This is a genomic window from Romboutsia sp. LXY-2 (assembly GCF_056171995.1).
Genome location: NZ_JBKFGI010000003.1, coordinates 1 through 57,010 on the forward strand (window position 1 = coordinate 1; position 57,010 = coordinate 57,010).

Below are 57,010 nucleotides of genomic sequence, written 5' to 3' on the forward strand. Positions count from 1 at the left end.
TAACCCAATGATAGGTGCAGCTGGAGTTTCAGCAGTACCAATGGCAGCTAGAGTTGTACAAAAAGTTGGGCAAAGCGAAAACCCTACAAACTTCTTATTAATGCATGCTATGGGACCGAATGTAGCAGGTGTTATAGGATCAGCAGTTGCAGCAGGGGTACTTCTTAAGTTCTTCGCATAAAATTAAGACTACAATATAAATCATATTTATATAAAATACACTTGTTAAGTAAAACTTATCAAGTGTATTTTTAATTAACATATTAATTGGATATTGTGTTAAAATAGGGTGTTAGTAAAACATTAGGTATAAATACCTTTAATGTAAAAAGTGAAAAAATGTTGATAAAAAATCATAATTATGTATAATCTATTATTATAATCTGATAATAGATAATGAATGAGGGGAACACAAAATGGAAGTTACATTTGATAAAATAGAAAATAATGATTTAAGACCAATAAGAGAGACTGTACTAAGAGAAATCAGAAATGCTATCTTTGAAAATAGGTTAAAGCCAGGAGATAGATTGGTAGAAAATGTTATAGCATCTAGTATGGGGGTTAGCAGGACTCCTGTAAGAGAGGCATTAAGACAACTAGAAATTGAAGGTTTAGCAGTTAATGTACCTAGAAAAGGAACATTAGTTAAAGGTATTTCTATAGATGATGCTATGGAAATATATGATTTAAGAGAAGTACTTGAAGGACTAGCAGTTAGGCTAGCGTGTTTAAATATTTCTAGAGTAGAAATAAGAAGATTAAAAGAAATCATAGATATAATGGAATTTAATATGAATGCAAATAATAGTGTTGATTATTTTAAAGCTCATAATGAATTTAACAATATTATATTAAATGCGACTAAAAATAAAAGATTAGTAGAACAATTACAAATTATATATGAATATCTAAAATCACTAAGAAAAGTCAGTTTAGTTGATGAGAGCAAGAGACAAGATGTATTAAAAGAGCATAAAGATATTGTTGAAAGTATAGATTCTGGTAATGAAGAACTTGCTGAACAACAAGCTAGGATACATGTATCAAGTGCTAAAAAGAGATTTACTGCAAGTTATGTTGCAAATGCTAAAATATAAATAATGATGAATAGAAAATACTTAAACCATAGGAATTAAAATTTTAAAGCCTATGGTTTATTTGTACTTAAAATAAAAATAAAATCTATGAATTAAAAAAAACTAAATAGCTAAACTAAATTTATACAAGAAAGGGGAAAGAGTTTTGGATAGAAATTTTTTTAGGCAAGATGGAATAGAACTTGCAAAATCAATATTAGGAAAGTACTTAATAAGAAAATATGAAGATAAAGAAATTATAACTAGAATAGTGGAAACAGAAGCCTATATGGGAATTGATGATAAAGGTGCTCATGTATATAATGATAAGAAAACTCAAAGAACATGGCCTCTTTACTTAGATGGTGGGCACATATATGTATACTTAATTTATGGAATGTATTATTGTTTGAATTTATCTGCAAATATAAAAGACAATCCACAGTGTGTATTAATAAGATCAGTGGAGCCAATTAATAATTTAGATGAAATTTCATATAACAGGTACAAAAAAAGTTACGAAAGTTTAAGTAATTATCAAAAGAAAAACATTACTAATGGTCCTGGAAAGCTTTGTATGGCTCTAAGAATAGATAAAGATTTAAATGGTAAGGATATTTTAGATAATGAGTTAACTATAAAAGATTATTATTATGATGGTACAGATAAAGTAATAGGCTCTAAAGAGTTCCAAGTTTCTAGCAGTAAAAGAATAAATATAGATTATGCAGGAGAAGCAAAGGATTATTTGTGGAGATTTTACATTGATAACAATAAATATGTATCAGTAAAGAAATAATTATATGTCAATTATTAAATAAAAATATTTGACTAGATATAAAATGATAAGATGTTAGAAATCTAAATAAAAAACACTAAAAAGCCTTGATAACTACACTAGAAAAAGGTTATAATATAATTCGTCAAATTACGACAAAATTACATATAAAAGTTATTAAGTAAAGGAAGAGAAAAATGACAATAATATTAAATTTACTAGGAATAGTAGTATTATTAGGAACTTTATATTTATTATCATCTAACAAAAAAGATGTTAATAAAAAAATGATAATAAAGGCACTTATAATACAATTCGTATTAGCCTTCTTATTAGTAAAATTCCCATTAGGTAGGGTAGCTTTAGAAAGAGTATCTGATGTAGTAACAAATATATTAAGTTATGGTATGGAAGGATTATCTTTTATATTTGGATCTTTAGGAGATGCATCAGCTCCAACAGGAATGATATTTGGTATACAAGTATTAGGAAACATAATATTTATATCTGCATTAGTAGCAGCACTATATTACCTTGGAGTAATAGGATTTGTTGTTAAAGCTGTAGGTGGATTAATAGGAAAAGTATTAGGAACAAGTAAAGTAGAAAGCTTTGTAGCTGTTGCAAACATGTTCTTAGGGCAAACTGAATCACCAATACTTGTAAGTAAATACTTATCAGGAATGACTGAAAGTGAAATAATGTTGGTTTTAATATCTGGAATGGGTAGTATGTCAGCTACAGTTCTTATGGGGTATGCAGGAATGGGTATTCCAATGGAGTATTTATTAATAGGTGGTGCTTTAGTACCATTAGGAAGTATAATAGTATCAAAGCTAATACTGCCAGAAGATAAAAATGAAGTAAATGAGAAAAATCTAAGTAATGATATCAATATAGATAGTAAGGGTGGAAATGAAAATCTTATATCTGCTATTTCACAAGGGGCAAATGATGGTCTTCAAATGGCTCTTGGAATAGGTGCATCTTTAATAGCAATAATATCTTTAGTAGCGTTAGTAAACGGATTATTAGGTGTATTTGGATTATCATTAGAATTAATATTATCATACGTATTTGCACCGATAGGATATCTAATGGGTCTATCAGGAGATAATGTATTACTAGCAGGTCAATTATTAGGTAGCAAACTTGTATTAAATGAGTTTGTGGCATTTGGACAACTAGGAGAAGTGTTACAAACTTTAGATTACAGAACAGGGTTAATGCTAGCAGTATCTCTTACTGGATTTGCAAATATATCAAGTATGGGTATTTGTATATCTGGTATATCAGTATTCTGTCCAGAGAAAAGAGGACAACTATCAAAACTTGCATTTAGAGGTATGATAGGAGGATTCTTAGTAAGTTTATTAAGTGCTTTAATAGTAGGATTAATAGTAGCAATATAAATAAAAGTTAAATATATAATATAGAAATAAGGCTATTAGAAGAAATAACTTCTAGTAGTCTTATTTTATATATTCAGTTAGATATATAAAATAAGTTTAAAAGATGCAAAATAAAATGTTTATAGAACTATTATATATATAATACTAGTTAATATAAAATTAGAACTGTGAATTATTTATGAATTTATGATGAAATAAGTAGGAAAAAATAGATAAAAGACTTTTATTCCTTATTTAATAGTAGTAATATAAATAGTAAAATAATTAATTAAATAAACAGGCTAGAAAGAGGTTTTTATGTCGCATAAAACTAAAAAAGCAGCTTTTATATTGATGTGTATAATACTTATTTCTAAAACCACTGGCTTTTTTAGAGATATTGTACTAGCACAATCTTTTGGGGCTGGTAACATAACTGATGCTTATCTAACTGCAATTAATATACCTGTTGTGTTATTTGATGGAATTAGTGCAGCACTAGGTACAACTTTTATACCAATGTTTTTTAAGGTAAAAGAAAGTAAAGGTGAAAAGGAAGTAAATAATTTTACTAGTAACGTGCTTAATATAGTTGTATTAATAAGTATAATTCTTACAATATTAGGACTGTTATTTACTCCATACATAGTAAAGATATTTGCCATGGGCTTTGATAGTGATAGATTTAATCTTACAACTAATTACGCAAGAATTTTATTATTCAGTATGGTATTTATAGCAGCAAATGGATTAATATCTTCCTTTATTATAGCAAAAGGAAATGTATATATTTCAGGTCTAGTTACTATACCATTTAACGTATTTGTAATAATATCAATAATTTTAGGAGCAATGACAAACTCTTATGTAATGGTAATAGGGACATTGTTTGCTTATGTGGCACAACTATTATTTCAACTACCATTTCTGTATAAGAGTGGATATAAGCATAGTTTAAAGGTAAACTTTAAAGATGAAAATGTCAAAGCTATGATTTTTCTAGTAATGCCAGTATTTTTAGGTTCATATGTAAATCAAATAAATACTGTTGTTAATAGAAGTTTGGCATCAACGCTTGAAGTGGGTAGTATTACAGCTCTTAATTATGCTAATAAGCTAAGTATATTTGCTGTTGGAATATTGGTTACATCACTTACAACTATAATGTATCCTATATTATCAAAGCTTGCTAGCGAAAATAATATTAAGGGATTTAAAGGTAGTTTATCAAAGACTATAAACTTAATAATTGTTATTATGGTTCCAATTACAATAATCATTATGGGTTTATCTACTCCTATAGTAAGAATGCTATTTGAAGAGGGCTCTTTTGATGCTAGAGCTACACAATTAACATCTACAGCATTATTTTATTACACTGTTGGTATGGTAGCATATGGACTAAGAGATATTTTAGCGAAGGCTTTCTATTCATTGCAAGATACTAAAACACCTGTAAAAAATGCAAGTATATCAGTTGTGATAAACATTGTATTATCAATAATATTAGTTAAAATGATGGGTATAGGCGGTTTAGCATTAGCTAACTCCATAGCAGCTATAGTAACGGCATGTTTACTTTTTGTTAGTTTAAGAAAGAAGATTGGAAAATTAGGTTTTAAAAGTATGGCAATTACTTTTACTAAGGTTACTGTAGCTTCACTTATAATGGGTGTTATAATCAAGTTAATATACAATTATATATTTAATCATGCTTATCTTTTAGATATTGGTATAAGGAAGTTAATTGGTATAGATTCATTTATAAGTGTATCTATAGGAATATTAGTATATATTGCGTTAGTAATGATTTTTAAGGTTAAAGAAGCAAATGAAATTATTGATGGAGCTACTAATAAGTTAAAATCTCTAATAAGAAAAAGCTAATATAAACTTACATATACATACAAAAAAGTAACTACTTTACTTTAAATTAAATTTAATTTACTATATTATAGTATTATATTAATGATTTATAGAAGGAGAGATAATATGAAATTTACATTTTGCCATAACAATTTTAATGTATTAGATTTAGAAAAAAGTTTAGAATTCTACAAAAAAGCTTTAGGTCTTGAGGAAGTTAGAAGACATGTTGCTGAAGATGGAAGTTTTATCTTAGTTTACTTAGGAGATGGGGTAAACAACCATACATTAGAGTTAACTTGGTTAAGAGATTGGGATAGAGCATATAACTTAGGAGATAATGAATTCCACTTGGCATTAAGAGTGGATGATTTTGATGCTGCATATGAATTACATAAGGAAATGGGATGTATATGTTTCGAAAATAAAGCTATGGGAATATACTTTATAGCTGATCCAGATAACTACTGGATAGAAATATTACCATCTAAATAATAAAAAAGGCTTATCAAAATATTTTTTGGTAAGCCTTTTTTACGCTTAAGGATATTATAATAATTCGAACTATATGGATAACTTCTGAACCTAAGTAATATTAATAAACTGGTTTTGAGCGTAAAAAAGATTTTTAACAACGGACGAAGTCGTTTAAGTAACGGGACATGAAATGCTTCGCCAACGTAGTTGCTCAAAGCTTGCCAAATGGACGTTGACGACATGCAATTTTGGCGACATTAGCAAAGCGAATTTTTTATATGTAAGAATTTTATGATTTTTAATTGATAATATTTTAAGAAAAGTTTTTATAGTATTATCAGTAATGTTAGACTAGAATTATTTTAGAGGTAAGACTGTTCTAGGAATTTTAGAGGATAGGTGTAGTGTTTTCTGTTTCTAAAATGGATATTAGTGAAAAGTTTGAAAAAAATATATTATCATATTTATAAGTTTAGGGGAGTTTATTTATGTGGTTTAGTAAATTTCAGAAAAAAAAATGTAGAAATTGTTATGCATGTGTGCGAACTTGCCCAGTAAATGCTATTAGGGTTAAAGATGGTCAGGCAAATATTATAAAAGAAAGATGTATTGTTTGTGGGAATTGTTCTAAGACATGCAGACAATACACAAATGTAGTTAAATCAGATGTAAGACTTGTAAAAAGTTATCTAAGAGAAAATGACAAGGTGGTAGTATCATTAGCTCCTAGCTTCGCGGCAGTTTATGGTATAAATAGTGATAAATTACTTACAGCTTTAAGAATATTAGGATTTAATCATATAGAAGAAACCGTATCAGGTCTTGAGCCTATAATGAAAGTATATAGTGATTATGCTAATAAAGAAGATGGGAAAAATTATATTACGAGTTTTTGTCCATCAGTATCTAGCTTGATTCAAAAGCATTATCCAGATCTGTTGCCAAGTTTAATACCTGTTATTCCACCATATATTTGTCACTCTATGCTATTAAAGGAGAAGTATGGTGAGGATTCTAAGGTAGTATTTATTGGACCTTGTTTAGCAAAAAAAGTAGAAGGTGATGCCGAAATATCTATAGATGGTGTTCTTACCTTTGATGAGCTTAACAAATGGATAAAAGAAGCAAACATAGATTTAGATGAAATAGAAGAGGGGAAGTTTGATTGTAATTGTGAAAAAAGAAAGTTATTTCCTATAGTCGGGCAACCTACAAAAGAGCTTAAAGATAAAAATCCTCAGAGAAAAATATTTTATATTGATGGAATAGAGGATTGTATAGAGACTATTGAGGGAATAAAGAATCATCGATTTGAAAATGTATTATTCGAAATGAGTTTATGTAGAAATAGTTGTCTTGGTGGTTCGGGAATGCCAAAAGATAATACTAGTTATTATGAGCGTAGAGAAAATCTAGAAAATTACGTTAATATTAATATAAGTAATAACTTATTAAGTAAAGAGAAGGCAGAAATTTCAGATTGTAAATTATGTGATAATTTGCAGAGTATTTCTATATATAAGGAGTTTAAAAATCTTAATATTCCGCTTAAAGTTCCTACTGAAGAAGAAATTACTAAGATTTTAAATAAGTTAGGAAAATATACAAAAGCAGATGAGATAGACTGTGGAAACTGTGGATATGAGACCTGTAGGGAGAAAGCAGTTGCAGTTTTTAATGGAATGGCAGAACTTAGTATGTGCTTGCCTTTTATGCGTCAAAACTCAGAACGTTTAACAAATGTAATATTTGAGACAACACCAAATTTAATACTTGTGGTTAATGAGGATTTAGATATTATTGATATGAACCCAGCTGCTCAAAAATTCTTCGACATAAGAGCAAATAATGAACAGCCTATACCAGTAGTTATGTTTTTGGAAGAAGAAAAATTTGCAAAGGTAAGAGATGACAAAGAAGATATATTAAAAGACAAAATAAAAATACCGTATAATGATTCAACAGTAATACAAAATATTATAGGTATAGAAGAAAGTGAAGTAATACTTTGGATAGCTGATGATATTACTAAGGATGAATTAAAAGAAATTAAATACCAACAAATGAAAATCAATGCTGTGAATATGGCGCAAAAAGTAATAAATAATCAAATGATAGTAGCACAAGAAATAGCTAGTTTATTAGGTGAAACAACTGCAGAAACAAAAGTGACTCTTACTCAGTTAAAAAATCTTATTAATGAAGAAGGTAAAAGACTATGAATTTCTTTGTAGATTTTGCAAGTGGTAGCCTAAATAAATATGGAGAAGAGTTATGTGGAGATAAAGTAGAATTTTATAATGATGGAAAGACATTTATAGCTGTTTTGTCAGATGGGCTGGGAAGTGGAGTGAAAGCAAATATATTGGCGACACTTACATCAAAGATCGCAATAACAATGTTAAAAGAAGGATTGCCTTTAGAGGAAGTAGTAGATACTATAAGTAAAACATTACCTGTATGTTCGATTAGAAAACTTGCATATTCAACTTTTACAATAATAAAAATAGACAGTGATGGAATGACATATGTTGTTGAGTTTGATAATCCAAGCATCTTTATTTTAAGCGACAAGATAATTAAGACTGTAGAATGGAGAACTCATGAGATAAATGGAAGAAGCATAAAAGAAAGTCAATTTCAAATTAAAGAAAAAGATATCTTAGTTTGTGTAAGTGATGGAGTAATACATGCGGGAGCAGGAAAAGTACTAAATTTAGGATGGAAATGGGAAGATGTGTTAAAATATTTAATGAAGAATATAAGTAGAGACATGTCTGCAAAAATGGTTACAAATATTTTACTTGGAGCATGCGATCAATTATATATTCAAGAGCCAGGAGATGATGCTACAGTTGCGACTATAAAGGCGATTAGACCTAAAGAAGCAGTAGTATTTTCAGGCCCACCAATAGACCCTAAATCTGATAAAGAAGTAGTAGAAAAAATTATAAGTACATCAGGTAATAAAATAGTTTGCGGAGGTACAGCAGCTAACATTGTAGCAAGAGAGCTAAAAACACAAGTTAAAGCAAATTTTAATATTGAGGACAAAGAAGTACCACCAATAGGGTATATTAAAGGTATAGATCTTGTTACAGAAGGGGTACTTACAATTAAAAAGGCAACGGAGAAATTAGAGCTACTCAAAGTAGCAAACGATTTAAAGTTTATCTACGAAAAAGATGGTGCTTCAATGCTTGCAAGAATGCTTTATGAAGATTGTACTCATGTTAAGATGATAATTGGTAGAGCTATAAATCCTGCTCATCAAAATCCGGATTTTCCAAATGAGCTGAGTATAAAACTATATGTTTTAAATGAGCTTAAACAAGTACTTATAGAATTAGGTAAAATCGTAGAGGTAGAATTTTATTAAAGGAGTGAAGATATGGAATATAATTGGAATTTAAGTGAGATATATCCATCATTTAATAGTGATGAATTTAAAAAGGATGTTGAAAACCTAAAAAAGCTTATAGAGGATATAAATATATGGGCAAATGAAGTTGTAAAAGAGCATAAAGATGAAGATAGAAAACTTAAGGAATACATTAATAAATTTTCAGACTTAGATGAACTTGTAAATAGATTAGGTAGTTTTGTTAATCTTGCTTTAAGTGTAGATACAAAGGATAAAGATGGATTAAGATACTCTGATATTTTAGACAAGATAATGACAAATATTGTTGAGGCATCCACAAAGGTTGAAAAGTATATTAGTGAAATCAGGGATATTGATAGTATTATTGAAAAATCAGAAATACTTAAAGAACATAAATTTATATTAAACAATATAGTAGAGCAAAGTAAATATTCATTAAGTGATAGAGAAGAAAATATAATAGCAAGTATGAAAAATACAGGCTCAAATGCATGGTTAAAGTTAAAAGATACTATGATATCTACACTTAAAGTTGACATTGAGATAGATGGTGAAGATAAACAATTACCATTAACTGTAGTACTTAACATGGCAAATGATAAAAGTGAAGCCGTTAGAAAGAAAGCATATGAGGCAGAAATAGCATCATATAAAAAGGTTGAAGAATCAGTAGCTGCAGCTCTTAATGCAATAAAAGGAGAAGTGTTGACAGTTTGTGAGTTTAGAGGATATAAATCTCCTCTTGAAGAAACTTTAATAGATTCAAGAATGGATGAAGAATCTTTAAATTCAATGCTTGATGCAATGATAGAGAGTCTCCCTATATTCAGAAAATATTTAAGAAGAAAAGCAGAGATTTTAGGACATAAAAATGGATTACCTTTCTATGATTTATATGCACCAGTAGTTGAAGCTGATATGAAGTTTAAATATGAAGATGGATGTAAATTTGTAATAGATAACTTTAGAACATTTAGTGATAACTTAGCTGATTTTGCAAAAAAAGCAATAGATAATAGCTGGATAGATGTATATCCTAAAGAAGGTAAAGTTGGAGGAGCCTTCTGCAACAACCTTCACTGTATAGGAGAGAGTAGATTTTTACTTAATTATGGAGATAGCTTTGGAGATGTTGTTACATTAGCACACGAATTAGGCCATGGATTCCATGGTGAGTGTTTAAACAAAGAAACCACACTAAACTCTGATTATCCGATGCCAATAGCGGAGACTGCTTCAACATTCTGTGAAACAATAATAAAAAAAGCAGCAATAAAAAAAGCAGAAAAAGAAGAAGCCCTTGCAATTTTGGAAGCTGAAATAAGCGACTGCACTCAAGTTATAGTTGATATTTACTCAAGATTTTTATTTGAGAAATCTTTATTTGAAAAGAGAGAAGAAAGCGCACTATCTGTAGAAGAGATAAAAGAGCTTATGATAAATGCTCAAAAAGAAGCATATGGTGATGGGCTAGATCCAAATTTCCTACATCCATATATGTGGACTTGGAAACCTCATTATTATTATGCAGATAGCAATTTCTATAACTTCCCATATGCATTTGGACTTTTATTTGCAAAAGGATTATATGCAAAATATCTTGAAATGGGTGATAGTTTCCCTAAAGAATACGAAGAACTTCTTTCAATAACAGGTAAAAATAAGATTGCTGATGTAACGAAAGTTATGGGTATTGATATTCACAATAAGGAGTTCTGGAGAAATTCTCTAAAGACTATTGAAGAAGATATAGAAAAGTTTATAGAGCTAAGTAAGTAATATAGAAAAGTCTTTGATAATTTATTATAAAATTATAGTAACTGAATATAGGAGGATTATATTTAACAAAAAAGCTAAAGATATTATTAATTAGATAATGTCTTTAGCTTTTTATAATGGTTAGTTGCATAAAAAAAGAAGCTAAAATTAGCTTCTTCTTGTAGATATATATTAATAAAAATTAATTATAATCTAGTTACGTTTTCAGCTTGAGGTCCTCTAGCTCCTTTAGTTACGTCGAAGCTAACTTTTTCACCCTCTTCTAAAGTCTTGTATCCATCTCCTTGTATAGCTGAGAAGTGTACGAATACATCGTCTTCTCCTTCTACAGATATGAATCCAAATCCTTTTTCGCTGTTAAACCATTTTACTATTCCGTTTTTCATTTGAAAAAACCTCCAATTATTTAAAAAAATCCAAACTATGTAACACTTGTACTTAAGCTTGTTATCTAACTTTAACAAATCTAATTAAAAAAATCAAGGCTAATTTGAAAATAATTAGAAAAATTTTTAAATTTTTTGAAAAATGGGCATATTATATTATTAATAGCAGAAAAATATTTTTAAAATGTTATGTAGAGGTAAAATTATGAACTATGAAAAAGTAAAAAAATGCGTAATTACTGCACTGTGTATAGTAATAGTCCAAAATATATATTCTTTTTTGTTTGGAGAAGAAAATGCACTAATAGGAAGTTTGATGGCTCTTGTAAGTGCAACATTTTTAAGTAGAGACTTTACCAATAACCTTTATTATAAGAGCTTTACTTTTATAGTGCTTAATATTAGTTTAGGTATAATTTCATATATAGGATCTCTGAATGTATTTGTAAGTTTAATACTAAATTTAATTACAATATTTACTGTAACTTATATATATATTAATGACTTTAAGTCACCTACATCATACCTTTTCTTGATGTGCTATTTATTTTTATGGTCAAGTCCAGTAGGTATTGAGTTACTTCCAAGAAGGTTGTTATCAATAATTATTGGTATATTTATGATAACGTTTGTTCAATTTTTATTAAATAAAAAAGTTATTTTTAAAAAATCAAAATCTTTATTTATTGATATTGCAATAAAGATTGATTATGAATTAGAATCAATGATTAATGAAAAATATAGCAAAAAAGAAAGTGTATATATAAATGATAATATAAGAAAATTAATAGTTAATTTAAATGATAGAAGTTATAAAAAATATTATTTTTCAAATGAAACTAAGCTTATCTTTTATATACTTATTGCTTTAGAGAGGATAAATATTATTGTATTAGAAATGGGGAAAAAAATAGATAGTATTGATAAGGAATTTGTAAAAGATTTAAAAATTAACATTAGATACATTGTAAGAATTTTAGAAGATGAAGAACTATATGAAGAATTTAATAGTATATTAAATAGTTTTGTTGATAAATATGAAAATGAAAAAAATCCTAATAAAAAATACATAGACTATAACACAAATAAGGAAAATAACTACAAAGAAATAAATAATGACTATATAACAGAAAGTATTATTGCTATATCAAATATAAAAGATTATATAGAGCAGTTAAATAAATCATCTAACAATAATTTAAATAGATTAAATAAAGAAAATCCAATACCTATAGAATTTAAAAGGATTACTAGATTCAAACAAAATTTAAATTTAGACTCAATATTATTTAAATATTCTTTGAAACTATCCATTTCATTATCTATTGCTATGTTTATAGTTGATTATTTCAATATCTTATATGGTAAGTGGATAATCATAACTATATATGTACTTTTACAACCATACTCAGAAGATACAAGATCAAAAGCAAAGAATAGACTTAAAGGAACTGGAATAGGAGTATTGTTATTTTTAATAATATTTAGTTTTGTAAAAGATGCAATCCCCAAAAATATAATACTTTTTATAGCATTTTACTTTTATTTTTATTATGAAGAATATTATAAGAAGGTTATTGCAATAACAATGATTACATTAACTTCTATGTCATTAGTTGAAAATTTGGATATTCTATCTTTTAACAGACTTATATATGTGATTATTGGAATACTTTTAGTTACAATTTTTGATAAGTACATATTCCATTATAGTATTTTTGATTCAATAAGAGATTTAAAAAGAAAATATTTAAGATTAATGAAAATAATAAAAAAAGAAATAAGTAGTAGTGATATGAATAATGATACATTAATAAAAGTAACTATGCTATGTTCAGAGATAGAAGAAAAATTACGAATTAATAATAAAAGAGTAAAGGACAAGTCATTAGAAGTATTTATACTAAAATCTAATATATTAATTAGTGATATTAAGCATTTAATTTTATACCAAAACACAAGTGTTAAAAGTAGAATAAAAGACAAATCAAATTTAAATAATATTGTTGATTTGATTAAGGAAAAAATAAATAATATTATAGTATGATAAAATATTTGAAACTTATGGAGAATAATTGAAATAGTGGTAATCTTATAGACATACTTTCTTAAATGATGTAGTATATAATAGGTGATGTCAAATTATCTGTATCATTGTAGAAATAATAAGAAGTATGGAGGTATTTGTCTATGACTAAAAATATAGATTTAAATGTTATAGTAGAAAAAGTATTAGACTTAATAGCAACTAGCGGTTTTAAACTAATAATTGGATTTTTAATTATATACTTTGGATTTAAGATAATTAATAAAGTAGTAAAAAGAGTTATTGATTTATTAGAAAAGAAAGAGGTTGATATTACCTTAATAAAGTTCTTAAAGTCATTGCTTACAGGTGGTCTTAAAGTAGCTTTAGTGATTCCAGTTTTAGGATACTGGGGCGTCGATTTAGCAAGCTTTGCTGCATTAGTTGCTTCAGCAGGGGTTGCCATAGGTCTTGCTCTTCAAGGAAGTTTATCAAACTTTGCAGGAGGTTTTATAATTTTGCTTCTTAGACCTTTTAAAGTAGGAGATTATATTGCTACATCTGGTTACGAGGGTGGAGTTGAGAAGATAGATTTATTCTATACACACTTAGTAACAGTAGATAACAAAGAAATATTAATTCCAAATGGTACATTATCTAATGGTAGTTTGATAAATTATTCATCTAAAGATACAAGAAGAGTAGATATTAAATTTGGAGTATCATATGACGCAGATATACTTCATGTAAGAAGAGTATTAAATGATATCGTTAAAAAGCACAGATTAATATTACATCACCCTGAGCCATTTGTAGGTATAGTAGAACATGCAGATAGTAGTATTAACTTTGCAGTAAGAGTGTGGTGTAATACACCAGATTATTGGCAAATATACTTTGACTTATTAGAAGAAGTTAAGTTAAGATTTGATGATGAGCAAATAAGCTTCCCATATCCACAAATGGATGTTCATCTAAAGAAAATAGATTAATTTCACATTGAAATATAAATAGACTATAAAACATAGATTAGTGTTTTGTAGTCTATTTTTTATGTATTAGGAATTTATTTGTGGATCATAATCAATATATAAGTCATATAGCCATTAAAATAAAAGTGTTATTTACAAAAATATAATTTAAAAATTTGAAAAAGTATAATAATTTCATGTTAAAATAAGATATACATTAATATAAATATTATTTTTGGGAGATAGAAGATGGAATATATTCAAGAGCTATTTAGATTAGCACAAGATTATTGGATTCTAACTATGATGGTAGGATTATTTAGCACTTTTATTGAAAGTTTTATGCCTGTGTTACCTTTAATAGCAATAGTAACTATTAATGCAGCTATATTTGGGATGGGAACAGGTCTTTTAATATCTTGGATAGGTTCAAGTCTTGGGACAGCAGCCTTATTTTTATTAATAAGTAAATATAATGACAATAAACTTTTTAATAAACTAAGAAATCATAAAACTTCTAAAGCAATATCATGGCTAGAAAGACAAGATTTCAAATTATTATTCATTGCATATTCTTGTCCTTTTGTACCTGGTTGCTTAGTTACTATTGCATCAGCTTTTTGTAAAAAAAGTATAAAAAGCTTTTTACCAGCTATGATGTCAGGTAAATTTGTTATGTTTGTAGTAGTAAGTTATGTTGCAAGTGATATTAAAGGTTTTATTACTCAACCTTTAAAGATAGTTACATTTGTACTATTAGTTTTCCTATCATGGAAGATAGGAAGTAAATTTAAGTTAAGGTTAGAAAATCATGATGAAAAACATGATAATATAAAACTAACTGATAATAAACATAGAGGCTTAAAAATAGACGATAATATATATATAAAAGAAGTGACTATGGATAAAGAACAACATCAGGACTATTGAATAAAAAAGTTAGATAAATAAACTCTATTAGTTAAATAATAGAGTTTATTAATAATTATATTAAGAGATAAAATCTATATCCTAATAAAAATATAACACCAAAGTTTAAAGCTTTACAAAAAAGTTTTTCGACTTTAGAGCTTGTTTTTATAGGAAGTATAGAAAAGTTTATAGTAAGGGGGTAGAATAATTCGACTCCTTCTTTTGTTATTAAGTCTAAAAATATATGTGAAAAATTACCTATAATAAATCCACTTGCCAAACATAAAAATACTATATTATATTGAGTGTAATAAAGTAATATTTCAAAAAAATAACTTAACATTGACATACAGATTAAGCTATGTGTAAAACTTCTATGTCTAAATTTCTTACCAAAACTTTTATGTAATATAGGAAATCTTTTGCTAATGTAAGACCCTCTCATGTCTATATCAGGAAACAGTGAACCTAAGTAGGCAAAATACATATATATAAGTATTAATATGATTTTATATATAATATCATATTGCTTTAAAAACTGATCATTAATTAAAGGAAGAACGATAAGTGCAAATAAGTATCCACCTTTTGTATGAGTTTCTTTTACCATAAATCCTCCTCAGATGATTATAAATTGTGTCATGAACATATGTTTTGTTATTCCATTATATAGTAAAAAAAAATGAATTACAATAATTTTATACCCATAAAAATGGCCAATAACCTAGGTTTATTAGCTATTGGCAAATAAATATAATTATATATTATTGTAATTTTCTAGTGCTTTATCCCAGTTTATGACATTAAACCAATTATCTATATAGTCTACTCTTTTATTTTTATACTTTAAATAGTAAGCATGTTCCCATACATCAATTCCTATCATAGGTATTAAATTTACTGATATTGGAGTATCTTGATTAGCAGTGTTCATTATTGAAAGTTTACCATTCTTATCTGCCACGAGCCAAGTCCAGCCTGAACCAAAAACATCTAAAGCAGCTTTCTTAAATAAAGCCTCAAAATCGTCATAAGAACCAAAGTCTCTTTCAATTGATTTTAAAAGCTTACCACTAGGGTTAGTCTTTTTATCTGTCATTATATTAAAGAAGAAACCATGGTTATATGCACCTCCACCATTATTTTTAACCGTAAGTGCAATATCGCTAGGTAAAGATTGTAAATTAGTCAATAAATCTTCTAGACTTGAATAATATAATTCAGGATGCTTTAATATAGCTGCATTTAACTTATCAACATAAGCCTGATAATGCTTATCATGATGTAGTTTCATCGTTTCTTTATCTATGTAAGGCTCAAGCGCATCGTAAGCATAAGGTAAAGGTTCCACTTTAAACTTTGCTTCTGGAAGATTAGAACAAGCTAAGGATCCTATGCACTGTGCCATAATAAATAAAGAACTTAATAAACAAATAAATAATTTCTTTTTCATATAAAAATCACCTCAAAGTTATTATGCTACCTATATCAAAAAAATATTTGAAATTTCTTTAATAATATATCCATAACAAGTTAAAAAGGATATAATTATTAAAAATAGAATTAAATTTAGGATATAAATTTTACTTAATAAAATAGGTTAAAATATTAGCTTAAAATAGGAGAGATTATGAATGAATAATATAACTGAAAATACTGATTACAAAAACAAAGAATTTATTAGAAATTATATTGTGTTAAGCGCAATACTGTGCGCAGGGATGCTATTTGTCATAGAACAAGTTTTTTTAGCTGATTATTTGACTAAGACAATTAGCAAAATAATATTGTTTACACTAAGTCAGATAATTTTGATTAAGGGAGTTAAGAAGACATCTTTTAAAGAAGGATTAAATTTAAAATTTGTTGATAAAAAAACAATAGGAATGGGGATAGGTCTAGGGATAGTTGCTGGAGCAATATTAATAGGAGCATTTTTATTATTTAAGAAGTTGATTAACCTGGATGTTATTTTTTTAGAATTAGAAGCTAAGTCAAAGATTACAGCTGCAAACTATCTTCTTGTAACTACTTATTTCAGCTTTGGAAATTCATTTTTAGAAGAATTCTTTTTTAGAGGTTTTATATTTTTAAATCTATATAAGATGGGATATAAAAGGTTTGCATATATTTTTTCAGCAGGATTATTTAGTTTATACCATATAGGTATTTTTAGAGGTTGGTTTAGAATTGAAATATTTTTATTATGCTTGGTAGGATTATTCGTTACAGGAATAATATTTAATTATGTGGATACTAAATCTGAAAATTTTTTGAATTCATGGGCGATCCATATTATAGCAGATGTATCCATAGTAATAATAGGTTATATGTACCTGTTTTAGAATTAAAAGGGGTGGATTAGATGAATAAATCTAACGTTTATAGAGATAACAAGAATTTAAACTATTCAAAATTTAACTCAAAGATGACTGAATTTGTAAATGAGAATAATATTATTAGTAGTACTGATTATTTAGTTATAACGTCAATTAAAGAAAGGGCAACATATATATACGAAAAAAATGATAATGATTGGGAAATGAAATACAAATGGAGTAGTACTGTTGGAAAACCATCTACTCCAACAATAACAGGTGTATTTGCAACTGGTGAGAAATATCCAGCAATAATTGATGGTAGTGCACTTGCAAAATATGCAACACATATTACAGATGAGTATTATTATCACTCAGTAATATATAATTCAACTGAAGAATATGTAACTGATGACCGATTAGGTGAAGCAATTAGTCATGGATGTATTAGATTAGCCACTAGTAACGCAAAATGGATGTTTGAGAATATACCAACCAATACAACCATAGTAATCAAATAATATAATTTAAATTAAAAAAAATAATTATTTAGGAAAATGTATTTTTATTATTGAAATTGAAATTATACTAAACTACAATAAATTAATAAAAATAAATAAAATTACGAAATCTTATTAAGAGAGGTGGAGGGATAGGCCCTATGAAGCCCAGCAACCAGTATTTATTACATGGTGCTAAATCCTACTTATGAATTTCTCATAAGAAAGATAAGAGAGTAAGCTAAAATAAAAAGCCCTCTTTTATCGATTGATAATGATGGCTTTTATTTATTTTATAAAATAAAATGGGGGAAAATTATGGGGGATAGAAGATTAAAATTTGATACACTACAAGTACATGGTGGCCAAAGCCCAGATCCAACTACAGGTTCAAGAGCACTTCCAATTTATCAGACAACATCATATGTTTTCAATAGTGTAGAACATGGAGCAAATTTATTTTCACTTAAAGAAGATGGCAATATTTATACAAGAATTATGAATCCTACTACGGATGTATTAGAAAAAAGACTAGCTTTATTAGAGGGTGGAGTAGGTGCAGTAGCAGTGGCATCAGGCTCAGCGGCTATTACTTATGCTATATTAAATATTCTACAAGCAGGAGATGAGATAGTATCATCAAGCACATTATATGGAGGAACATTTAACTTATTTTCTACAACTTTACCAAGGCTAGGTATAAATACTACTTTTGTAGATTCTGATAACCCTGAAAATTTTAGGAAAGCAATAAATGAAAATACTAAAGCACTATATATAGAAACAATAGGAAATCCTGTAATAAATGTTTCTGATATTGAATCAATATCAAAAATTGCTCATGAAAATAACATACCTTTAATAGTTGATAATACATTTGGAACACCATATGTTGTTAGGCCTTTTGAGTTTGGAGCAGACATAGTAATACATTCGGCAACAAAGTTTATCGGGGGTCATGGAACCTCTATAGGTGGAGTTGTAGTTGACTCCGGTAATTTTGATTGGGAAAAAAGCCAAAAGTTTAGTGTATTAACAGAGCCAGATCCAAGTTATCATGGTATAAGTTACACAAAAAATGTAGGAAGGGCGGCTTACATAACTAAATTGAGAGTTCAGCTCCTTAGAGACACAGGAGCTTGTATAAGTCCATTTAATTCTTTCTTACTAATTCAAGGGCTAGAGACACTATCTTTACGAGTTGACAGACACATATATAATACAAAAAAGATTGTAGAATATTTATGTAATCATCCAAGTGTTAGCTGGGTGAATTATCCCGGATTAGAGGGAAACAAATATTATGAATTAAGCAAAAAATATTGCCCCAAGGGTCCAGGTTCAATTTTTACATTTGGAATTAAAGGAGGAATTGAAGCTGGGAAGATATTTATAGAGTCACTAAAGATTTTCTCACATCTTGCAAATGTGGCAGACGCAAAGTCTTTAGTTATACATCCAGCAAGTACAACGCATGCGCAGTTAAATGAAGAAGAACAACAATTAGCAGGAGTGAGTCCTGATATGATTAGAGTTTCTGTAGGTATAGAAGATTTAGATGACTTAATATATGATTTAGAACAGGCATTAAATGAGGCTAGTAAAGCTCTTTTATAAATAGACAATATAACTTGTTGATAATTATAAATACAACAAAAGGAAACTGAGAGAGATAAATTTCTCAGTTTCTTTTTATTGTGAAAAAATTTTAGTGTATTATATAATTTATATATTTAGTTAAAAAGGCAGTAATACGGTGGTTTTAAGGGATTATTTACCATAAATTATAAATGAAATATATGGCTTAATAATAGCTAAGAGTGTGGATATAGTTACTTTTGTGTAGTTATTAACAAACAAGTATAGTATAATAAAAATGAAATAATAGTAAAAAATGCAATTTAAGGGGGAATTATGTCTAATCTTATTAAGACGCTAGTTTCAATAATATTTTCATTAAGTATTGTATTAACATATACAAATATTTCTTATGCTCAACACAGTACTAATTTTAATAATATTACTATCAATGATGGTTTATCTCAATCTACTATTCAAGCTATTTACCAGGATAGCAAAGGATATATATGGTTGGGATCTAATGATGGTTTAAATAGATATAATGGGAGTAAAATAAAAATATTTAAGAGCGATGAAGAAAATAATAAAATATCAGATAATTATATTCTAAACATTATAGAAGATGATAAAAAAATCTATGGGTATCTACAGTCAACGGAATAACCAAAATTAATATTGATGATTGGAGCATAAGTACTTATTTTTCAGATAAGGACAAAGGTAATTTATCTAATGATTTTGTAAACACAACTTTAGTAACAAAAGATGGAAAAATACTTGTAGGTACAGCAGATGGATTAAATATTTATAATGAAAAAAAAGATAGTTTTGAAAGAGTATTAAATGACGATAATCATTTAACTAGCCAATATATTAAGTCTATTGCGCAAGACAATAACGGGAATATATGGATAGGAACAAAATCAGGTCTGAATAAAATTGATATTAAAAATAATAAAATAGAAAAATATTATATTGACCAGGAAGTATACTATATTTTATCAGACGAGTATGGTTATGTATGGGCATCTACTCGTGCGGATGGAGTAAAAAAAATTAATATTGATAATAATGATGTAGAACATTTTACTAATGAAAAAGATAATGAACATTCACTTCCATCAAACCATGTGAAAAATATGTATCAAGATAAAAATGGTAATATATGGTTAGGTACAGAACAAGGTTTATCAAAATATATTTATAAAGAAAATACATTTTATACATATAAAAACAAATCTTATGATCATAATAGTTTAGTTAATGATTTTGTATATACTGTTATAGAGGATAAAAGTGGATTGATATGGGCAGGAACTTATTCTGGAGTTAGTGTATTTGATCCCAATAACAATATAGAGCATTATAAAAATGATCCTTTTGATGATAATTCACTAAGTGACAATACAATTCATGGTATATATGAGGATGAAGAAGGCTTAGTTTGGGTTGGAACACAAAGTAATGGATTAAACATTATTGATAGAGCAAATAACGAAGTGAAGCGCATTTTTAAGGGTGATAGCGAATACGATTTAAGTAGTAATAAGATAAAGGTCATTACTGGAAAAGGCAATAAAATATGGGTAGGTACTAAAGAAGGCCTGAATGAAATAAATAAAGAAGACATGAGCATAAAGGTATATACTATCGAAGATAATCTTGCAGGACACAACATAAAAAGTTTATTATTTAGACAGCAAAGGATTTTTATGGATTGGAACTCCAGATGGCTTAAGTATACTAAATACAGAAGATAATACAATTATGAACCTATCATATTTATTTTCAAAACACAATATAAGCGATACATATATAGAAGACATTTATGAAGATAAAGAAGGTAATTATTGGATTGGTACTTTCTTAGGAGGAGGTCTAATTCGTATTGATGCTAAAGAGGGTAGCGTTAGAGTTTATAGTGGTGATGAATTGAATATGGAAAGTAATAGCAATATGAATTCTATAAGATGTATTACAGAAGATAAACGTGGTAATATTTGGGTAGGAACAAGCTATGGATTGGTAAAATTTAATAAAGGTACAAAAGATGTTATATCTTACACAAAAAATGATGGATTAAGTAATAACAACATTTATGGAGTATTAATAGATAACTGTGGTAATCTATGGATGAGTACTAATTATGGAATTTCAATGTTAGATATAGAGTCTAATACATTCATTAACCTTAATGTAAATGATGGCTTACAAAGTAATGAGTTTAATGGAAAAGCATATTTAAAAAGTGAAAGAGGAGAACTATTCTTTGGGGGTATAAATGGTTTAAATATTTTCAATCCTGATAAAATAAATAAAAAACAATATACTCCTAAGATAGTATTTGATAAATTTGAGGTTGAGCAAAAGTCATATAGTAATATTGATAACCTTAGTTTTAAATATAATGAGAATATGGTGAGGATAAAGTACTTCATACCAAATTATAGTTATGACAATGACTTTGTATATGAGTATAAGCTAGAGGGCTTAAGTAATGAGTGGGTAACTTTTAATAATAACGAAGTAATCTTTAGTAAACTAGACCCAGGGAGATATAATTTTAAAATAAGATATATTAACCAAATGGGCGATTTAAGTGAGGAAAGTAGTGTAATATTTACTATAGAGCCTCCTTTTTGGAAAAGTAGCTTTGCGATGATGATTTATATAGTACTATTAATAATTTTTGCTTATATAGTAAGAAATAGAGTGAAAACTCTTGATACACTTGTTAATATGAAGACTAAACAGCTAAGTAGCGAGATGGAAAAAAGCAACAAGTTGTTAAATCAAGTAATAAAACTTGAAAGAAATAAGAATAATTACTTTGTTAATTTATCTCATGAATTGCGTACACCTTTAAATGTTATTAGCTCTATAGAGCAGCTAGTTACAGAATTTAATAAATCAAAAAATGGAATCGATAAAGAAAAATTAGATTATTATATGATAATAATGAGAAAAAATACAAAAAGGTTATTGAACTTAATAAATAATATAATAGACACGAATAAAATTGAACATGGAAGCTACAAAATAAATATGGAACTAAATGATATTGTATATATTGTTGAAGAAGCTTCTTTAGGAATGAAAGATTATATTGAGTCTAAGGGAATAGAATTAATAATAGACACAGATATTGAAGAAAAACTATTATTGTGTGATTATGATGAGATAGAAAGATGTATTGTAAACCTAGTAAGTAATGCAGCAAAGTTCACACCTGATGGAGGAAAGATAGAAGTATTTATTAGTGATTTAGGTAAAAATGTAAAAATTACTGTTGAAGATAATGGGATAGGTATAGATGAAAAATTCCATAAGTCAATATTTGATAGATTTAATCAAGTGGTAGACTCCAGTACAGAAACTAAAGGTGGAAGTGGGCTAGGTCTTACAATTACTAAGCATATTATTGACCTACATAATGGTAAAATATTTGTTAATAGTAAGAAGAATGAAGGAAGTAAATTTACGATAATACTTCCAGCAGAAAAACAAAAATATTAATCCTATAAAATTTTATATAAAAATTAATATTTTATTAATAAGATAGAATTAAAGATATATGTTAAAGCAGGATAAAATAACTTTTATCCTGCTTTGTTTTATTAAATATATTATATTTTAATAAAACTTACTAAAACATAGTGACAATTTAAAGCATTACATGAATATTTGAGATATACCAATTGCTATAATTAAAATACCTGATACTATACCAGAGTATTGTCCACATAATTTAGAAAAATAGCTTCGTCCTATAGCACCGCCAATCCAAAATCCAAGGAATGTAACAATAAAAGTAAAGGTTGTATTTAAATAAATATTTATTCCTGCTATACTTGCTGCTACTCCAAGCCCAACGTTGTTAAGAGAAAGAGCTAATGATAAAGTTAAGCACTCCTTAAAATCTATATTACCAGAGTTATCTTTATCAGCCTTAATAGGATCATCTAAGATTTTACAGATTTCACAGTAAGTAGATTTTTTATCAAAACAGTCACAATATGATTGAGAAACGGATTTTTCTCTAAAATGTCCAACTACAAACCAAATTCCCATACAAATAAGCATAATACTACCTATGAGATTTGCGACCTGTATACTTATATAATCTGTAATTATAACCCCTAAATACATAGATAAGAATGTCCCAACAGAAGTTATAAAGGCAATTAATACTATAGATGGAAAGCTTAACTTAACTTTTTTTAGCCCATAAGAAATAGCTACAGCAAAAGTATCTAAGTTTGCTGAAATAGCAAGTAAAAGAGCTGATGCAATATTCATAGAAGTCCCCCCTAAGATGAATGAAATTAATACAGTATAATTTTATTTTATTGGGAAATAAGAAAAAGGTTACTAAATTGAATAAAAGTTTTGTTTTTGATTTGAAATTATAATGTAAAATACTTATCCATATATGTAAATATAGAACGTGAAATTCATATATTATAACAACTAGTTGATAAGAGTCCTTAATGTAGAGTATGCATAGAAGGTAATGAAGATAAGGCATAAGAATTCTATCAATAGTATAAAAAATAGTGGAGGAGAATTTATGATAGCAGGAGTGGATATGGTAGTTAAAGTTATAGTAGGCTTTGTTGTAGTGGTTACTACTTTATATTTATCCATTAAAGCTTTTGGGTATTTATACAATAAGAGATAGAAATTTGTTATTTGGCGGTACTTGCCGCCAAATAACTATATTAATAAAAATAGGTGTAGTCTAATTCATATATTAAAAATCTTTCATTAGAATCTTGAAGATACATCTCATTTAAAAATACCTCATCTGCTAATATAAATGATGTATTATTATCTAAATAATAAATATAATCTTCTGATGGGTAATATAGTATTAATTGGACTTTTCTAGGGTAATCTTCTAGAGAAGTTAGAATATTTTTTACTATTTTTCTAAATATTTGTATTGAAAAAGGATTGAAAAAGTAGAATTTATTTTCTTGTGGCTTTATTTTATAATCCTGGGCATAACAACATTGGAAGTTTATGTCAGTTGGGTTTGTTTTGTTATACGCTAGGTAATTTTCTTTATTGATTAAGCAATCTTTAAAATAGTCTTCATCCATCTCAACACCGGTAACTTTCGCTTTATAATAGTAGTTAAGATAGAAAATTAGCCTGCCCTTTCCACATCCAAAGTCGACAATGTTGTCATTACTTTCAACATTATAAAATTTGAATAAAATATCTAAGGCGAAATAATCTGTAGCCTGATATGGATGGTAGTGAGTTACGCTATTATCCCATAATTTCTCTCCGGTTGTTTTTATATTAAGTAAGTCTTCGTAGTATTGTTCGCTCATGAAGTTTCCTTTCTATTTTTGTTAACGACTATATTTAAGTAATTATAATATAAATTTTATAAAAATTAAAGACAAAGGTAGTAATGTATCATTAATTGTATTGTATATAGTTTTATAAATATATTGTAATTGAGTATTGAAAAGTATTTCATAACTAATAAAAAAAACTAAATGGGGGAAAACTTTGATTATAAGATTTGGACAATAATTAGGAGGCAATAAAATGGCGGAAAAAAGTAAGAAAAGGTTTATTATACCACACACATTAACTATTATATTTTTACTTATTGTAGTAATGGCAATTCTTACTTGGATAATACCTAGTGGAGAATTCTTAAGGCAAGATATTGAAGGTAGAATGGTAGTTGTGCCAGGTACATATAAAACTGTAGCTAGCAACCCGCAAGGATTCATTGATGTCTTTAGAGCACCAATTGATGGACTAGTAGATGCGGCAGAAGTAGTAGGATTTGTACTTATTGTTGGTGGAGCTTTTGGTATAGTAAATAGAACTGGAGCTATAGAATCAGGAATAGGAGCTGTTATTTCGATTTTTAAAGGTAAAGACTTATTAATTATTCCTATATCTATGATATTATTTGGACTTGGAGGGACAACATTTGGAATGGCAGAGGAGACACTTCCATTTTATATGATATTTGTACCTTTAATGACATCTTTAGGCTATGATTCACTTACTGCAATTGCTATTGTTTTTATAGGAGCAGCAGCAGGAGCAGCAGCAGGAGCAGCAGCATCAACTATTAACCCATTTTCTGTAGGAATTGCTCAAGCTTTAGCACAACTTACTCCAGGATCTGGTATATCATACAGAGTATTAATGTTTGCAGTTTTTATGATAATAAGTATAGGTTTTGTGATGTACTATGCAAGAAGTATTAAAGTAGATCCTAAAAAATCTATTGTATATGATATAGATAAAGAGAATAAAGAAAAATTAAATACAACATCTTCTCAAATAAAAAAATTCACATCGAAAGAAGCTGGTGTAATAATTATATTTGCAGCAGGTATGGGAATAATGGTATTTGGAGTACTAACAAAAGGATGGTATATTCCCGAAATAGCAATGAGCTTTGCTGCAATAGGAGTTCTTTCTGGTTTGGCAGGCAGATTAAGACAAGATGAAATAGCAAATGCATTTATTGAAGGTGCAGGAGATTTAGTATCAGCGGCATTAGCAATAGCTCTTGCTCGTGGTATAGTAATAGTAGCTCAAAATGGATTTATTATAGATACAATTTTAAACTCAGCAGCTGATTTTTTAGGAAGACTACCTAAAATTATATTTGCATACTTAACATTCTTCTTAGAGTTAGGTTTAGCGTTCTTAATACCATCATCATCAGGACTTGCATCACTTACAGTACCAGTACTTGCACCTTTAGGTGATTTAGTAAATATATCTGCACAAGTAATTGTTACTGCTTATCAGTTTGGAGTTGGATTAACAAATTTTATTACTCCAACATCAGGTGTTTTAATGGGAGCCTTGGCTGTCGCAAATATACCATTTTCAAAATGGATTAAATTTGTTATGCCTCTTCTAATAATATTAATAGTAACAGCGATAATTTTCTTAACAATAGGGATTTATATAGGATTTTAAATTAGAAATTTATAAATAACTATTTTTAGCTTATATTAACCTTTGTAGAAAGGTAGTATGAGTTACTATTTTCATAAATATTAATTAAGAAATTTAATGAGCTGTAGTTAATGATTTATAAAGTTATTGACTACAGCTCTTAAAACGCAAAAATAATACTTGAATTTTGATAAGTATTTGGTGAAATTATGTAGTAAAATAAGTTTTAATGTGAAATGTATATGAAGTATTAGTATAATCAGTTTACTATTAATATAAATAAGTGTTAGAATATTAATAATAAGTAGTAATTTCACATAAAGTTATAGGAGAGTTTAGAATGGGTCTTAAAGAATTTGACTTTATAGATGAATCAATAGAAATGTTGAAATCTATGAGTCCGACACTAGAGTTAATTGCAGATGAAATAGAAGAGTATTTTGAGGATGCATTAATATTTAGAAATCAAGAGTTTATAAATGTAACTTCTAGAGTAAAGGATGAATCAAGTTTAAGAGAAAAAATAATTAGAAATAGATATTTAAATAAGTATAGTGAAGCGCAAAAGCTTATTCATAATTTATCGGATTTAATAGGTATAAGGATAGAATGTAGATTTATAGAAGATGAAAAAAATATCTACAGGTTAATAAAAAAACACTTTAATAAGACAGATGATAGAATATATTACTATCACAAAGATAATCCAAATATTAAATTAAAGTTGTCTGATAGACAACCTAATAGACAGAAAAATGGATTTGAAATCTATAGGATTGATGGAAAGTTTTTATATTTAGATAGACAAGTTAAACTTGAATTACAAATAAAATCACTTGTTAATATTTTTTGGAGCGAAATTGAGCACAAAATAATTTACAAAAATAATACTTATTTGTTGGCTGATGGTTTTCTAAGAGATATGATGAGTTCAATTAAAAATAATTTAACTATGATTGATAATCAACTATTAAGTATTTATAAGAACTTTAAAACAGGGAAAATGGTAAATTCTGAAAGTAGAAAAAGAGAAATAGAAAAGGTTTTAGCTAAATTGGCTCATGATGCTTTTTCTGCTAAAATGAAAGAAAATATAGGTTTTGTAGTAGATTTTAAAAAACCATGTGAAACAATATTAAGTTATTCTTTTAATAAAAAAGAGAGTAGTGAAGATATTTTTGGTGACATTATGATTGAAGAGCTTTCAAGATTAAATGATATAGCAAAAAAGGATATTGATTTTACTGAATTAATAAAGTTTGAGGAAGAGCCAGAATTTAATGATATATTTTGCAAAAACTTAGGAAAGTATATAAGTAGTAAATTAAATACAGAATTTCCTTGGAATCTATTCTTCAAGATTTTATTTGAAATAGAACCATATAATAATAAACAGGATTTTGAAAACTTTATTGTTTTTATAAGAGAAAAAGTTATGTCATTTGAAAGTCAAGGAAATCTTATGAAAGTGTTTGGTAAAAAAGGAGATTTGATAATCCTTGATATATATAATACTATTGCAGAAGCAATAATCGAAGCAGATACAGTAGAAACAATGTATGATTATAATTTAGAGAGTATTAACTTTATTGCAAATGAAACCTCTATAGATATTTGTAGAGAATACGATATATATAGTGATTATGAAGATAATAAAGAAAAAGCGATGAATAAATTAAGAACTAAGATTTTACAGATTTTTGAGTAATTTTATTACCTTAAATCATATTATATATTAGAAGTATTTAGTGGAGGCGAGTTTATGAGTTTGCTTAAGTACGATTCATGGGCTGTACTGATTAAAGATATTAATAACCAGTATAAACTAATTGAATTTTTAAAAAGCAAAGATTACAATGTTGTAGGAATCAATAAAATGGTTGGAACTGTAAATGGAATAGAAGTTTACGAAAGTTTAAAAGATGTTCCTCATAATATAGATGTAGTAGGTATTGTTGAAGATTCAATAGATACCTATGCAGTATTAGATGAAATGGAGCTTCTTGATATCGTTAATATATGGTTCGAAAAAGATAGTTACAATGAAGAAGTTATTAGAAAATCTAAAGCTATGAAATTAAATATTGAATATAATTCAAAATTAGAAGATTAAATATAAAAGGAAATCCAATGGATTTCCTTTTATATTTAAGTAAAATCTATTTATTACACTCAATAATTTACAATACAAACTTTTTTTCTACAAATATATATAAAATTAGTATATAATACTAATATAGACAATACTAGGGTATGGTAATTATATAAATATTTATAAGGATTAAATTAATGTTTTAAAAGAGTTGTTTTATTGGCAATGAGGGGGATATGTAGTTTTATGAAAGTAGCTAAAAAAGTCGAAGAGGATGTCGAAAATGATTAATAAGTATGGAAGAAATATTAATTATCTTCGTATTTCACTTACTGACAAATGTAATCTTAAGTGCGTTTATTGCATGCCAGAGGATTCAAAACGAGACATACATTATGAAAATTTAAGTCTGAATGACTTTAAATTCATTATAAAATCAATGTCTGAATTAGGAATAACAAAAGTTAGGTTTACGGGTGGGGAGCCATTATTATACCCGGAACTACTTGAGTTAATAAGATTTACTAGAGAAGAGTGTAATATTGAAGATATTGGATTAACAACTAATGGGATAATGCTATATGAAATAGCAGATAAACTTAAGGCAGTAGGTTTGAATAAAGTTAATATTAGTTTAGACTCATTAAAGGAATATAAGTATAAAAGTATAACAAGAGGTGGATTATTAAAGAATGTTTTAAAGTCTATTGAATTATGCTTGAAGCTTAAATTTGATGTGAAAATTAATTGTGTTGGAATCGATGGCTTTAATGATGATGAGATCTATGATTTTATTATGATGACAAAATACTATCCAATCCATATTAGATTTATTGAACTTGTGCCAACAGGCGAGGCAAAATACTTGTACAAAAGAAGTTACTTAAATATGGATGAAATAATTAAAAAAATAGAAGATATTATTCCTGTTGAGGTAGATAAGCCTAATATGGGTAAATACTACAAATTATTAGGAGCTAAAGGGAAAATATCTGTAATTTCACCAAAGAGTACTTGTTTTTGCAAAGTGTGTAATAGCATAAGTTTTAATTCTCTTGGAAAAGTAAGATTATGTAAATACTCTGAAGAATCAATCAATATGAGAGAATATATGCAAAAACCGCTAATGTTTAGGGAAACAATGAAAGAAATAATGTTAAATATGCCGGGGGGAGAAATAGTATGTGTAAAGTAGTATCTCTTAATACAAGTAAAGAAAAAGGGGTAGTAAAAGTACCCGTTGAAAGTATAAATGTAAGAATAGATCATGGAATTGTTGGTGATGCTCACGCAGGCAATTGGCATCGTCAAATAAGCATTTTAGCTAAAGAAAGTATTGATAAAATGATAGCAAAAGGCTTCGATCACCTAAAGTTTGGGGATTTCGCAGAAAATATAACTACTGAAGGTATTGAATTATTTACTTTACCTATAGGAACTAGACTTAAAGTAGGAGAATGTATACTTGAAGTAACTCAAATAGGGAAAAAATGTCACAGTGGATGTCAAATAAAGACAATCACAGGTGATTGTGTAATGCCAAGAGAAGGTATATTTGCAAAAGTAATTAAAGAGGGAACTATTTTGGTAAATGATGATGTAAGTATATTATAATATTTATATGCTAAGTAATTCACGAGCAATTGATTGGTAGTTTTTATTTACATATCTAAGTTATATGATTTTTACAAGACTTTTAGGTATGTTTTCTAAACTTAACGCTATCATATGTTGAAATAATATTAAAACCACAGAAGTATTTTCTGTGGTTTTAATATTATTTTAATATATCTATTCTCATTCCACTAACTTGGCCATTAGATTCTGTACCGTCATAGTACACCTCAACCTTTTGACCTTTACGTAAGTCTTTTATCATGAGCAACGTATCTTCGCTTTCATAAAATATATTTGTACTTGCATGAACATGAACATTTATACTTGCATATGCAGCACCATCTTTCTTGTCTCCTGAAACTTTAATAATAACATCATTACTTTCTCTATAAGTCTCTATTTCCTCTATAACACCTGTTACTGCAAGCTTTTCAGATGCCATTTGTGATACACCAGCATGCTCTTCGTTAATACTTACTTTATTCACATTATTGTTATTAAAAATTATAACCCCACATACTACTAAAGATCCAGCTACTACACTTCCTATTAATTTATTATTCATTTTCACAATTATTCCACTTTCTTGTTTTTTACTTTTTATTTGTATTTGATTATATATTCTTGTTCTTCTTTCATCATATAACTCTACATTATCTATAGCTCTTTTTATATCTCTGTTATTCATTTATATCACCTTCCAAATTTACTTTCAATATTTTCCTAGCTCTGCTTAGATTCGTACGAACGGTAGATGCATTCATGTTTAAGATACTCGCTATTTCGTCTGTATTGTACCCCTCATAGTAATACAGGTAGATTACATCCTTGTATTTATTAGATAAACTTTGTATCTCTTGTAGCATATTATCTTCATTTTCATTATAAGGAGATTCGGGAATAATATCTAAATAAATTATCTTTTTAAACCATGAACTTTTTAATATATTTTTACATATATTCGTTGTAGTTTTTATAAACCACCTTTTAGCATGTTCTTTACTTTCAAAATTAGGTAAATACTTTAAGTATTTCAAAAAAACATCCTGAGTTGCTTCTTCAGCATCATATGGCTTCTTTAGATACAGTAAGCTAATTTTATAAATTGTATCTATATGCTCGTTGTATATATCTTCAAAATTATGCATCTGCTAACCCTCCTATATATTAATACAATCAAGGATCCTATTTTGTTGCATCGGTGTCGTTTTATTTTTTACTACCACATTAACTACAATCTTTGGATTAAATTCACTAAGTAATTTACATTAAGCTAAGAATTAATTAAGAGTGAAAATTTATTTACAAGTCTAAGCTATAAATTAAAAAAACAACTAAACTACGTATTAAATAACACTAAATTATAGATATAGCAAATTTATAGTTATATGATTTAAACGAGGTTTTTTTCGTGTATATATATATTTTTTAGATTAACATTTATAAATGTTAAATATTAAGAAAACCACAGAAATATATTCTGTGGTTTTACGTGTTATTTTTTCATGCAATCAATCATAAGATTTTGTATTTTATCGCTAAGACATATTGATTTAATCTTTGGATTCTCAATATGATCGTATATTGGACTTAAAAATTCAACTTCAACATCTGTAGAATTTATTTTACCAATAGGCTGATAACCTTCATAAGTATTTCGAGAATTTTTTATTACAATAGGAACAATAGGACATTTTGCTTTATAAGCAATCTTTAGCGCACCACTTTTAAATTCAGAAATTAATGCATTTGGGTCTTTTACCCAAGTTAAATCACCTTCTGGGAAAATAGCCATACTTTGTCCAGCTTTTATATTATCAGCAGATTTATTTATACTCTTAATTCCTTCTCTATTGTTTTCTCTATTAATGTAAACACAGTTTATTATTTGCGTCCACTTATTAACGATAGGCATATTTCTCCATATTGGTTCATCTGCTATAACACACCCTATAGGTCTATCTACAGATGCAAAGAGTATAAAACTATCTAGCATACTTGAATGGTTTACAACAAATAAAACAGGTTCATTAGGAATTCTTTCTTTTCCTTCTATATTCAAATTAATATTAACTATATTTAATGATTTATTAGCGTGCTTATGTAAATATTCAAATTTTTGAGTGTTTGAGTATTTATCAGGATTCTTCAACATTTTATTCATCAAGGGTATTGATGATGTAAAACCTATTATTTGATAGGTTGCAAATTTTATATAGTTCAGCATCTTTATCTCCTCTAATAACAATAGTATTTAAATAATTATTTTATCATAAAATGAAAAAAAACACAAAGTAGGGTAAAAGTAATGGATTATCATATTGTCATAATCGCTAGGAGTAAAAGAATATATATTAAGTAGATACATTGCAAATATTAAATAGATTTTCATAATTATATTCATTAAAATTATCAATTATTATTTATTTAAGGAGGAAATTATGCCGAAGCAACTGGTTAGAAGAAAAAGTGAAAGTTCAATGAGAAAAAGTGAAGAAAGGCTTGTTAGATTCAAGATTGCATCACATACTGGGGATAAGATACATATTAAACTACCTATAGATTTTGTAAAGAAAATGGTTCAAAATAATACATTAGATTTTTTTAATGATAAGTCTGATATTATAGATGGTCAGAAATTATTAAAGGTATTAATGGAAGCTATGGAGTATGATTTGACTGGAGAAATAGCACATTTAGAGAGAAATAATGGAGATATTATAAGAATAATTATCGATTAAGAATGTAAAATTTTATTATTTAGCGATGCTAATAAATAATGATTTAAATTTAAAATAGATAATATTAAAAGAGAATGCAATTGCATTCTCTTTTGTATGTTATATTATAATTTTAACTAGTTTTTAATACTTGTTGTGCAATGTTAACAGCATGATCAGATATTCTTTCTAAATTTGTTAGTAAGTCAAGATATAATATACCTGCATCTATTGTACATGTATTTTGGTTTAGTCTATCCATGTGAGTTTTTCTATATGATTTTTCTAATAAATTAACTTCTTTTTCTATGGATAATATTTTTTTAGCAAGATGGCCATCATTTTTTTCTAAAGCAATAAGGGAATTTTTAAAGTTATAAATAGTCTTATCATATATGTTGTTTATTTCTTCAATGGCATTATCAGAAATATTTACATTATTATCAATTAAATAGTTTGCTAATTCTGCGATATTCTCTGCATGATCAGCAACACGTTCAATATCGTTAACAGTATTAAATAGTAAATCTGCCCTATATCTTTCAACATCATTTAAAGGTGATTTAGATAATTTAAGTAAATAGTTTAAAATATCCCTCTGCAAGTTATTAATAAGTTTTTCATATTCAAATGTAGTATTAATATCACTTTGTGATTTATTAATAAATGCAGAAATAGATGCATCGAGTGATATTGTTGCTTTATTACCCATTCTTAGTACCTCTTGTATAGTATTACCTAGAGCTATAGAAGGAGTTTCTAAAATTCTTTCATCTAAATATTTTGTTGTAGATTCATTTTCTTTTTCAGAGTTTTTCTCAGGTATTAAAGTTAAAGCAAGCTTAACTATATATTTTGAAAATGGTAATAATATAATAACATTTAGTAAGTTAAATAAAGTATGTGCATTAGCTATTTGCCTAGCTGCATTTGTTGGATCTATTTTAGTTACTAATGCTGTTATTGGCACGTTTAATATTAACATAAATAATATTGTTCCAATAACGTTAAAGCTTAAATGCATAACAGCCGCTCTACGAGCATTTCTACTTGCACCAATACTAGATAATAAAGATGTAACACAAGTACCTATATTATCTCCATAAAGTATTGGGAGAGCAGAAGATAGTGGTAAAAGTCCTTCAGAAGCTAGTGCTATTAACATACCCATTGAAGCACTAGAACTTTGAACAATTCCTGTTATAGTAAATCCAGCTAACACACCAAGTATTGGATGAGCTCCAAAGTATAATAATGCATTTTTAAATCCTTCATACTCAGCAAGAGGCTTAACGGCATCTTTCATAAACTCCATACCAGTAAATAATATACCAAAACCAATAAGTATTTCTGCAAAGTGTTTAGTGTTTTGCTTTTTTGAAAATAATAGTAAAACAATACCTATCCCCAGTGCTATAGGAGCAAGCCCCTCTAATTTAAAGGAAACTAATTGAGCAGTTACAGTTGTACCAATATTTGCTCCCATTATTACTCCTATTGCTTGTGTTAGATTCATGATTCCTGCATTAACAAATCCTACTACCATTACTGTAGTAGCGCTAGAGCTTTGTATAATAGCTGTTACTATTGAACCAACAAGTACACCCATAACAACATTACTTGTAAGTAACTCTATAATTCTTTTTAATTTATTTCCGGCAGATTTTTGTAATCCTTCGCCCATTAGACTCATTCCATATAGGAATAAACCAAGCCCTCCAATAAGACTTATAGCTATATCCAATGTAAACTCCTCCTTAGTGCTTTCTTCTATCAAAATGCTATGTACTTATTCTTACCATAATAGTAGATAATAAACTATTAAATTAAATGGGAATCTGATAGATAATAAAAAATGGTCACCTATTTTTAGGTAACCAATTATATAATATAAAATCATCACAAAAGTGGTGATTACATTTCATTGAAAGTTATAAAAGAAGATCTTTTATTTGTAATAAATTGTGAATCTCATAATTTGGCTTTATATCAGTTGAGTTTTCTTTTTTATTTAAGTTAAACCAACAAGTATCAATTCCAGCTTTTATTCCTCCTCTAATATCCGAAGATAAACTATCTCCAATCATTAGAACAGTACTTTTATTATTGTGGTTAATATTTTGTAAAGTGTGATTAAATATTTCCGGATTAGGTTTTGCAATTTTTATTTCATCAGAAATTACAATATTGTCAAAGTAATGACCGATTATAGAATTTCTTATTCTTCTATTTTGAACATCAGCTAACCCGTTTGTAATTATACAAAGTTTATATTTGTTATGTAACTCTGAAATAAGCTCAATAGTTTCTTCAAATAAGAAAGAACCTTCACCAAGATAATTAATATATTTTTCACTTAAAGTATAGGCGTCACAGTCTAGATTTATTTCTTTTGCAAATCTATTAAATCGCTCGACTTTTAGGGCATCAGAAGTTATTAATCCTTGCTCAAACTCTTTCCATATTTGGGTATTTATTTTTTTATATGCGTCAACACAATAATCTTGAGGGTGTTCTGTATAAAAATCTCCAATTAATTTTTCAAGAGCGTAATTTTCTGTTTTTTTGAAATCAAAAAGCGTATCGTCTGCATCAAATAATAGTACTTCGTACTTCATATTGTTCTCCTTTAAAGTTAATATATTTATATTGCTTATTGTTTTGTTATAACCTTTACATTAAAAAAGTTGACAATGTAAATACACTGTCAATTTATTATAACATTATTAAAGGAGACTAAATAATATTATTTTTTGTTATTATACTGTTTTAATAATTCTTTTTCTCCCATTTCAACTAATTTTCTTGTTGCTAAGCCTCCTACATAAGGGGTAGAAAACTCATCACTAGAAAAGTTATTTAATTCACTACCTATTTCTACTTTATATTGAGCAAGTGCTTTTTTAGCATTAGATTCAATTGATTTATTGTTCATTATATTGTTTTCTATTGTAAAATTCATATTTCCCTCCGTAGAACTGATTTTATTATTATTCTTGTCAATGATTGTTTTTTTAATACCAATAAATGTTATGAAAGGGAAATAAACAAAATAGTTAATCAATATTTTTTTTTATAATATTAAAATATTGATTAAAAGCAATATGGGACTTTACTAGTTCACATAATTTAAGAAGATACTCTATATCGCACTGACAGCTATGAAGATTATTGTCTGCAAATTTGTTTAATATATGGTTATTACTAGAGCTTGCAAAAATCTTAAAATTATTTTATAAGCAGTCTATATTAAAAAGCAGCGTATGGAAAGTTATACTTTTAAATGTTATTTCTAGGGAACTAATTTATATTTTTAACATAGTTTTCTAAAGCGGAAATTGATATCTTCTTTAAAAGATTAGAAATCTAATTTAATTGATTGACTTACGTAATAAATAGGAATATAATCTCAATAGTCGAAAAGATATAGAAATATTTTCAAAGTAGGCAACTAAGGAAGAGGTGACTTAAATTATGGAAAACACAGTAGAAGCAATTGCAACAAATAATTTATTATTAATATTTGCAGCAATAGCGATAACGGGTATAGTCCTAGGAAGACTAAGTGAAATTATTAAAGTACCAGATGTAATATTATATCTAATAGCAGGAATTATAATCGGACCATCCCTATTAAATTTAATAAGTATAGATTCTTTTCCAATAGAAAACAACCTTATACTTACTTTTGGTTCAGCCTTTATATTATATGAAGGTGGTAGAGAAATTAACCTTAAGATTTTAAATAAGGTTAAAATAAGTGTAGGAATGTTGTCAACAGTAGGAGTAATTATTTCTGCAGCAGTTGTAGGAATATTCGCAAGTAAGATATTTGGTTTACCAATATTAACAGCATTACTTTTAGGTTCAGTAGTAGCATCTACAGACCCAGCTGCACTTATACCAGTATTTAAACAAGTAACTATTAAAGATAAAATAAAGCAAACAGTAGTTAGTGAATCAGCATTTAATGATGCTGTGGGAGCAATATTAGTTAGTACAATATTAGCAATAATAACTTCAGGAGAATTTGCATTAAGCAAAAGTATAGAAGAATTAGTAATAGCAACAGTAGTAGGAATAGGAGTAGGGGTAGCTGTAGGATATGTATTCTCATTACTTATATCAGATAAGAAAATCGGTATATTCCACTCTTATGCACCAATAATGTCTATATTAAAAGTAGCATTAGCTTACGAAATAGCAGTACGTTTACACGGAAGTGGATATATGGCAGTTTTCATAGCAGGTCTTATAGCTGGAAATAGAAAGTTATTTGGACTATGGATACCAGAAACAGATTTCCACTCAGAGCATTACTTTAGAGAAAGTATAGGATCATTATGTCGTATGGCAATATTCGTAGTATTAGGTACTCAAGTTGATTTAGTATCACTAGGTAAATACTGGATGCCATCATTATTAGTTGTATTAGTATTAATGTTTATAGCAAGACCATTAGTAGTTTTAGTTTGTACAATGTTTGATAAAGAAGCTAAGTGGTCTTTCAAAGATAGATTATTTATGATGTGGGTAAGAGAAACAGGTGTTATACCTGCAGCACTATCAGGTATAATAGTTTCAATGAAATTACCAGGATATGAAATAATATCTTCAGTAGTATTTATGACGATATTAATAACATTAATAGTACAAGCTAGTACAACAAAACTAGTAGCTAAAAAGTTAAATGTTTTAGAAATAGAAGATGACAAAGCTAAGAATGCAGAAGTAGCTGCATAGATAAATGAAAAAACGTAGATGTATAATACATCTACGTTTTTTATTGTCTATAAAGCTTTGAAAGTTTCACAACTTGCATTTTCAAAATTTATATCAACATGAGTAGCATTACATGCTCCGTGAATATTATATGTACAATTTTTCGCGCTACATGATATATCTTGTGTATTTGTTATGCATGTTTCACCAGAATAGTTTGAAATGCTAAAAGCAGAGCTATTTCTAAAAGTATCACAGTATGTTTCTGGAGTTATAGAAGCTTCAAATCCTTCAACTTTAATATGAGCAGCATAACAATTACCAGATTTATTAAAAGCACAGTTATTTGCAAGACAATTTAAATTACTTTGCATAATTTCCCTCCTAAATTAAATTATATTATTATTATGCTATCTTTTATAATAAATTAGTCATCATCAAGTAAAAATACTAATTGTAATTTTGACTTTAAATAAGATAATAAATAATATCAAATTTATTAACTTAAAAGATTAATAAATAATAAAATGCTAGGCATAGTAAATACATCTAGTAAAAACGCTCCAACTAAAGGAACAACTAAAAACGCTTTTTCTGAATGACCATATTTTTCAGTGACAGTAGTCATATTAGCAAGAGCATTTGGAGTAGCCCCAAGTCCATGACCTATCATACCGCTAACAATTATTGCGGCATCATAGTTTTTTCCTAAAAGCCTGAAACAAATAAATATACCATATAAAATAATAAATAAAACCTGGCAAATTACTATGATAATTATTGGACCAAATAAGCTAGAAAGTTTGTAAAGGTCTATACTCATAAGTGCTATTGTTAAAAACATTCCAAGTGATAGTTCACTTAAAAAATCCAATAATTTAAAATCCAATGGTAATAATCTTAAATTGTCATTAGTATTTCTAAAGATAACCGACACAAACATACAACCAACAATGGTAGGTAAAACTAAGCCAGAAATATTAAAAATCAGGTTAGCAAAAAGCTTACCTAAAGTCATACATAAGAGTATTACTAAGATATGTTCGAAAAATGAGTAAGGAGTCAAACTACCATAAGAACTAGAAATAGAGTTTAAAGGTTTATTAATAGTTTTTATTTTATTTCTATTAAGTGATACTGCAGGTTTTAAATTATATTTTTCTATTAAAAATTTGGCTACTGGACCACCTAATAATCCACCAAGGATTAGTCCGAAAGTTGCAGCAGCAATGCCTACACTAGTAGCATTATTAACACCTAGACCCTCTAACGTGGCACCAAATGCGGCAGAATATCCATGTCCACCTACCATAGAGACAGTACCACACATAATGCTAAGTAATGGATCAATATTTACAAATCTAGAAAGTAAAATAGATAGTCCATTTTGAAAAAAAGTCAGAATTCCACAAAGGCCCCAATATAAGAATAATAATTTACCACCTTTTCTTATTAAAGATGTACTTACGCCTAAACCAATAATTGTAAAGAAAAATGATAAAAAATATGGCATCATTCTTGTATCCATTGTAATATTACAAAGATTTGTCGTTCTTAGAAGTAAACTTAAGAAGCAAAATAAAAGTCCTCCAATTACTGGAGCAGGAATACAAAATCTAGTAAAAATTTTGATATTGTTTTTTAAGAAATTACCTAATAAATATAATATTATAGACAATATTAAAGTAGCCATTAAATCAAGGTTTATTATAAACAAACAAATTCCTCCTTTGTAAAATATTAATAATAAATATATATTAAAGCTTGGCTTAAAATATTATATATTTCTATTACTCAAAATGAAGAAATAGAAAGTTTCTGATATAATAATTTTATTAATTGAAATATATAGAGGTGAAAAATGAATAAGACAATAGGAATATTAGCACATGTTGATAGTGGAAAAACAACATTCTCAGAACAAATTTTATATCATGGCAAAGCTATTAGAAACAGGGGAAGGGTAGACCATAAAGATACCTTTTTAGACAATCATGATATAGAAAGAAAAAGAGGTATAACGATATTTTCTGAACAAGGATATTTTACATATAACAATAGTAATTACTATTTAATAGACACACCAGGGCATATAGATTTTTCTCCAGAAATGGAAAGAGCAATCAAGATTATGGATTATGCAATATTATTAATTAGTGGTGTAGAAGGAGTACAAGCACATACCGAGACTGCTTTTAGATTACTTAAGGAAAATAAGATTCCTACTTTTATATTTATAAATAAAGTTGACAGAGAAGGATCAAATATAGAAAGAACTTTAAAAGGTATTAAAGATAATTTATCTAGTGATGCACTTTTAATAGATAGTGATGATATAAGAAATGAATTAAATGATAATATTATAGAATTTGTAGCTGAAAGAGATGACAATTTATTTGAAAAATATTTAGATAATTCTTATGATAAAGAAATATGGATCTCCTCATTGAAAGAAATGATTAATAATAACAAGATATATCCATGTTTTTATGGCTCAGCCTTAAAGGATATTGGGATAGAAGAATTTTTATATAGCGTGGATATACTAACATACACAAATTATGACTCTGATAAAAGCTTTATTGGGAAAGTTTATAAAGTGAAACATGATGAAAGTGGAAATAGGATAACTTACGTAAAAGCAGTTCAAGGGAGCTTAAAAACAAGAGATGAGTTAATTTATAAAAATAATGATGAAATAATAGTAGAAAAAATAAATCAAATAAGAAATTATAATGGTAATAAGTATTTAAGTGAAAATGAGGTTAGTGCAGGTCAATTATTTGGTTTAAGTGGAATTACTAATGCACTACCAGGGTATTATATTTTTAATAATAATGGCAGCATGGATAATTATTTAAGAGAACGTTATGAACTAGTACCTACATTAAAGTCTAAGGTTATTTACGATACTTCAATAAATAGTAAAGAAATTCTTAAGTGTTTTAAAATCTTAGATAGTGAAGAGCCTGCCTTAAATGTTGAATGGGATGAAAATATTGGTGAAATACACATTCATATAATGGGTAAGATTCAATTAGAAATCCTAAAAGATATTGTAAAAGATAGATTCAATATTGACGTGGAATTTGGACCATGTGAAATTCTGTATAAAGAAACGATAGAAGAAAAAGTTATGGGATATGGACACTTTGAACCTCTTGGTCATTATGCTGAAGTACATCTTTTAATAGAGCCAGCTTTAAGAAATAAAAACATTGAATTTAAAAGTAAAGCACATGTTGATGATTTAAGTATTGGACATCAAAACTTAGTAAAAACTCATATTTTTGAAAAACCTCATAGGGGAATTTTAGGTGGATACGAGGTTACTGATTTAAAAATTACTTTGATAACAGGTAGAGCACATAATAAGCACACTAGCGGAGGAGATTTTAGAGAAGCAACATACAGAGCACTTAGACAAGGACTTGAAAATACTAAAAATATATTATTAGAGCCTTACTACAAATTTAAAATAGATGCAGAAATTGATTATATGGGAAGAATACTAAGCGATATACAAAAAATGAAGGGAGAATTTAATAATCCTGAAATTATAGAAGATAAAGTAATTATTAGTGGTAGAGGACCTGTTGCCACTTTTATGGATTATAGTATGGATTTAATATCATTTACAAAGGGATGGGGAAGTATTAATTGTATATTTGATGGTTATGACATTTGCCATAATCAAGAAGAAGTTCTTAAAAACTCAACTTATAATAAAGATGCAGACTCCGGGTATACGTCCATTTCTATTTTCTGTGCTAAAGGGAAGGGGTATTCAGTGAAAGGAAATGAAGTAAAAGACCATATGCATTGTCAATAATTTATTTAATGTAAAACTTATTGACAATATATAAAAAAAATAATATACTACTTAGAAATATAGTTCGTATAACCCTAATGATATTATTAAGTCTATAGAATGCTATAGAACGTAATTGAATAAATTAGAGTATAACTAGAATGTAGATTATTTAAACAATTTTAAAATGAATTAATTTGACTGTCATTCAACTGACAATTGTGTAATTGACAGTTGAAGCTGACAGTAAACTGACAATAAATTTTATATAAATAAGGCTTTGGATATATTTTCCGAGGCCTTTTTATCCATTTCCTCTAAAACATGAGAGTATCTATTTAAAGTGATTTTTATATCTCCATGCCCTAATCTGTGAGATATAGTTTTAAAGTCAACCCCTGCAAGCACTAGCAAAGTAGCATGTGTATGCCTTAAATCGTGAAGCCTTATTCTTCTTATATTATACTTTTTCAAAAATGTAATAAAATTCTCCCACAGAGATCTAGTGCTATATGGCTCTAATCTAGAGTTAAAACAAACTAAATCTTTAAATTCATCTTCGAATACATTTAAATTATTATAAATATCATGCTCTTTTTTAAGAGTACCTAACTTCTCCATTAGTTCTTTTGGAGCTGAAATTGTTCTAACCGAAGCTTCTGTTTTAGGTTCTTTGAAATAAAAAACGCCATCGACTTTTATTAGCACTTGATTAACACTGATAGACTTATTCTCGAAGTCTATATCTGTCCATTTTAAGCCGCAAACTTCTTCAGCTCTTAAACCCATTGTTAACATCAATAGAATAGGAACCTCGAAAAACTTACCTTCTAAATTCTCAATAACTAACTTAGCTTCTTCTTTCGAAAAAGGCTCTATCGTTGTACTAGTTTTTTTAACATTCGGTATCTTAACAAAAAAACAAGGATTTTCTGGTATTTCTTTCAATCTATAAGCTTCATTGATGACAGCCTTAACTAAATTCACCTTCATCTTTGCAGTACTCTTAGCATAATCTAAATACATCTTATTTATATAAGTCTGTAATAGATAAGGAGTAATATCTTTTAATAGAATATCCTTGAAAAATGGCTCTATGCTTACTTTAAAATTTTCTCGTGACTTCTTTTTTGTTAAAGGAGAAAAATTTTTGCTTTCGTCATTAAGATACTTTAGATATCTATCTACAAAAGTAATGTCTTGATTAATAATAAACTTATTATTATTAATTAAACTCTTTAAATCAATCAGATGTCTTTCTGCATCTTTTTTATTATCATATTTGCCTAAGCTTTTTTGTTTTACTTTTCCTTCATCATCTAAGTATTCAATTATTACATTATAATTATTACCGCGTTTTCTTACAAAAGAGCTTTTTATATTGTAATTATTCATTATGTCAACACCTCACTGATGTTATAGACTGATTTTTATTTCTACAGCTTTCCCTACTATGTTCACATATCCGCTTTCTATATCTTTCGCTGGATAAAACATACTAGGATATGCAGGATTCTCAGATATCAATCTGATACCTTCATTTTCTACATATACCCTTTTAAGTGTGGCTTCATCTCCGTTTACATTTACTGCATAGATGTCACCGTTATTTTCTACAAAGTTTTGTTTTCTTATTCTAACTCTGTCTCCCTCATGTATTCTAGCATTAATCATGCTATCACCTTTTACTTCTAAATAAAATGTTTCTTCCCCTATCATTAATTCCTCCTGATGTACGTACTCGTAGTCTATAATGTTTGATTCACAGAACATAGGTAGACCAGCTTTTATAGTCCCTAATACTGGAACCTTTACCATTTCATTTTCGTGAACTTTTTTTATGAATCTAATATTATCCCCTTTTAAATTCATTATGTCAGTATCATCAGTTTGTTTATTATCATTTCCTAATAAATAATCCACGCTTACATTAAAATAATTAGCTATTTTTAACAACATTTCGCTATCTGGAGTTCTTCTTCCAGTTTCCCAGTTAGATAAAGATCCTCGATGTATATTTAAATCTTCGCTAAACTTAATAGCAGAAATATTACGGTTGTTACGTAGCATTTTCAACGTTTTTCCAAAGTTATCCACAAAAACACCTCCATTATAATTATATGTTTTTTTCGTCGATTTGAAAATTAAATTCGTCAATATGAATATTTTTTCTAAAAAAATGTAAAAATACTATTGACATTATTCATTACGACGAATATACTTAACTTATAAATCGTCATTACGACAAAGGAGTTGATGAAATGAGACAAAATAAATTAGTAGGCTACAGAAAAATGTTTGGATTAAACCAATCTGATGTAGCTAAAATTCTTAATATAGGACTAAATACTTATTCTTTTAAAGAAAATGGTATAACAGAGTTTAATATAAGCGAAATCAGAGAAATAACCAAACTTTTAAAAGGGTATAATCCTAAGCTGACGATGGATGAAATTTTTTTATAGTCTTTTCGTCAGTATGACGAATTTAGTTTAACCAAACATAAAACAAAAATACATAAAAGGAGTGGAAAAAATGTCAAGTGTGGCAATAGCACAAACAGAAATAGAAATAGTAGGAACACAGAAGTTTTTAGGAAAAGAAATACCAGTTATAGAAGGTGGATTTGGAGAAGGAGAAAAAGTTGTACTTGCTAAAACAATAGCAGAAATACATGAAGTAGAGCTTAAGAAAGTAAATGAATTAATAAATAACAATATTGATGAATTTGAAGAAGGAATTGATATCTTAGATTTAAAAGGAAACGAAGATTTCGAGGTCGTTGCTAAAGACCACGGATTAATGAGTCAAAATGCGATAAATAGAAGTTCAAATATATATCTACTTTCAGAGCAAGGTTACATAGCACTAATTGGATTTATGAAAACTGAGAGAGCTAAGGAACTTAGAAAACAATTTAGAAGAGAATATTTTGCAATGAGAAAACAGATTAAAGAAGAAAAGCCTCAATGTGTAGAAGATTTAATTATTATGCAGGCTAGAAGCATAAAAGACATGAGAGAACAAATTAATCAAGCGAATAACAATGCATTGATAGCTAATAAAGTAGCAAAAGAAGCTAAAGAGGAAGCCCAATCAATAAAAGATGTAGTAAGTTTAGATACTACAAGTTGGAGGAGCGAAACTCAAACGCTTATAGCTAAAATAGCAAGAAAACAAGGAGATTTAGGATTAATAAAAGATTTTAGAAATGAAAGTTATGAACTTTTAAATAAGAGATTTGGAGTAAATATTGAGACGAGACTTACAAATAAGCGTAGACGAATGGCAGAAGAAGGAGTATCTAAAAGTAAACGAGATAAGTTAAATAATTTAGATGTTATAGCTGATGACAAAAAGCTTATAGAGGGCTATGTAGGCATAGTAAAAGATATGGCGATTAAATACGGAATATAGGAGTGAACACGATGAAAACAATAGGAAAAATGGCTGGAAGGATGAAGTTTACAGAAAATGAAATAGCTATGGTTCAAGGTCTTGCATTAGCTACATATGAAATAAATCTTGACCTTGCTAAAAAAGAAGGTATTGAGCTTTCTAAAGAAAGCAAAGAAAAATCTAAAGAATCTATTTTAAAATTAGTAACTAAATCATTTTGGAATATAAAGAAAAAAACTTATCCAATGAAAGAATTTCCAGAAGATTATTTTGCAGAATACGCAGAAATTTTTCTAAATGAAATATTTGTAGTTGATAAAGGAGATGACGCTATTGAAAAAAGTACTGACAGCTAAGGACGTAGCAGAAATATTAGGAATATGTGATAAAACGGCTTACAACTTAATAAGACAAGCTAATACAAAAGGTAATATGTTCAAAGTTATTAAGATAGGTAGGCACTACAAAATTCCATCTAAACCATTCTTAGATTGGTTAGATAAATGTTAAGGAGGAGAAACATAAATGAGCTTAAATGATATCAAATCTATAACAGCAGAAGAAGCTGACAAGCTATACAAAGAAATAGGATTAGCTTTTGTAGTAAGAGACGGCAAGTTAAAAGGCTTTACAAAATAAAGGAGGGTTAGCAAATGAAAAGCTTAGAAACTTTAAAATTGATTGCACAAGGTCAAATTAAAATGGCTGAACATATGGAAAATCAAATGGAATCAGATAGTAGCAAGTCATACTTTCAAGCTGTTGGAGTTACAGCAAAGTTATTTTTAGAACAAGTAGAAACAGAAATAAAACTTAAAAAGTTAGACGGAAATATAGAGTTATCTCACAATGGATAGAAAAAGAGCCCTGCCAGGCTCCTAATCAATAGTAAAACAAAATAAATTATACGAAAGATTATACAGGAGGATACAGATGAAATCAATATTTTTAAAGAGAATAGAAATATCAAATTTTAAGGGAATACAAGAACTGTCTATAGATTTTGATAGAGTAACGAATATTAAAGGTCAAAATGCACTAGGTAAGACTTCGATATTTGATGCATTTACATGGCTTATGTTTGATAAGGATAGTAAAAATAGAAGTAGCTTTGAAGTTAAACCACTAGACGTAAACAATCAGATCATTAGAGGACTTAATCCAACTGTGGTTGCTGTATTAGAAATAAATGGCCAACAGATAAAATTATCTAAAATGCTTGAAGAAAAGTGGAGCAAGAAACGTGGTGAAGCAGAGAAAACATTCACCGGAAATGTAACAACATATGAAATTGATGATGTTCCTGTAAAGCAAAGTGAGTACAAGAAAAAAATATCTGAAATAGCAGAAGAAGAACAATTTAAGCTATTAACTAATCCATACTACTTTAGTGATGCCCTGAACTGGAAAGAAGCTAGAAAAATAATACTAGAAGTTGCAGGCGATGTTACTACTGGACAAGTTATAGATTGCAATAAAGAACTAGAACTTATAAGAGTTGATTTAGAAAAAGATGATGTAGAAATACTTTTAAAATCAAGAAAGGCTAGTATTAAGAAACTTTCAGATAAGAAGAAAGAAATACCTACTCGTATAAATGAATGTAATAGAAGTGTATTAGATATTGATTTTACAACTGTAGAGAGTGAACTAGAAAATAAGAGAAAGTCATTTGATGAAATAGAAAATAGATTACTTGATATAAGTAAATCTAATGAAGAATTATTAGAAGTTAAAAATAAAATATTTGAAAATAAATCTAAAATACAAGAGATAAATCAAAAGGCTACAAGTGTAGGGAGTTCTAAGAAATTCGAATTAATTGATAAGTTAAGAAACTTAGAAAATGATTTGAAAATACTAGAAATGAATAAGCAAAGGTTAGAAAATGACAAAAGTTTAAAAGAAAGTGATATTACAAATTTAGAAAAAGAAATGACTGCTCTAAGGGACCAGTTTAATACAATTAAATCTACAGAAATTAACTTAGATAGCATTGATACAGAGTGCCCGACATGTAAACGAGCATTCGATAATGATGACATAGAATCTAAGAAACATGAGTTAGTTGAAAATTTTAATCAGGATAAAGCTAATAAATTAAAGGATATACAAAATAAAGGCGTTGGCAAAAAACAAGAAGTAGAAAAAATACAACAAGATCTAAAAGATATTGATACTAAAATCTTAGAATTTGGACCAAAGATAGATATAAAACAAGAAGAGATTGAAGGTATTAAAAATCAAATTGATAATTTTAAAGTTGAAACAGTTTACTCTGTTATAGATAGAGAAAATATTGATAAGTTACAATCTCAAATAGAAGTTATGGAGCAAAAGCTAGAGTCAAGTAACGAATGTAATGTTGAGAGCTTAAGAAATGATAAAAAGCTAATTACTAATGAAATAAATGAATTAAATAAGATATTAGCTAAAAAAGAGTTCAATAAAGAATTAGAAAAGAGAAAAGAGGAACTTCTAAAAGAAGAAAAGGACCTTGGAATTGAGATAGCGCACCAAGAAAAAATAGTGATGTTATGTGAAGAGTTTATAAAAACTAGAGTAAATCTTCTTGAAAGTAATATAAATAGTAAGTTTAAAAATGTAACATTCAAATTATTTAAAGAGCAAGTCAATGGCGGAATAGAAGAAATGTGTGAAGTATTAATTAATGGTGTTCCATTCTCTAGTGCAAATACTGCAGGTCAAATAAATGCAGGACTTGATATTATAAATACACTAAGTAAATATTTCGAAGTTCAAGCTCCAATTTTTATAGATAATAGGGAATCGGTGAATGAACTGCTTGAAATTGATAGCCAAGTGATAAATTTAGTAGTAACAAAAGATAATCCGTTAAAAATAGAAAATACAGTATTAGAAGGAGTGATGTAATATGGCGAACCAAGTACAAACACAACAAAATAAAACAGTAACTGTAAACTCATTATTGAAACAAGATAATTATAAAAAAAGGTTTAATGAACTATTAGGTAAAAAGGCTCCTGGGTTTATATCATCAATGCTAAATGTTTCTAATTTACCAGGATTAAAAGATGCAGATCCAAACTCGATAATATCATCAGCAGTAGTAGCTGCAACATTAGATTTACCGATAGACCAGAACTTAGGATTTGCATATATAGTACCTTATAACTCAAAGGAAGGGAAAAAAGCTCAGTTCCAAATGGGATACAAAGGATATATACAATTAGCTATGCGTACAGGTCAATACAAGACAATAAATGCTATAGAAATATATGAAGGCGAAATAAAAAAAGTAAATAGGCTTACAGGAGAGATTGAATTTAATGAGGATGAGTCTTTAATAGATAGAGACATAGTAGTTGGATACATTGCTTACTTCAAATTGTTAAATGGATTTGAAAAAACTATATACATGAGCAAAGATGAAATGGAGAGACACGCTAAAAAATACTCTCAAAGTTACAGTAGTAAAAAAGATTGGGTTGTAAATAGCAGCTTATGGTCTACTGACTTTGATGGAATGGCTATAAAAACAGTAATGAAAAGATTATTAAGTAAATACGGAATATTATCAATTGAAATGCAAAGTGCAATAAATAATGACCAAGCGGTAATGAATGATAATGTTCCAGAATATGTAGACAATCAAGTTGATAAAGAAATAGCTCAAAATGCAAACAAAAAAACTCTCGATATAAATGCAGTTGATGCAGACTTTAAAGAAGTTAAGGAAGAAGAGATACAAGAAATTATTGAACAAACTACGCTTGAGGACCCAGGTTTCTAATGAAAATAAAAGTATTAGCAAGTGGTAGTAGTGGTAACTGTTACATACTCCAGGTGGGAGAAGAAATTCTTATCCTGGAGTGTGGAATAAGATATAAGCAAATATTAGAGGGTTTAAATTTCGACTTAGGACACGTCTTAGGATGCTTGGTGACACATGAACACAAAGACCATTCTAAATCAATACTAGACCTAAATAAAAGCGGAATAGATGTATATGCAAGTAAAGGAACATTTGAGGCATTAGGAATAGATAATCACAGAACTAAGGTTATTAAGAGTGAAAATAAGTTTAAGATAGGGAAATTTACTATATTGCCTTTTGAAACTAAACATGATGCAAAAGAGCCATTAGGATTTTTAATAAATCATGAAAAGATAGGCAACTTACTTTTTATAACTGATAGCTATTACTGCGAATATAACTTTAATAATTTACATCATATACTTATTGAATGCAACTATAAAAAAGAGATATTAAATGAAAATATAGACAATGAAATAATACCTGTATCGCTAAGAAATAGGATTATAAGAAGTCATTTTGAGTTAGGAAATGTAATTGAGTTCTTAAGGGCTAATGATTTATCTAAACTTAAGACACTAACATTGATCCATCTTAGTAGTCAAAATAGTGACGAAGAATATTTTATAAGTGAAATAGAAAAAAACACTGGAATAGCAACAAATGTAGCTAAAAAAGGTATCGAAATATATTTTTGATTAGCTAAAAATGAAACTTAAGATAAGAAGTAGGTGAGGGAATGGCAGGTAATAAAAAATATTACTGGCTTAAGCTGAAAGATGATTTTTTTAGGCAAAAAGAAATAAAAAAATTAAGAAAAGTAGCAGGTGGAGATACTTACACCGTTATCTACTTAAAGATGTTATTACTTGCAATTAAGAATGATAATAAACTTTATTTCGAGGGTGTAGAAGATGATTTTGCAGAGGAATTGGCATTAGAATTAGACGAAGAGACAGACAATGTAAAAATGACATTAGCATTCCTACAAAATCAAAGACTGATAGAAATGATAAATGAAGATGAATATTTATTACCTCAATGCAAAACTATGACAGGCGTTGAAAGTAGTAGTGCTGAGCGTGTTAGAAGACATAGGTTAAAACAAAAAGAAAAACAACAAGCGTTACAATGTAACGAGGATGTAACAAGCAGTAACAAAAACGTAACGACAGAGACAGAGACAGAGATAGAGAAAGAGATAGAGTTAGATATAGAACAACAACATATAGAAAAAAAAGAAATAAATAATGTTGTTGTTGTGGATAAAATAAAATCCTATTTTGATTTTTCTGATAATGAAATAAAAGAAATTATAAAGATTTTAAAAGAGAAGAATGAAACACTAGAGTACTTAGTAGAAAAATTAGAAATAACAAAAAATAACCCAAACACTCACAATGTTATAGGTTATTTAATATCAGCAATAAAATTCGATTATAAAGTTAGTATTAACCAACCGAAGTGTTTTATACCTCGAGTTAAGACAAGGTTCCATAACCATAATCAGACTTTTACAAAGTATAGTCCAGATGAATTAGAAAGAATTTTACAAGAAAGCCAAGAAGGAAAATTTAATTAAAACTAATGGGAGCACTAGCTCCCTAAGATAAAAAATAGGGGAGATTGAAAACTAATGATAATAATAAAAAGCCAAAGTGGAGAATCAATAGGAAAGTATGTAGAAGTTAAAACAGATGAAAATATGATAAAAGGGATAAGTGCTGTTGGATGTATGACTATCTTGGGAGTATATAGCAGCAGAGAAAGAGCGATAAGAGTAATAGACAGTATAAAATCATGTATAACTCAAGGAACAGTAAAAGATTATTTGGATAATAAGTACAGAGTTAAACAAGATGCAGTTTATATAATGCCGAGCAAATAGGTGGGCATGGTGGAATTATCAAACAGGAACGCCTTAGAAGGGCGAGCAAGGGAGTTAATGGATAAACTATCAATAGACGGATTGGAAGCCGTTAAAATGGCAGAAAAACAACTTGAAGAAGAATTAAAGATAGAGGGGGAAGATTTATGATTATAGATTTAACAGTACTGCAAGAAAAACATAAAAAGTACGAAGGCATTATTGTATCTAAGTTTCCAGAAGTTACAAGAGAAGAACGTATTGTGAAGCAAAGCACAGCACTAATTGTAGAATTATCAGAGTTGGCAAATGAAAAAGAAGGATTTTTCAAATTTTTTAAAATTAAGAAAAGAAATAGCAAAAAGAAGCAATTAAAAGAAGCAGCTGATTGCCTTGCTTACTTTTTAGGACTAGCCAATGAGGTTGAATTGAGCCTTAATGAACCAAATATCAAAAGAGTATACAACTCAACGAGAGAAGCTAACAAGCACTTTAAAGATACAGTTAGAGAGATGTCCTATATAGATTTTGGTCAAAAACAAGGCTTTATAAGAATTTGTATACTGAAGTCATTCGGAAATTATTTGATGTTTTTAAATAGCATTGGATTAGATTTCGAAGAAGTAAAAGAGACATTTTTAAATGATGTTCTTGAGGATAATATTAAACGCCAGGAAGAAAATTATTAAAATATTATCAAATGATAATTATTTAGAGGTGGGAGATATGGAATTTGTAAGATGTGTAACTAGTGCTGATAAACTTGTAAATTTGTTTACTTTCGAAAACATGGACAAGGATATGTGGAAGTATCAGATCATGAAAGAAGAGGCAAAAGCTAAAAGCCAAGATATACAAGAGATAATGAATTTGCATAGGCATTCAGCACTTGTAAGACAACATGAGATCTTATGGAAGAAAAAGAGAAGAGATTTCAATATATTTGAAAAAGAATATATTGAAATGAAATATAGAGAACTTGTTGAGTAATTGTTTGAAATTAAGGGGAGAACGTTATGAGAACTAAAGAAGAAGTAGAAAAATTAGTTGAAGAAAATATTGGATTAGTTGGTTATGTTATTAATAAATATTTCAGAATATTAACAACGGTACATAGCTATCTAAAAGATGACATATACCAAGAGGGTTGTTTGGGATTATTTTATGCTGCTAAAACATTTGACCCTAAACATGGAGTAAAGTTTTCAACATATGCAAGAGTAGCTATAAAAAATAAAATATTGAATTACAACGAACGATACATTGAGAAGCATTATAAAAATAAACATGTATCTTTAGATAAAGAGGATAACGATGGTCTAAAAATTATAGATCTATTAGAGTCAAATAATGACTTATTAGGCATACAAGTAGATTCCTATATGAAAGAATTAGAAAAATATTTGAATGAAATAGAAAAAGAAGTATTTAAATTAATGTTAAATGGTTTGAATCAATACGAAATATCGAAAAAAATAGGTAAGTCACAAGTTCAAGTATCTAGGTATTTTAAAAATATCAAAATTAATATGAGATATGTACTAGGAATAAGTGAACAAAAGATTATAAGACAAAAAAAACAATGCATCACTAAAGATATTGAAGAACAAGCATTACATATGTTTGAAAATGGATGCTCATATAGAGATATATCAGATAAGTTAAATATTAAATATGGAAGTGTCAGTTACGTTTTAAGTAAGTCAAAAACAAACAGAATAGGAGCTTAAATATGAAAAGAGGAAAGAAGTTAACAAGAAACATGAAAGGTTTCTTAACTAAATTAGGATTAGACTACAGTATATATTTACTAGAAAGACAGGATCATGAGAGTTATACATTTATTAATTTAGACACTGAAAAAACAGAAAAATACTTTAAATAAATTAAAATAGGGGGAACTGAAGATGAATATGCCAATTATGCTAAGAAGTACTCATGAGCGTGAAATGAGATTAGAAAGACATGTAGTTAATACGTTAAAAGATGATTACATGGACCTTAATAATGAACTATATAAAGTTAATAAAGAAAATCAAAAGTTGGAAAATAGAAATAGTGAACTAGATATAAAGCTAACTGTAGCAACAACTAAAGCAAACCAATATGAAGGTTGGTATAATGACCTAACTTATTTATACAGAGATGGTCAAAATGAACTAAATGATAAGTTAAGAGAACTTATCGAAATAAAGAGAGAATTAGAAAGCTACAAGAAAAAAGTAGAAGGTCTAGAAAAATTATATTCCCAGTACAAAAAAGAAACTGAAAAAGAAAAGAAGTTAAACATCAATCTGAATAGAAAGCTTTGGTGCAATGAAGAAGCTAAGAGACAAATAAAAAAGTTATCAGATGATATGTTGGAAGCTAGAAAAATAAATAAAAATGATATTGCATTACATTTAAATCAACTAAGTATGATAATGGGCGGTGGTATACCACTTAAGATTGTGCAAGTTGGTGATGAAAATGCAAAAGGCTAAGATACTAGGAGCTTATGAAAATAAGTGCGTACACTGTGGCGGAATAGTGTACAAGCTAAAGACTAGCTTAGGTATTATTTATCAATGTAAATGTGGTTGTACTTATAGATAGGAGTAGTTATGAAAGACATTATTATATTAGCTGTAATTATAGTTACAGTAGTTGGAGCATTAGATGCTCTGACTATTGTAGCAAGAAAATATGAAAATAAAAGGAGATGATACAATGAATCATGCTGTACTAGTTGGTAGATTAACTAGAGACCCAGAGTTAAGATACATTGCAGGCTCTGGAACTCCTGTTGCTAACTTTACATTAGCAATAGAAAGAGAATTTAAAGATAAAGAGGGTAAGAAGGAAGTTGATTTTATAGACATCCAAGTTTGGGGTAAAAGTGCAGAGAACTGTGCTAACTACTTGAGTAAAGGTAGCCTAGTAGGTATACAAGGTTCTATAAGAATAGATAACTATAAAAACCAAGAGGGAGAAAATAGAAAGTCTTTTAGGGTAAATGCAGCTAGAGTTCAATTTTTAGATAATAGGACCCAAAAAGGTGGAGATAATGAACCGAAATTTGAACCAACAGGATTAGACCCTAAAGGTTTTCAAGCAATAGACGATGATGATATTCCATTCTGATAACTAGATGAATTTAATGACTAGGTATGAATAATTTTCATACCTAGTAAACGAAATAAGGTTTTTATTTGGAGGAGATTATGAAGAAGGAAGATATAGAATTTTTAAAAGACTTACGACATCAAATGTTAACTCAAGATAATGTAGGTCAAGCTAGCCCAAGATTTTGGGTAGTTCGTCATAAAGTAAGAAATTATGGCATTGATTCAGAATTTGATTTTGATGGAACAGAAGTAGTACAATACGGCGAAAAAATAGCTGATACTTTTAAGGAGCTATGTGAGCACTTGAAGGAAACTGAGGAAGATTTAGAAATAGAGTATTGTGAGGATATGTTTGAAGATTATGTAATTATCAATAAAGATACTGATGATGAAGAACGTTTTGATGATATGGGTGAATTAGTTGATTATATGAGGAAAGAGTTAGACTATGATGATGGATTATACTTAGTAAATTATAAAGAAGAATATGTTATTGCAGAAAATACAATGTTCCTAACTATTGAAGAATGTAGAAAACACATAGAATGCAATAGTTATCATTATAATGAACCTCATACATACGCTATGACGGCTTGGAGAAGTCCTCAAGTAAGTAGGTTATATGAAATACTAGAAAAAACAAATTGGGACGAGCTGAGTAATAAATAAAATCAGTATTTAGTTAGATAGAAAGCACATTGAAAAGTGAATATAGAGATTATTACTCAGAAAGTTTAAACTTTAGTATATTTGTTTTATTATGTCGAAACTTTCTTTAAAAAATTTTATTGATTTAGTTGTAAAAATAGTCGCAAACGTCTATAATATAAATATAGATAGTCGCAAAAGACTAAAAAAATAAAAAGAGGAGAGTAAGCAAAATGAAAAAAGATATATTTAAAAAAGCACATGAGTTAACTAAGAAAATAATAAAAACTGGTGATAACTACAGAGCAACTTTTAAATTAGCTTTAACATTTGTTTACTCTCAGTTAAAGAAAGAGGTAGAGAGAATGGTAGAATTAAAAGGAACTGAAAAGCAAGTTAAATGGGCAAGTGAGATAAGAAATACTATGGAAACTAAGTTAACTGAAAGTATTGAAAAGTTAACAAAAGTAGTTGAAAAAATAGAAGAAAAAGGTAAAAATGCAAATACTGAAATAGCTAGAGAAATACTAGCAGATATGAACAAAAAAGCAGACGAAATATTAAATAATGAAGATGCCAGATTCTTTATAGACTACAGAACAAGATACACACATGCTTATGATTTAGTAGTTGTAAATGGAATGAAAGAAAAAATATTAGATAGACTTATGGACCTATCTAAGCAAATATAAAAATAAAGTAGTTAGGCTTCTACTCAAAAAAGCCAACTAAAAATAAAAAGGAGTTGTTTATATGGAATGTAAAAAATGTGGAAATAATATGATTTGGAATGGATATGCTATTTGTGATATAAAAGGATATAGATTATGGGCGAACCAATATGAATGTGAATGTGGAGAATATGACCATGATATACAATTATTTGAAGGGCTAATATCTTTAAAAGATGCTTGTAAGGTTTGGAAAAAAGGCGAGAGTACATTAAAAACAAATATTAAAAATGGTAAATTTGAAAATGGCATAGATTGCTTTAAATTTGGAACAACTTGGGTTATTAAAGTAAAAGCATTGGAAAGAGAATATGGAATAATAGAATAAATATACTAGAGTTTAAACCGAGTGATAATTTTTATATATCACTCTTTTTTATGCAATAAAAAACATATTTTGTGAGGTGAGCTAATGAGAGTTCCTTTAGATGATGATCTATATGAAAAAATAGATAAAATAGGAGAAAAGTTCGGCATGACAACAGACGCTCTTATTGAAATGGCTGTAGAAAGATTAATTAAAGAAATTGAAAATATAAACAAATAAAAATATATTATAAACAATAGGATTGGGGGAGCTTTAATGATTCAGATATTAGAATTGTTTGGAGGAGTAGGCTCTCCTAGAGCAGCACTAAGAAATCTAGGAGTACCTACAAAAGCAATAGATTACGTTGAAATAGATGAAAAAGCTGTAAGAAGCTATAATGCAATGTTTAAGAAAGACTTAGAGTATAAAACTCAATCAGTAGTAGGGTACAATTTAAAACCAGATATATTAATTCACGGAAGTCCATGTCAAGATTTCAGCATAGCAGGAAGGCAAGCTGGAGCAGATGAAGGAACAGAAACTAGAAGCAGTCTGATGTGGGAAACGATTAATATTATCAAACAAATGGGAGATTGGAAGCCTAAAGTAGTAATATGGGAGAATGTAAAAAATGTGTTATCAAAGCACATGATCCATAACTTCAATAGATATTTGCAAGAGATGGAAGGATTAGGATACACAAACTCCTTTGAAGTGTTAAATGCCATGGATTTTGGATTACCACAAAATAGAAATAGAGTCTTTACAATTAGTTGTTTAGATGGTACTGAGTTTGATTTTGGGAAATTACAGAAACAAGATATGAGAAATATAAGAGAATTTCTTGAACATGATGTATCAGAAGAATACTTAGTTACTCAACCAAGTGTACTTAATGCGGTAGGTAACAAAGGAATTAAAAGAGCAACTATAATAAAAGATTACTGCTATACAATAACTGAAAGACAAGATAGATGTCCAGCACAAGTCATACAGTTAGACGATTATAGGTATAGGTATTTAACAGATAAAGAACGTTGGTTGCTACAAGGATATACAGAAGATGATTATAATAATGCAGCTAAAGTTAATAGTAAAAGAGCTTTGTATAAGCAAGCAGGTAATTCTATACCAGTACCTATATTTGAAAGTATATTTAAACAGTTATTAAATATCAGTTAATAAAAGAGGAGTTTTGTTACATGGATGATGCTGCAGTATTAAAAAATGGTAGATGTAGAATTAAACCAGGTGCAATTAATAAGTTAGGTAAAAGTATACAGTTGAAATTTGGAAGAGGTAAGAATTTTGATTATAAGTATATAACGGAAACTAAAGCTATTGTTTATAAAAAAGGTATTCAATTTATACTAAATACTAAAGAATTAGAAAAATATTTTTATATTTATTAGGTGGTGGAGATTATGAAAAAATATTATGACTTAATAGGACAAAGAGTGGTTGCTTGTTTAGATTGGGCAGAAGGTTATGGATCATTAGAAGATGCAAAAAAACATCTTGGAGGAGATATAAGAGAAATAACTAAAGCAGAGTTTAAAAAATTAGGCGAAGAATACACTAACGGGAATTAAAAGGGAGATTTTAGATTATGAATTTAGAAATATTAAAACAAATAATACAGGAAGAAATTGAAATCTTAAATACAAGAGTTGCTAATGCTACAGAGTTTTATAATCAATGCAAGCGTGCAGTTATATTAAATGAAAAGTCTAATAATGAGGAACTTATAAAAAACTCAAACGACCAATTAATAAGTGCAATTGCAA

At 28.0% G+C, this 57,010-nt stretch carries 67 protein-coding genes and 1 riboswitch (1 of these 68 cut by a window edge); of the genes, 52 read left to right on the forward strand and 15 right to left on the reverse strand.

What is annotated here, in order from left to right; translation table 11 throughout:
* The 9 genes from ACI48P_RS05660 to ACI48P_RS05700 all read left to right on the forward strand — a co-directional run.
* Positions 1 to 181: sodium ion-translocating decarboxylase subunit beta (locus tag ACI48P_RS05660; RefSeq protein WP_475214394.1), on the forward strand; the 181-nt coding region annotated here is incomplete at its 5' end.
* Positions 182 to 416: 235 nt separating this feature from the next.
* Positions 417 to 1,100 carry a GntR family transcriptional regulator gene (locus ACI48P_RS05665; RefSeq protein ID WP_475214396.1) on the forward strand — a complete coding sequence of 228 codons (684 nt, stop codon included), beginning with the start codon at positions 417 to 419 and terminating at the stop codon, positions 1,098 to 1,100.
* Positions 1,101 to 1,245: 145 nt separating this feature from the next.
* Positions 1,246 to 1,878 carry a DNA-3-methyladenine glycosylase gene (locus ACI48P_RS05670; protein ID WP_475214398.1) on the forward strand — a complete coding sequence of 211 codons (633 nt, stop codon included), beginning with the start codon at positions 1,246 to 1,248 and terminating at the stop codon, positions 1,876 to 1,878.
* 176 nt (positions 1,879 to 2,054) lie between these two features.
* Positions 2,055 to 3,269, forward strand: a complete 1,215-nt coding sequence (locus tag ACI48P_RS05675; protein WP_475214400.1) for a NupC/NupG family nucleoside CNT transporter — start codon at positions 2,055 to 2,057, stop codon at positions 3,267 to 3,269.
* A 297-nt stretch (positions 3,270 to 3,566) separates the two neighbouring features.
* The gene (gene murJ, locus ACI48P_RS05680) at positions 3,567 to 5,135 is read left to right on the forward strand and encodes a murein biosynthesis integral membrane protein MurJ (protein WP_475214401.1); all 1,569 of its coding nucleotides are present in this window, start codon (positions 3,567 to 3,569) and stop codon (positions 5,133 to 5,135) included.
* 105 nt (positions 5,136 to 5,240) lie between these two features.
* Complete coding sequence (locus ACI48P_RS05685; RefSeq protein ID WP_475214403.1) at positions 5,241 to 5,609, forward strand: VOC family protein; 369 nt, start codon at positions 5,241 to 5,243, stop codon at positions 5,607 to 5,609.
* A gap of 470 nt (positions 5,610 to 6,079) precedes the next feature.
* Positions 6,080 to 7,813 (forward strand): [Fe-Fe] hydrogenase large subunit C-terminal domain-containing protein, encoded by a 1,734-nt coding sequence (locus ACI48P_RS05690; protein ID WP_475214405.1) that lies wholly within the window; start codon positions 6,080 to 6,082, stop codon positions 7,811 to 7,813.
* Complete coding sequence (locus ACI48P_RS05695; RefSeq protein WP_475214407.1) at positions 7,810 to 8,970, forward strand: SpoIIE family protein phosphatase; 1,161 nt, start codon at positions 7,810 to 7,812, stop codon at positions 8,968 to 8,970. The genes ACI48P_RS05690 and ACI48P_RS05695 overlap by 4 nt, the downstream gene beginning before the upstream one ends.
* Positions 8,971 to 8,982: 12 nt before the next feature.
* Positions 8,983 to 10,755: a M3 family oligoendopeptidase gene (locus tag ACI48P_RS05700; RefSeq protein ID WP_475214409.1), complete on the forward strand. Its 1,773-nt coding sequence runs from the start codon at positions 8,983 to 8,985 to the stop codon at positions 10,753 to 10,755.
* Between the two features lie 185 nt (positions 10,756 to 10,940).
* Here the strand turns inward: ACI48P_RS05700 and ACI48P_RS05705 are convergent, their stop codons facing one another.
* Positions 10,941 to 11,141, reverse strand: coding sequence for a cold-shock protein (locus ACI48P_RS05705; protein WP_475214410.1), 201 nt, complete (start codon positions 11,139 to 11,141; stop codon positions 10,941 to 10,943).
* Positions 11,142 to 11,346: 205 nt separating this feature from the next.
* Between ACI48P_RS05705 and ACI48P_RS05710 the strand changes: the two genes are divergently transcribed.
* The 3 genes from ACI48P_RS05710 to ACI48P_RS05720 all read left to right on the forward strand — a co-directional run bounded on the left by ACI48P_RS05710 (position 11,347) and on the right by ACI48P_RS05720 (position 15,068).
* On the forward strand, positions 11,347 to 13,188 hold the full coding sequence (locus ACI48P_RS05710) for an FUSC family protein (protein ID WP_475214411.1): 1,842 nt from the start codon (positions 11,347 to 11,349) through the stop codon (positions 13,186 to 13,188).
* Positions 13,189 to 13,331: 143 nt separating this feature from the next.
* Positions 13,332 to 14,159, forward strand: coding sequence for a mechanosensitive ion channel family protein (locus ACI48P_RS05715; RefSeq protein WP_475214413.1), 828 nt, complete (start codon positions 13,332 to 13,334; stop codon positions 14,157 to 14,159).
* A gap of 228 nt (positions 14,160 to 14,387) precedes the next feature.
* Positions 14,388 to 15,068, forward strand: a complete 681-nt coding sequence (locus tag ACI48P_RS05720; protein ID WP_475214415.1) for a TVP38/TMEM64 family protein — start codon at positions 14,388 to 14,390, stop codon at positions 15,066 to 15,068.
* Positions 15,069 to 15,123: 55 nt separating this feature from the next.
* On the opposite strand, the gene ACI48P_RS05725 is transcribed toward ACI48P_RS05720, so the two are convergent.
* Both ACI48P_RS05725 and ACI48P_RS05730 read right to left on the reverse strand, forming a co-directional pair.
* Entirely contained in the window at positions 15,124 to 15,660 is a 537-nt protein-coding gene (locus ACI48P_RS05725; RefSeq protein WP_475214417.1) for a metal-dependent hydrolase, read from the reverse strand.
* Between the two features lie 147 nt (positions 15,661 to 15,807).
* Positions 15,808 to 16,503 carry a superoxide dismutase gene (locus ACI48P_RS05730; protein ID WP_475214419.1) on the reverse strand — a complete coding sequence of 232 codons (696 nt, stop codon included), beginning with the start codon at positions 16,501 to 16,503 and terminating at the stop codon, positions 15,808 to 15,810.
* Between the two features lie 181 nt (positions 16,504 to 16,684).
* On the opposite strand from ACI48P_RS05730, the gene ACI48P_RS05735 reads away from it, so the two are divergent.
* The 6 genes from ACI48P_RS05735 (at position 16,685) to ACI48P_RS05760 (ending at position 22,965) form a co-directional block, all read left to right on the forward strand.
* Positions 16,685 to 17,395, forward strand: coding sequence for a CPBP family intramembrane glutamic endopeptidase (locus ACI48P_RS05735; RefSeq protein WP_475214421.1), 711 nt, complete (start codon positions 16,685 to 16,687; stop codon positions 17,393 to 17,395).
* Positions 17,396 to 17,415: 20 nt separating this feature from the next.
* On the forward strand, positions 17,416 to 17,889 hold the full coding sequence (locus ACI48P_RS05740; RefSeq protein WP_475214424.1) for a L,D-transpeptidase: 474 nt from the start codon (positions 17,416 to 17,418) through the stop codon (positions 17,887 to 17,889).
* A gap of 108 nt (positions 17,890 to 17,997) precedes the next feature.
* Positions 17,998 to 18,103: riboswitch (SAM riboswitch) on the forward strand.
* Between the two features lie 83 nt (positions 18,104 to 18,186).
* Positions 18,187 to 19,485, forward strand: a complete 1,299-nt coding sequence (locus ACI48P_RS05745; protein WP_475214426.1) for an O-acetylhomoserine aminocarboxypropyltransferase/cysteine synthase family protein — start codon at positions 18,187 to 18,189, stop codon at positions 19,483 to 19,485.
* A 297-nt stretch (positions 19,486 to 19,782) separates the two neighbouring features.
* Positions 19,783 to 20,112 (forward strand): two-component regulator propeller domain-containing protein, encoded by a 330-nt coding sequence (locus tag ACI48P_RS05750; protein ID WP_475214428.1) that lies wholly within the window; start codon positions 19,783 to 19,785, stop codon positions 20,110 to 20,112.
* A 476-nt stretch (positions 20,113 to 20,588) separates the two neighbouring features.
* Positions 20,589 to 21,209 carry a ligand-binding sensor domain-containing protein gene (locus ACI48P_RS05755; protein ID WP_475214430.1) on the forward strand — a complete coding sequence of 207 codons (621 nt, stop codon included), beginning with the start codon at positions 20,589 to 20,591 and terminating at the stop codon, positions 21,207 to 21,209.
* A gap of 7 nt (positions 21,210 to 21,216) precedes the next feature.
* A complete protein-coding gene (locus ACI48P_RS05760; protein ID WP_475214432.1) occupies positions 21,217 to 22,965 on the forward strand; it encodes a sensor histidine kinase in 1,749 nt (582 codons plus the stop codon).
* Positions 22,966 to 23,121: 156 nt separating this feature from the next.
* On the opposite strand, the gene ytaF is transcribed toward ACI48P_RS05760, so the two are convergent.
* Entirely contained in the window at positions 23,122 to 23,748 is a 627-nt protein-coding gene (gene ytaF / locus ACI48P_RS05765; protein WP_475214434.1) for a sporulation membrane protein YtaF, read from the reverse strand.
* Positions 23,749 to 24,170: 422 nt separating this feature from the next.
* Positions 24,171 to 24,791, reverse strand: coding sequence for a class I SAM-dependent methyltransferase (locus ACI48P_RS05770; RefSeq protein WP_475214436.1), 621 nt, complete (start codon positions 24,789 to 24,791; stop codon positions 24,171 to 24,173).
* Between the two features lie 223 nt (positions 24,792 to 25,014).
* Between ACI48P_RS05770 and ACI48P_RS05775 the strand changes: the two genes are divergently transcribed.
* The 5 genes from ACI48P_RS05775 (at position 25,015) to ACI48P_RS05795 (ending at position 30,106) form a co-directional block, all read left to right on the forward strand.
* Positions 25,015 to 26,421, forward strand: a complete 1,407-nt coding sequence (locus tag ACI48P_RS05775; RefSeq protein WP_475214439.1) for a YfcC family protein — start codon at positions 25,015 to 25,017, stop codon at positions 26,419 to 26,421.
* A 319-nt stretch (positions 26,422 to 26,740) separates the two neighbouring features.
* A complete protein-coding gene (locus tag ACI48P_RS05780; RefSeq protein ID WP_475214441.1) occupies positions 26,741 to 28,108 on the forward strand; it encodes a GTP pyrophosphokinase in 1,368 nt (455 codons plus the stop codon).
* A gap of 54 nt (positions 28,109 to 28,162) precedes the next feature.
* A complete protein-coding gene (locus ACI48P_RS05785; protein WP_475214443.1) occupies positions 28,163 to 28,513 on the forward strand; it encodes a CoA-binding protein in 351 nt (116 codons plus the stop codon).
* A gap of 262 nt (positions 28,514 to 28,775) precedes the next feature.
* Positions 28,776 to 29,687, forward strand: a complete 912-nt coding sequence (moaA, locus tag ACI48P_RS05790; RefSeq protein WP_475214445.1) for a GTP 3',8-cyclase MoaA — start codon at positions 28,776 to 28,778, stop codon at positions 29,685 to 29,687.
* Entirely contained in the window at positions 29,675 to 30,106 is a 432-nt protein-coding gene (locus ACI48P_RS05795; RefSeq protein WP_475214447.1) for an MOSC domain-containing protein, read from the forward strand. The genes moaA and ACI48P_RS05795 overlap by 13 nt, the downstream gene beginning before the upstream one ends.
* A gap of 163 nt (positions 30,107 to 30,269) precedes the next feature.
* On the opposite strand, the gene ACI48P_RS05800 is transcribed toward ACI48P_RS05795, so the two are convergent.
* The 3 genes from ACI48P_RS05800 to ACI48P_RS05810 all read right to left on the reverse strand — a co-directional run bounded on the left by ACI48P_RS05800 (position 30,270) and on the right by ACI48P_RS05810 (position 32,336).
* Positions 30,270 to 30,797 (reverse strand): hypothetical protein, encoded by a 528-nt coding sequence (locus ACI48P_RS05800; RefSeq protein WP_475214449.1) that lies wholly within the window; start codon positions 30,795 to 30,797, stop codon positions 30,270 to 30,272.
* Complete coding sequence (locus ACI48P_RS05805; RefSeq protein ID WP_475214451.1) at positions 30,790 to 31,257, reverse strand: RNA polymerase sigma factor; 468 nt, start codon at positions 31,255 to 31,257, stop codon at positions 30,790 to 30,792. The genes ACI48P_RS05800 and ACI48P_RS05805 overlap by 8 nt, the downstream gene beginning before the upstream one ends.
* Positions 31,258 to 31,604: 347 nt before the next feature.
* Positions 31,605 to 32,336 (reverse strand): lysophospholipid acyltransferase family protein, encoded by a 732-nt coding sequence (locus ACI48P_RS05810; protein WP_475214453.1) that lies wholly within the window; start codon positions 32,334 to 32,336, stop codon positions 31,605 to 31,607.
* A 214-nt stretch (positions 32,337 to 32,550) separates the two neighbouring features.
* On the opposite strand from ACI48P_RS05810, the gene ACI48P_RS05815 reads away from it, so the two are divergent.
* Positions 32,551 to 32,850 carry a hypothetical protein gene (locus ACI48P_RS05815; RefSeq protein ID WP_475214455.1) on the forward strand — a complete coding sequence of 100 codons (300 nt, stop codon included), beginning with the start codon at positions 32,551 to 32,553 and terminating at the stop codon, positions 32,848 to 32,850.
* A 112-nt stretch (positions 32,851 to 32,962) separates the two neighbouring features.
* Here the strand turns inward: ACI48P_RS05815 and ACI48P_RS05820 are convergent, their stop codons facing one another.
* The 3 genes from ACI48P_RS05820 to ACI48P_RS05830 form a co-directional block, all read right to left on the reverse strand.
* Entirely contained in the window at positions 32,963 to 34,573 is a 1,611-nt protein-coding gene (locus ACI48P_RS05820) for a Na/Pi cotransporter family protein (protein WP_475214457.1), read from the reverse strand.
* Between the two features lie 187 nt (positions 34,574 to 34,760).
* The gene (locus ACI48P_RS05825; protein WP_475214459.1) at positions 34,761 to 35,447 is read right to left on the reverse strand and encodes a YjjG family noncanonical pyrimidine nucleotidase; all 687 of its coding nucleotides are present in this window, start codon (positions 35,445 to 35,447) and stop codon (positions 34,761 to 34,763) included.
* A 128-nt stretch (positions 35,448 to 35,575) separates the two neighbouring features.
* Complete coding sequence (locus ACI48P_RS05830) at positions 35,576 to 35,791, reverse strand: small acid-soluble spore protein (RefSeq protein ID WP_475214461.1); 216 nt, start codon at positions 35,789 to 35,791, stop codon at positions 35,576 to 35,578.
* Between the two features lie 512 nt (positions 35,792 to 36,303).
* Between ACI48P_RS05830 and ACI48P_RS05835 the strand changes: the two genes are divergently transcribed.
* Positions 36,304 to 37,572, forward strand: coding sequence for a cation:proton antiporter (locus ACI48P_RS05835; RefSeq protein ID WP_475214463.1), 1,269 nt, complete (start codon positions 36,304 to 36,306; stop codon positions 37,570 to 37,572).
* A gap of 47 nt (positions 37,573 to 37,619) precedes the next feature.
* On the opposite strand, the gene ACI48P_RS05840 is transcribed toward ACI48P_RS05835, so the two are convergent.
* Both ACI48P_RS05840 and gltS read right to left on the reverse strand, forming a co-directional pair.
* The gene (locus ACI48P_RS05840) at positions 37,620 to 37,925 is read right to left on the reverse strand and encodes a DUF1540 domain-containing protein (protein WP_475214465.1); all 306 of its coding nucleotides are present in this window, start codon (positions 37,923 to 37,925) and stop codon (positions 37,620 to 37,622) included.
* Positions 37,926 to 38,050: 125 nt separating this feature from the next.
* The gene (gene gltS, locus ACI48P_RS05845; protein WP_475214467.1) at positions 38,051 to 39,268 is read right to left on the reverse strand and encodes a sodium/glutamate symporter; all 1,218 of its coding nucleotides are present in this window, start codon (positions 39,266 to 39,268) and stop codon (positions 38,051 to 38,053) included.
* A 144-nt stretch (positions 39,269 to 39,412) separates the two neighbouring features.
* Between gltS and ACI48P_RS05850 the strand changes: the two genes are divergently transcribed.
* Positions 39,413 to 41,383 carry a GTP-binding protein gene (locus tag ACI48P_RS05850; protein WP_475214469.1) on the forward strand — a complete coding sequence of 657 codons (1,971 nt, stop codon included), beginning with the start codon at positions 39,413 to 39,415 and terminating at the stop codon, positions 41,381 to 41,383.
* 243 nt (positions 41,384 to 41,626) lie between these two features.
* On the opposite strand, the gene ACI48P_RS05855 is transcribed toward ACI48P_RS05850, so the two are convergent.
* Together ACI48P_RS05855 and ACI48P_RS05860 are read right to left on the reverse strand one after the other, a co-directional pair.
* A complete protein-coding gene (locus tag ACI48P_RS05855) occupies positions 41,627 to 42,757 on the reverse strand; it encodes a tyrosine-type recombinase/integrase (protein WP_475214471.1) in 1,131 nt (376 codons plus the stop codon).
* Positions 42,758 to 42,778: 21 nt separating this feature from the next.
* A complete protein-coding gene (locus ACI48P_RS05860; RefSeq protein ID WP_475214473.1) occupies positions 42,779 to 43,459 on the reverse strand; it encodes a helix-turn-helix domain-containing protein in 681 nt (226 codons plus the stop codon).
* Between the two features lie 164 nt (positions 43,460 to 43,623).
* Between ACI48P_RS05860 and ACI48P_RS05865 the strand changes: the two genes are divergently transcribed.
* The 26 genes from ACI48P_RS05865 to ACI48P_RS05990 all read left to right on the forward strand — a co-directional run.
* Positions 43,624 to 43,827 (forward strand): helix-turn-helix transcriptional regulator, encoded by a 204-nt coding sequence (locus ACI48P_RS05865; RefSeq protein ID WP_475214475.1) that lies wholly within the window; start codon positions 43,624 to 43,626, stop codon positions 43,825 to 43,827.
* Positions 43,828 to 43,897: 70 nt separating this feature from the next.
* Positions 43,898 to 44,779 carry an ORF6N domain-containing protein gene (locus ACI48P_RS05870; protein ID WP_475214477.1) on the forward strand — a complete coding sequence of 294 codons (882 nt, stop codon included), beginning with the start codon at positions 43,898 to 43,900 and terminating at the stop codon, positions 44,777 to 44,779.
* A gap of 11 nt (positions 44,780 to 44,790) precedes the next feature.
* Positions 44,791 to 45,117, forward strand: a complete 327-nt coding sequence (locus tag ACI48P_RS05875; protein ID WP_475214478.1) for a hypothetical protein — start codon at positions 44,791 to 44,793, stop codon at positions 45,115 to 45,117.
* On the forward strand, positions 45,095 to 45,271 hold the full coding sequence (locus tag ACI48P_RS05880; protein ID WP_475214480.1) for a helix-turn-helix domain-containing protein: 177 nt from the start codon (positions 45,095 to 45,097) through the stop codon (positions 45,269 to 45,271). The genes ACI48P_RS05875 and ACI48P_RS05880 overlap by 23 nt, the downstream gene beginning before the upstream one ends.
* A 143-nt stretch (positions 45,272 to 45,414) precedes the next feature.
* Positions 45,415 to 45,618, forward strand: coding sequence for a hypothetical protein (locus ACI48P_RS05885; protein ID WP_475214482.1), 204 nt, complete (start codon positions 45,415 to 45,417; stop codon positions 45,616 to 45,618).
* Positions 45,619 to 45,694: 76 nt separating this feature from the next.
* Complete coding sequence (locus tag ACI48P_RS05890; protein WP_475214484.1) at positions 45,695 to 47,656, forward strand: AAA family ATPase; 1,962 nt, start codon at positions 45,695 to 45,697, stop codon at positions 47,654 to 47,656.
* A 1-nt stretch (position 47,657) separates the two neighbouring features.
* A complete protein-coding gene (locus ACI48P_RS05895) occupies positions 47,658 to 48,536 on the forward strand; it encodes a recombinase RecT (RefSeq protein ID WP_475214486.1) in 879 nt (292 codons plus the stop codon).
* Complete coding sequence (locus tag ACI48P_RS05900) at positions 48,536 to 49,258, forward strand: MBL fold metallo-hydrolase (RefSeq protein WP_475214488.1); 723 nt, start codon at positions 48,536 to 48,538, stop codon at positions 49,256 to 49,258. The genes ACI48P_RS05895 and ACI48P_RS05900 overlap by 1 nt, the downstream gene beginning before the upstream one ends.
* Before the next feature lie 41 nt (positions 49,259 to 49,299).
* Positions 49,300 to 50,142 carry a phage replisome organizer N-terminal domain-containing protein gene (locus ACI48P_RS05905; RefSeq protein ID WP_475214489.1) on the forward strand — a complete coding sequence of 281 codons (843 nt, stop codon included), beginning with the start codon at positions 49,300 to 49,302 and terminating at the stop codon, positions 50,140 to 50,142.
* Positions 50,143 to 50,196: 54 nt separating this feature from the next.
* Positions 50,197 to 50,448, forward strand: a complete 252-nt coding sequence (locus tag ACI48P_RS05910) for a hypothetical protein (RefSeq protein WP_475214491.1) — start codon at positions 50,197 to 50,199, stop codon at positions 50,446 to 50,448.
* A 9-nt stretch (positions 50,449 to 50,457) separates the two neighbouring features.
* Entirely contained in the window at positions 50,458 to 50,598 is a 141-nt protein-coding gene (locus ACI48P_RS05915; RefSeq protein ID WP_475214492.1) for a hypothetical protein, read from the forward strand.
* Positions 50,595 to 51,116, forward strand: a complete 522-nt coding sequence (locus ACI48P_RS05920) for a dUTP diphosphatase (protein WP_475214495.1) — start codon at positions 50,595 to 50,597, stop codon at positions 51,114 to 51,116. Before ACI48P_RS05915 ends, ACI48P_RS05920 begins: the two co-directional genes overlap by 4 nt.
* A 37-nt stretch (positions 51,117 to 51,153) precedes the next feature.
* Positions 51,154 to 51,417, forward strand: coding sequence for a hypothetical protein (locus ACI48P_RS05925; RefSeq protein ID WP_475214497.1), 264 nt, complete (start codon positions 51,154 to 51,156; stop codon positions 51,415 to 51,417).
* A gap of 26 nt (positions 51,418 to 51,443) precedes the next feature.
* Positions 51,444 to 52,157 carry a sigma-70 family RNA polymerase sigma factor gene (locus tag ACI48P_RS05930; protein ID WP_475214499.1) on the forward strand — a complete coding sequence of 238 codons (714 nt, stop codon included), beginning with the start codon at positions 51,444 to 51,446 and terminating at the stop codon, positions 52,155 to 52,157.
* A gap of 2 nt (positions 52,158 to 52,159) precedes the next feature.
* Positions 52,160 to 52,312: a DUF6906 family protein gene (locus ACI48P_RS05935; protein WP_475214501.1), complete on the forward strand. Its 153-nt coding sequence runs from the start codon at positions 52,160 to 52,162 to the stop codon at positions 52,310 to 52,312.
* A 22-nt stretch (positions 52,313 to 52,334) separates the two neighbouring features.
* A complete protein-coding gene (locus ACI48P_RS05940) occupies positions 52,335 to 52,910 on the forward strand; it encodes a hypothetical protein (RefSeq protein WP_475214503.1) in 576 nt (191 codons plus the stop codon).
* Positions 52,897 to 53,022, forward strand: a complete 126-nt coding sequence (locus ACI48P_RS05945) for a hypothetical protein (RefSeq protein WP_475214505.1) — start codon at positions 52,897 to 52,899, stop codon at positions 53,020 to 53,022. The genes ACI48P_RS05940 and ACI48P_RS05945 overlap by 14 nt, the downstream gene beginning before the upstream one ends.
* Before the next feature lie 114 nt (positions 53,023 to 53,136).
* Positions 53,137 to 53,550: a single-stranded DNA-binding protein gene (locus ACI48P_RS05950; RefSeq protein ID WP_475214507.1), complete on the forward strand. Its 414-nt coding sequence runs from the start codon at positions 53,137 to 53,139 to the stop codon at positions 53,548 to 53,550.
* A gap of 80 nt (positions 53,551 to 53,630) precedes the next feature.
* Positions 53,631 to 54,203, forward strand: a complete 573-nt coding sequence (locus tag ACI48P_RS05955) for a hypothetical protein (protein WP_475214509.1) — start codon at positions 53,631 to 53,633, stop codon at positions 54,201 to 54,203.
* 212 nt (positions 54,204 to 54,415) lie between these two features.
* Positions 54,416 to 54,874, forward strand: coding sequence for a hypothetical protein (locus ACI48P_RS05960; RefSeq protein WP_475214511.1), 459 nt, complete (start codon positions 54,416 to 54,418; stop codon positions 54,872 to 54,874).
* A 61-nt stretch (positions 54,875 to 54,935) separates the two neighbouring features.
* On the forward strand, positions 54,936 to 55,241 hold the full coding sequence (locus ACI48P_RS05965) for a helix-turn-helix domain-containing protein (RefSeq protein ID WP_475214513.1): 306 nt from the start codon (positions 54,936 to 54,938) through the stop codon (positions 55,239 to 55,241).
* An 84-nt stretch (positions 55,242 to 55,325) separates the two neighbouring features.
* Positions 55,326 to 55,460, forward strand: coding sequence for a hypothetical protein (locus ACI48P_RS05970; RefSeq protein WP_475214515.1), 135 nt, complete (start codon positions 55,326 to 55,328; stop codon positions 55,458 to 55,460).
* Positions 55,461 to 55,496: 36 nt separating this feature from the next.
* Entirely contained in the window at positions 55,497 to 56,405 is a 909-nt protein-coding gene (locus ACI48P_RS05975; RefSeq protein ID WP_475214517.1) for a DNA cytosine methyltransferase, read from the forward strand.
* A gap of 20 nt (positions 56,406 to 56,425) precedes the next feature.
* A complete protein-coding gene (locus ACI48P_RS05980; protein WP_475214519.1) occupies positions 56,426 to 56,635 on the forward strand; it encodes a hypothetical protein in 210 nt (69 codons plus the stop codon).
* A 12-nt stretch (positions 56,636 to 56,647) separates the two neighbouring features.
* Positions 56,648 to 56,815 carry a hypothetical protein gene (locus tag ACI48P_RS05985; protein ID WP_475214521.1) on the forward strand — a complete coding sequence of 56 codons (168 nt, stop codon included), beginning with the start codon at positions 56,648 to 56,650 and terminating at the stop codon, positions 56,813 to 56,815.
* 17 nt (positions 56,816 to 56,832) lie between these two features.
* Positions 56,833 to 57,010 carry the 5' portion of a hypothetical protein gene (locus ACI48P_RS05990; RefSeq protein WP_475214523.1) on the forward strand. It continues 65 nt past the right edge of the window, so 178 of the gene's 243 nt are visible here — the first part of the coding sequence; its start codon is at positions 56,833 to 56,835; its stop codon lies off the right edge, out of view.

Excerpts from the sequence above, each read along its gene's own strand:
- ACI48P_RS05665 (WP_475214396.1), top strand. The coding sequence starts at position 417 with ATGGAAGTTACATTTGATAAAATAGAAAATAATGATTTAAGACCAATA.
- ACI48P_RS05675 (WP_475214400.1), top strand. The coding sequence starts at position 2,055 with ATGACAATAATATTAAATTTACTAGGAATAGTAGTATTATTAGGAACT.
- murJ (WP_475214401.1), top strand. The coding sequence starts at position 3,567 with ATGTCGCATAAAACTAAAAAAGCAGCTTTTATATTGATGTGTATAATA.
- ACI48P_RS05685 (WP_475214403.1), top strand. The coding sequence starts at position 5,241 with ATGAAATTTACATTTTGCCATAACAATTTTAATGTATTAGATTTAGAA.
- ACI48P_RS05690 (WP_475214405.1), top strand. The coding sequence starts at position 6,080 with ATGTGGTTTAGTAAATTTCAGAAAAAAAAATGTAGAAATTGTTATGCA.
- ACI48P_RS05695 (WP_475214407.1), top strand. The coding sequence starts at position 7,810 with ATGAATTTCTTTGTAGATTTTGCAAGTGGTAGCCTAAATAAATATGGA.
- ACI48P_RS05700 (WP_475214409.1), top strand. The coding sequence starts at position 8,983 with ATGGAATATAATTGGAATTTAAGTGAGATATATCCATCATTTAATAGT.
- ACI48P_RS05705 (WP_475214410.1), bottom strand. The coding sequence starts at position 11,141 with ATGAAAAACGGAATAGTAAAATGGTTTAACAGCGAAAAAGGATTTGGA.
- ACI48P_RS05710 (WP_475214411.1), top strand. The coding sequence starts at position 11,347 with ATGAACTATGAAAAAGTAAAAAAATGCGTAATTACTGCACTGTGTATA.
- ACI48P_RS05715 (WP_475214413.1), top strand. The coding sequence starts at position 13,332 with ATGACTAAAAATATAGATTTAAATGTTATAGTAGAAAAAGTATTAGAC.
- ACI48P_RS05720 (WP_475214415.1), top strand. The coding sequence starts at position 14,388 with ATGGAATATATTCAAGAGCTATTTAGATTAGCACAAGATTATTGGATT.
- ACI48P_RS05725 (WP_475214417.1), bottom strand. The coding sequence starts at position 15,660 with ATGGTAAAAGAAACTCATACAAAAGGTGGATACTTATTTGCACTTATC.
- ACI48P_RS05730 (WP_475214419.1), bottom strand. The coding sequence starts at position 16,503 with ATGAAAAAGAAATTATTTATTTGTTTATTAAGTTCTTTATTTATTATG.
- ACI48P_RS05735 (WP_475214421.1), top strand. The coding sequence starts at position 16,685 with ATGAATAATATAACTGAAAATACTGATTACAAAAACAAAGAATTTATT.
- ACI48P_RS05740 (WP_475214424.1), top strand. The coding sequence starts at position 17,416 with ATGAATAAATCTAACGTTTATAGAGATAACAAGAATTTAAACTATTCA.
- ACI48P_RS05745 (WP_475214426.1), top strand. The coding sequence starts at position 18,187 with ATGGGGGATAGAAGATTAAAATTTGATACACTACAAGTACATGGTGGC.
- ACI48P_RS05750 (WP_475214428.1), top strand. The coding sequence starts at position 19,783 with ATGTCTAATCTTATTAAGACGCTAGTTTCAATAATATTTTCATTAAGT.
- ACI48P_RS05755 (WP_475214430.1), top strand. The coding sequence starts at position 20,589 with ATGTATCAAGATAAAAATGGTAATATATGGTTAGGTACAGAACAAGGT.
- ACI48P_RS05760 (WP_475214432.1), top strand. The coding sequence starts at position 21,217 with ATGAACCTATCATATTTATTTTCAAAACACAATATAAGCGATACATAT.
- ytaF (WP_475214434.1), bottom strand. The coding sequence starts at position 23,748 with ATGAATATTGCATCAGCTCTTTTACTTGCTATTTCAGCAAACTTAGAT.
- ACI48P_RS05770 (WP_475214436.1), bottom strand. The coding sequence starts at position 24,791 with ATGAGCGAACAATACTACGAAGACTTACTTAATATAAAAACAACCGGA.
- ACI48P_RS05775 (WP_475214439.1), top strand. The coding sequence starts at position 25,015 with ATGGCGGAAAAAAGTAAGAAAAGGTTTATTATACCACACACATTAACT.
- ACI48P_RS05780 (WP_475214441.1), top strand. The coding sequence starts at position 26,741 with ATGGGTCTTAAAGAATTTGACTTTATAGATGAATCAATAGAAATGTTG.
- ACI48P_RS05785 (WP_475214443.1), top strand. The coding sequence starts at position 28,163 with ATGAGTTTGCTTAAGTACGATTCATGGGCTGTACTGATTAAAGATATT.
- moaA (WP_475214445.1), top strand. The coding sequence starts at position 28,776 with ATGATTAATAAGTATGGAAGAAATATTAATTATCTTCGTATTTCACTT.
- ACI48P_RS05795 (WP_475214447.1), top strand. The coding sequence starts at position 29,675 with ATGTGTAAAGTAGTATCTCTTAATACAAGTAAAGAAAAAGGGGTAGTA.
- ACI48P_RS05800 (WP_475214449.1), bottom strand. The coding sequence starts at position 30,797 with ATGAATAACAGAGATATAAAAAGAGCTATAGATAATGTAGAGTTATAT.
- ACI48P_RS05805 (WP_475214451.1), bottom strand. The coding sequence starts at position 31,257 with ATGCATAATTTTGAAGATATATACAACGAGCATATAGATACAATTTAT.
- ACI48P_RS05810 (WP_475214453.1), bottom strand. The coding sequence starts at position 32,336 with ATGCTGAACTATATAAAATTTGCAACCTATCAAATAATAGGTTTTACA.
- ACI48P_RS05815 (WP_475214455.1), top strand. The coding sequence starts at position 32,551 with ATGCCGAAGCAACTGGTTAGAAGAAAAAGTGAAAGTTCAATGAGAAAA.
- ACI48P_RS05825 (WP_475214459.1), bottom strand. The coding sequence starts at position 35,447 with ATGAAGTACGAAGTACTATTATTTGATGCAGACGATACGCTTTTTGAT.
- ACI48P_RS05830 (WP_475214461.1), bottom strand. The coding sequence starts at position 35,791 with ATGAATTTTACAATAGAAAACAATATAATGAACAATAAATCAATTGAA.
- ACI48P_RS05835 (WP_475214463.1), top strand. The coding sequence starts at position 36,304 with ATGGAAAACACAGTAGAAGCAATTGCAACAAATAATTTATTATTAATA.
- ACI48P_RS05840 (WP_475214465.1), bottom strand. The coding sequence starts at position 37,925 with ATGCAAAGTAATTTAAATTGTCTTGCAAATAACTGTGCTTTTAATAAA.
- ACI48P_RS05850 (WP_475214469.1), top strand. The coding sequence starts at position 39,413 with ATGAATAAGACAATAGGAATATTAGCACATGTTGATAGTGGAAAAACA.
- ACI48P_RS05855 (WP_475214471.1), bottom strand. The coding sequence starts at position 42,757 with ATGAATAATTACAATATAAAAAGCTCTTTTGTAAGAAAACGCGGTAAT.
- ACI48P_RS05865 (WP_475214475.1), top strand. The coding sequence starts at position 43,624 with ATGAGACAAAATAAATTAGTAGGCTACAGAAAAATGTTTGGATTAAAC.
- ACI48P_RS05870 (WP_475214477.1), top strand. The coding sequence starts at position 43,898 with ATGTCAAGTGTGGCAATAGCACAAACAGAAATAGAAATAGTAGGAACA.
- ACI48P_RS05875 (WP_475214478.1), top strand. The coding sequence starts at position 44,791 with ATGAAAACAATAGGAAAAATGGCTGGAAGGATGAAGTTTACAGAAAAT.
- ACI48P_RS05885 (WP_475214482.1), top strand. The coding sequence starts at position 45,415 with ATGAAAAGCTTAGAAACTTTAAAATTGATTGCACAAGGTCAAATTAAA.
- ACI48P_RS05890 (WP_475214484.1), top strand. The coding sequence starts at position 45,695 with ATGAAATCAATATTTTTAAAGAGAATAGAAATATCAAATTTTAAGGGA.
- ACI48P_RS05895 (WP_475214486.1), top strand. The coding sequence starts at position 47,658 with ATGGCGAACCAAGTACAAACACAACAAAATAAAACAGTAACTGTAAAC.
- ACI48P_RS05900 (WP_475214488.1), top strand. The coding sequence starts at position 48,536 with ATGAAAATAAAAGTATTAGCAAGTGGTAGTAGTGGTAACTGTTACATA.
- ACI48P_RS05905 (WP_475214489.1), top strand. The coding sequence starts at position 49,300 with ATGGCAGGTAATAAAAAATATTACTGGCTTAAGCTGAAAGATGATTTT.
- ACI48P_RS05910 (WP_475214491.1), top strand. The coding sequence starts at position 50,197 with ATGATAATAATAAAAAGCCAAAGTGGAGAATCAATAGGAAAGTATGTA.
- ACI48P_RS05920 (WP_475214495.1), top strand. The coding sequence starts at position 50,595 with ATGATTATAGATTTAACAGTACTGCAAGAAAAACATAAAAAGTACGAA.
- ACI48P_RS05925 (WP_475214497.1), top strand. The coding sequence starts at position 51,154 with ATGGAATTTGTAAGATGTGTAACTAGTGCTGATAAACTTGTAAATTTG.
- ACI48P_RS05930 (WP_475214499.1), top strand. The coding sequence starts at position 51,444 with ATGAGAACTAAAGAAGAAGTAGAAAAATTAGTTGAAGAAAATATTGGA.
- ACI48P_RS05935 (WP_475214501.1), top strand. The coding sequence starts at position 52,160 with ATGAAAAGAGGAAAGAAGTTAACAAGAAACATGAAAGGTTTCTTAACT.
- ACI48P_RS05940 (WP_475214503.1), top strand. The coding sequence starts at position 52,335 with ATGAATATGCCAATTATGCTAAGAAGTACTCATGAGCGTGAAATGAGA.
- ACI48P_RS05945 (WP_475214505.1), top strand. The coding sequence starts at position 52,897 with ATGCAAAAGGCTAAGATACTAGGAGCTTATGAAAATAAGTGCGTACAC.
- ACI48P_RS05950 (WP_475214507.1), top strand. The coding sequence starts at position 53,137 with ATGAATCATGCTGTACTAGTTGGTAGATTAACTAGAGACCCAGAGTTA.
- ACI48P_RS05955 (WP_475214509.1), top strand. The coding sequence starts at position 53,631 with ATGAAGAAGGAAGATATAGAATTTTTAAAAGACTTACGACATCAAATG.
- ACI48P_RS05960 (WP_475214511.1), top strand. The coding sequence starts at position 54,416 with ATGAAAAAAGATATATTTAAAAAAGCACATGAGTTAACTAAGAAAATA.
- ACI48P_RS05965 (WP_475214513.1), top strand. The coding sequence starts at position 54,936 with ATGGAATGTAAAAAATGTGGAAATAATATGATTTGGAATGGATATGCT.
- ACI48P_RS05970 (WP_475214515.1), top strand. The coding sequence starts at position 55,326 with ATGAGAGTTCCTTTAGATGATGATCTATATGAAAAAATAGATAAAATA.
- ACI48P_RS05975 (WP_475214517.1), top strand. The coding sequence starts at position 55,497 with ATGATTCAGATATTAGAATTGTTTGGAGGAGTAGGCTCTCCTAGAGCA.
- ACI48P_RS05980 (WP_475214519.1), top strand. The coding sequence starts at position 56,426 with ATGGATGATGCTGCAGTATTAAAAAATGGTAGATGTAGAATTAAACCA.
- ACI48P_RS05985 (WP_475214521.1), top strand. The coding sequence starts at position 56,648 with ATGAAAAAATATTATGACTTAATAGGACAAAGAGTGGTTGCTTGTTTA.